Consider the following 57,671-nt stretch of genomic DNA (forward strand, 5'->3'; position numbering starts at 1 on the left):
GAGGTAGATAGGTTCGAGGTGGAAGTGTGGTGACACATGGAGCTGACGAATACTAATCGATCGAGGACTTAACCAATTTTAGCTTGAAGTTTGTATGTCAATGTCTTTATCCAGTTTTGAGAGAACAAGCTCTCAACTAAATAAGTGAAGTGATGATGGCAAAGAGGTCACACCCGTTCCCATACCGAACACGGAAGTTAAGCTCTTTAGCGCCGATGGTAGTTGGGGGCTTCCCCCTGTGAGAGTAGGACGTCGCTTCGCTTGTTTCAAAAATGGAGGATTAGCTCAGCTGGGAGAGCACCTGCCTTACAAGCAGGGGGTCGGCGGTTCGAGCCCGTCATCCTCCACCATATATGCCGGTGTAGCTCAGTTGGTAGAGCAACTGACTTGTAATCAGTAGGTCGTGGGTTCGACTCCTATCGCCGGCATCCCTTAAATGGAGGGGTAGCGAAGTGGCTAAACGCGGCGGACTGTAAATCCGCTCCTTCGGGTTCGGCGGTTCGAATCCGTCCCCCTCCACCATAGTAAGAGCCATTAGCTCAGTGGTAGAGCATCTGACTTTTAATCAGAGGGTCGAAGGTTCAAGTCCTTCATGGCTCACCAGTTTTATTAATAACTTGCCAGATAACCAATGCACATGCGGAAGTAGTTCAGTGGTAGAACACCACCTTGCCAAGGTGGGGGTCGCGGGTTCGAACCCCGTCTTCCGCTCCAAATGTGCCGGGGTGGCGGAACTGGCAGACGCACAGGACTTAAAATCCTGCGGTAGGTGACTACCGTACCGGTTCGATTCCGGTCCTCGGCACCATTTATATTGCGCCCGTAGCTCAATTGGATAGAGCGTCTGACTACGGATCAGAAGGTTGTGGGTTCGACTCCTGCCGGGCGCGCCATAAATTTACGAGAAGTAGCTCAGCTTGGTAGAGCACTTGGTTTGGGACCAAGGGGTCGCAGGTTCGAATCCTGTCTTCTCGACCATTTTGATTGGGGCCTTAGCTCAGCTGGGAGAGCGCCTGCCTTGCACGCAGGAGGTCAGCGGTTCGATCCCGCTAGGCTCCACCAAATAATTTATTATAATAATATGGCGGCGTAGCTCAGCTGGCTAGAGCGTACGGTTCATACCCGTAAGGTCGGGGGTTCGATCCCCTCTGCCGCCATTTAGTAAAGTGGAGGAATACCCAAGTCCGGCTGAAGGGATCGGTCTTGAAAACCGACAGGCGGGTTAAACCGCGCGGGGGTTCGAATCCCTCTTCCTCCGCCATTTACTTAAGGTCCCGTGGTGTAGCGGTTAACATGCCTGCCTGTCACGCAGGAGATCGCCGGTTCGATCCCGGTCGGGACCGCCATAATAAGGGTCGGTAGCTCAGTTGGTAGAGCATTTGACTGAAGCTCAAAGTGTCGGCGGTTCGATTCCGTCCCGACCCACCATTTTACGCGGGTGTAGTTTAATGGTAAAACCTCAGCCTTCCAAGCTGATGTCGTGAGTTCGATTCTCATCACCCGCTCCATTATGGGCCTATAGCTCAGCTGGTTAGAGCGCACGCCTGATAAGCGTGAGGTCGATGGTTCAAGTCCATTTAGGCCCACCATAAAAGTATTCCGAAGTAGCTCAGTGGTAGAGCAACCGGCTGTTAACCGGTTAGTCGTAGGTTCGAGTCCTACCTTCGGAGCCACGGCCCGTTGGTCAAGTGGTTAAGACACCGCCCTTTCACGGCGGTAACACGGGTTCGAATCCCGTACGGGTCATAATCAGACGTATAGCATATGCTATACGTTTTTTTGTTTACCTAGAAAACAAATTTTACGAAAGTTCATACGTGTTATGAAGATATTCTCCATAAAAAACATTTTATTCATTCCATTAGAAAGTACTATCCATTTCTTTCTAGTGGTTTTTTATTTTAGGGTTAATTCTGAAGGTAGTTTTTCTATTAAACATACATATTTCAAATTTCTAGTGTCACACTAAGAAAAAAGCTTGGAGTTGCTCAATTTGATGAAACGAAAACTACTAAAACAGTTGTTTTCTCAAGAAAAGGAACAAACCCAACATAATATAGAACAGTCCTCAAAAGCAGAGGACTATACAAAAAAGAAATTGGTTGAACCTAATTTAGATAAGACAATGGAAACAATAAAAAAGATTTATTCAGTTCCTAGAAATAGTGATTTTAGTATTCGAAATATTCATATCGGTGGTTTAGGAAAGATGGCAGCCGTATTGTATATAAGCACTATAACTGATACTACAATCATCGAGGATCATATTTTAAGACCTTTACTACAAAACAAGGATGCTAATAAAACAATTGAAAATATTATATCTGCCCCAACTATAACGAATGTACAAGTAATAGAAGATATTATTACAAACTTAAATCTCGGGAATACCGTACTATTAATAGAAGGATTTGAAGAGGCATATGTGTTTAGTACGGCAAAGTTTGATGGGAGAAGCATTGAAAAAGCAGAAAATGAAGTAGTACTTAAAGGTCCAAAAGAAGCTTTTAATGAAAGTGCCAATTCAAATATCTCACTAATCCGAAAGAAAATAAAAAATGAAAACTTAATTGTTGAAGCTTCAACTATTTCAAAAAGATCTAAAAATGAACTTTATATTTTGTATGTCAAAGATATTTCCAATGAAAAACTACTTAATAAAGTAAAAAATAAAATTAACTCTTTAGACATGGATTCAATACAAAATGTATCGATATTAGAAGAATTAATTGTTGATTATCCGAAATCTATTTTTCCAACCGTTTTATATACAGAAAGACCAGACCGTGCTTCAACATTTTTAGAGAGTGGGTTTATTGTATTAATCATGGAAAATTCACCGGCAGCGTTAATATTACCTGCAACATTTTGGTCATTTATTCATAACCCTGAAGATCACTATTTACGCTTTATTTATGGAAACTTTATAAGAGCATTACGTATGGTTGCCTTATTTATTACGTTATTTATTTCATCAATATACATTTCTGTTACCAATTATCATGCTGAAATGATACCACCCGATTTACTACTAGCTATTGCTGCCACAAGGGAGATTGTTCCTTTTCCTGCGATTGTAGAAATATTAATAATGGAAATATGTTTTGAATTAATTCGGGAGGCTGGGTTACGGGTGCCAAATCCAATTGGTCCAACCATTGGGATTGTAGGTGCGCTAATCTTAGGACAAGCTGCAGTTCAAGCTAACCTAGTAAGTCCTCTAGTTGTTATTATTGTTGCACTTGGAGGATTAAGTTCCTTTGCTATTGGGGATATCAATATGAACTCTTCTATCCGTTTAATAAGATTCCTATTTATTTTTTCAGCAGCATTATTCGGTTTTTACGGAATGACAGCTCTTTTTGTATTAGGGATATTTAATATTGTTTTGATTCGATCATTTGGTGTTCCTTATTTTGCCCCAATGACACCCTATTACAAATCTTCAAGGGATACTATTTTTAGGAAAACGTTAAAAAGAGAAATATTTCGACCTGGATATATAAAACCTAAAGATATACAGAATAAAGCAGGAGATTAAGAATGGAAAAAACGCATGGAAAAATTGGGACAAAAGAATTTATTGCACTTATTATGCTTACTGTGGGTACGAAATTAGCGGATAGCACTCCCTCTATACTATATGAGAGTTTAGGCAATGCTGCTTGGTTAGGAATGGCCATAATTTGTATATTATCAATCTTACCTCTCTATTTTTTAACTAAACTGATTACACATTTTGAAGAAAAAAATCTTATTGATATTACAAAGTTGTTGTTTGGAAGATATATTGGCTTCATCGTGTTATTTATTTTATGGATTTTACAATTTCATTCGCTTATATCAAGTTCTGCTGTTTATGTGGATATTATTGGATCAATGTACTTTACTAAAACTCCAATTTTCATTATTTATATAGTATTAATGGGAGTTGCGGCATATGGAGCAAAAAAGGGAATTGAAAGCATTGGTTCAACTGCATGGATAACTTTACCTTGGATAAAGATTTCTTTACTCATAGTATTAGTCATTACATTTTTTCAAGGCGAATCCAATTTTATGTTTCCGATACTTGGCCCTGGAGAAATGGAAATTTTGAAAGAGGGCACTATGAATGCATCAATATTTGCAGAGTTTTTTTTTATCGCACTATTGGCAACCAATGTAAAAAATAAGAGGGTCTATAAAAAGGGGGTATGGGTTGCATTTATCTTTGTCTCAATTGAATTTATACTAGCGTTCATCTCTTATGTCATGTTGTTTGATTATGAAGGGGTTAAGCTAATTAACTATCCATATCATGAAACGATTCGATATATTCAAATAGGTTTTATTAAAAATGTAGAATCGTTATTTTTCCCGTTTTGGCTAGTTGCATCATATATACGATTTGCAGTTGGTTTATATATCAGTGCGTTACTATTTGGTTCGTTATTTAAAGTAAAGCAATTTGAATACATTGTTCCTGCAATATCAACAATCGTAATATTTTTAGGATTAATCCCAGAAGCTCCCGTTTTTAGTCTTTCATACTTTAGGGTCATTTTTTTATATATTGTAACGCCAATTATTTTAATTTTACCATTTTTGCTATGGGCAACTGCAATTATTAAAGGAGAATTCAAGAAATGAAAATAAAAAATCTTATTCAATTTTCTTGTTTACTCATAGTTATTCCGCTACTAAGTGGATGTTGGGACCAATTATACCTAGATCAAAGGGCATTTGTTATTGCAATAGGTTTAGATAAAAGTGAAGAAGAAAATACAGTGAAAATCACATATTTAATCTCCAACCCTGAATTGTCAAAACAAGAGGGAGGAGCATCAAATGAACCTAATAGTGAGATAATCACCTTTAATACACCGGACCTAATTACATCAAAAAATATAGCAAACACTGTTGTTGCAAAGGCGGTATCATACAATATTTTGAGTGTAATTCTTATTTCGGAAGAATTGGCGGAGGATGAGAATTTTATAAGATTGATGTATGATATTGCAAAGGATCGAGAGGTTACAAAAGCCATACCTTTTATTGTGACTAAAGAAAGTACAAGTAAATTTCTAAATGAAAATCAACCAAAACTTGAAACAAGGATTCATAAATATTTTGAATTGATATTACAGCATGGAAGCGAAAATGGGTATATTCCTAAGACAAATCTTCAAACATACTTTAGAATTTCAGAGCAAGACGGAGATCTTTTTTTAGCACCTTATGCAACAACAGAAGAAAGCGATGAAGAGAAAAATCCTGAAGGGGAAGAAAATCTAATAGCAGGTGAAATGCAAGTCGAAGGAAAAACTAATAAGACACAATTTTTAGGTTCTGCAATCTTTAAAGAAGGCAAAATGATAGGAAAATTAACCGCGGAAGAGAATAGGGCTGCTGTTTTGTTAAACGATACGATTGATATGGAAGAAATATTAACAACTTATACAGATCCTTTTAATGAGAAATACAGAATTGGCGTTAGGGTGATGAAGAAAGAAAATAATAAGGTGAAAATGAATTTAAAAAAGGGGATACCTACGATTGATGTAACAATTCCACTTTATATAGACATACTATCAAATCATAATATGACCGACTACTCTAATAGTAACAATAGAGAAACTCTAAAAAATCATATTAAGAACGAGGCTACGAGGAAAATTGAGAAGGTTGTGAAAAAATCCCAAGAGGAATTTAAAGGAGATCCATTTGGGTGGTCCCTAATTGCACGAAAACAATTTATGACAATTCCGGAATATGAGGCATTTAATTGGATGGAATCATACCCGAAGATGAGGGTAAAGATTAATGTTGAGATTGTCCTTGGAAAGTTTGGAAGACAAGATGAATTACCTCATTTAGAGGAGATGAGAGATTAATTGAACACAATGGTATGGGTTTTAATACTTCTAGTTGTCGCCTATACGATGGGATTTTCCATTCAACTTTGGAAACACCAAAATAAAATAGGATCAATTGCAACATTTTTACTAGCTTTGGCAGTAATAATTACTCCATTTTTATCTGTTTTTAGATGGTAAACAGACGAGTATGTTTTGAATGAAATTTTCGAAACATACTTTTTTATATTAAAAAACACCTCATTAAGATGAAGCCACTGAAAAACTAAATACCGATAAAAATTTATAGTAATTATTTGCTTCTAAATAGAAGGTGGGATTCACTTCGCTTTCCACGGGCTTGGCTTCAGCCTCCTCGTCGCAAGCTCCTGCGGGGTCTTCAGCTCAAGCTGTTCCCGTAGGAGTCTTCGTGAATCCCACTTCCTAAAAGATCTGAGCGTATTTTTATTATAAAAATTTATTAAAATCGACTTTTTCAGTGCCCTAATTAAGATAGAGGTGTTTAGACGCCTTGCTATACGTTATGTATGGCAAAGCCGCCTTGCCGTAGTTATTAATAGAAAGTTTTAAACCACCACTCCTCAAAGTGGGTGTTCGCAGAATAATTCCTGTATATCGTCATTCACCGCGGTGTGACGCTCGCCATTCCTTATTCGATTAAAACTCCCTTTTACAGTTCAAAGGTTAAAACTTAATATTTGTACGAACAACGCAGCTTTAATGATATATTAATCGATTGTATTTATTTGTGCAAGTAAGTGTGTATTAAGAAAAAAGTCAAATATTTAATAGTAGGCGGGGAGATAAAAAATTGAAATTTACATAAAAAGCAAAAAATAAAAGCCTTCCTTAATTGGAAAACTTATATTTACTAATTTATTTTGTTTAAAATTTCGTTTGTTAAAGCAGCAACATTGATTTGCGTATCTTCTTTCATAACGTCATTTAATATTTCGTTTCGAAAATAACGGACACTCACTGGTAAGGGCATTTTCAAAAGATTTTTTAAAGCGTGTTGATACATAATAACAAACTCTTTATCCGTATTTCCTCTCTTTAATTCGGCAAAAGATTCATAAAACTGATCAAGCTTATCAGAAAATTCAAGAAGTCGACCTTCGAGGGTATTATCTTTTCCTTCTTTCATTCTGTTAGAGAAGATTTCTTGGAACTCAGGAGGGATTTCTTCCTGAATAAAATTCTCCATCATTTTTTCCTCTACATGGGCGAGCATTTGTTTTAGTTCAACACTAGCATGTTTAACGGGTGTTTTAATGTCCCCAATAAAGACTTCAGCAAAATCATGATTGATTGTTTTTTCATAAAGCGATTTCCAATTCACTGTTGCACCATTCATTTCTTCTAACGTTCCAAAAAACATAGCATATTGAGAAACTTTCCATGAGTGTGCAGCAACATTATGTTCTTCAAATTTAAAGCGACCTGGTGCACGGAAAATACGTTCTAAATCATTTAAACTTGTGAAAAACTTATGGATTCCTATAAGAATCACCTCCAAATTTTGTGTTAGCACAACTATGTATGCTACTCCTTAAATGATACAAGTAATTGATGCTAGTTTGAATGATTTATCAAATACTTAACAAAAAATTATCAGTATTTACATGGACAACAAGTGTTTAATTTATATCATATGTCTAAAATGCTAGTTTCATTACTATCCATTCGACAATTGTCATATTTTTATCAAAAAAATGTTTTTTCACCAATGCTATACTGTAATTATTAGAATTGAATGGACGTGAATTGCATTGTTACATATCTTCTTCTTATATATCCATATATTAAGCGCGATAGGCTCGATTGGACCATTGTTTGCATTAATCCCTATGCTAAAAAAAATGGAAGAGACTGATGAAGCTTCTTTAGGTGGCTTTGTGCAATCATTCCAATATGCAATTAGTGTAGTCAAACATTTTGGACATATTCTCGTGACATCAGGCGTTTTTCTTATTATTTTAAGTGGTTGGACATGGACGACATCTTGGGTAGTACTGACAATAGTTGGTATGGGGAGTTCTGTTTTCTATTTAGCAAGAGCATTTAAACCAACTTTGAAAACTTATGGTACATCTGATTTTAATAAAGAAAGTTTTATCGCTAAGCTAAGGAAATCAACGTGGATATACATATTACTATTGTTATTTGTACTCTGGTTGATGGTAGCCAAACCTGTTTTATGGTGAAGTGCTGTTTTAATAGTTTATTGAAACTGCAAAAAAATGAGAGGGCCTTTATGTCGAATAATAACTAATTGAAGCGCTAAAGTTTGGCGCTTTTTTTAATGCCTATCCACACAAGATAGAGATATTAAATCCCTTCCTTGTGCGGGTAAACAGGTATTTTAGTATTTATACTGAAACGTCGATTGCTGTTCCTTTGTATGGGTGGTTTGCTGCAGGAGCTTGTTGCTGTGGTAATTGGCTGAGCATTTCAACAGCACTAGCAGCACCCATATTCAGAGCTTTATCCATAATGCTTAATTGTACTGTTTGTTGAAGCTGTGCTACTTGAGCAGACATTATTGAATTTATATCCATAGATCCCCCTCCTTTACTCTTTTTATCGGTAGACTTTAATTTAGGTAAATGGGAAATAAAAACATTAAAGAATATTTTTAAATCCCCTTGGAAATACTCACTAACGAGGAGGGCTATCTAAAATGTGGAAAAATCTTATTTTATTAACTGCATTAACTTTGATTTTGAGTGGATGTAATCTATTTGGATTTAGTAAAGACGAAGAGAAAATTTCAGTTGCTGCACCAAAAGCATTGCAAGCAACAGCAACCATCATTGACACAGAAGGAAAGGGAATTGGCCACATGGAAATGACCGAGGGAGCTGATGGTGTACACATTTCTCTAGGTGTAAAAGGGCTTTCTGAAGGAGGACATGGTTTCCATATACACGAGGTAGGGAAGTGTGAAAAACCTACATTTGAGTCAGCAGGTTCTCATTTTAATCCAACGAATAAAAGACATGGCACAGATAATCCGGCTGGTCCCCATTTAGGTGACTTACCGAATATCACACCTGAAGAAGACGGAAATGTTCAAGTAGAATTTGTTGCAAAAAATATAACACTTAAGACAGGTAAAGAAAATTCAATCATTGATGAAGACGGCAGTGCAATTGTAATCCATCAATACCCAGATGATTATGCGACAGACCCATCAGGAAACTCAGGTGACCGAATTGCATGTGGTGTAATTACTCTAAAAAATTAATTATTAATTCAAACTGCGAGATAAGTTTAGTCTTATTTCGCAGTTTTTTATTTTGATGTTAAACAAAATGCTCTTCATCAATCTAGAAAACTATCTATACTTTTCTCCTTGTAATCATCATATAAATTAGAATAAAGTTTAAGCTTCAAACGATTCGAACACGGACTATCATTATTCCGATAATTCGAAAAAACGCTTGTTTATTTTGTTTAATAACCTATTACTAGCCATTATATAGTTATTTGAATATTAAAATATTTGACATAATGTAAGTTTAATAGTTAAATTTATACTGTAATGTTACAAAAATGTCAGAGGAGGGGTTTTATTGAAGAAGAATAATTTATTATTTTTCGCCATCTTGAGTCTATTGCTACTTGTTCTTGCAGCTTGTAGTGGTGGGGAAGAGACGACAGAGACAGCAAGCACTACTGATAACTCTACAACAGAGGGGACAACGGAAGAGACTGCTGAGGAAACTACATCTGATATAAAATTTTTAAGCTTAGTAACTGGTGGTACGCAAGGTACTTATTATGCTTTGGGTGGTACATTTGCTGACTTAATTACTGATGAAACAGGGATTAAAACAACTGCTGAAGTATCACAAGCTTCTGCTGCCAACGTAAACGCTTTAAAAGATGGCAATGCTGAAATTGCATTTGTACAAACTGACATTGCTTACTATGCAAAAAATGGCCAACTAATGTTCGAAGGAGCGGCTGTGGAAGACTTAGTGGCAATTGGTGGTTTATATCCAGAAACAGTTCATCTTGTAACAACTGCAAATTCTGGTATTACTTCATTTGATGATTTAAAAGGTAAAAAAGTATCTGTTGGTGCTCCTGGATCAGGAACATACGCAAACGCTGAACAGTTATTAGAAGTTCATGGATTAACGATGGAGGACATTGAAGCTCAAAACTTAGACTTTGGTGAATCAACAGATGGATTACAAACTGGCCAAATTGATGCAGCGTTTATTACAGCTGGGTATCCAACAGCGGCTGTTGAAGCTTTAGGTGCTACTACAGACGTTGTTATCGTACCAGTTGCAGCTGACAAAGCAGAAAGTTTAATTTCAAAATATCCTTACTATGCAGTGGACACTATTCCTGCTGGTACTTATGGTTTAGAATCAGAAGTTCCGACTGTTTCTGTATTAGCTATGATTGCAGTGAAAGCAGATTTACCAGAAGATGTTGCTTATGGTATTACAAAAGCAATTTATGATAATGCAGGTTCAATTAGCCATGCAAAAGGTGCTTTCATTAAAGCAGAAACGGCTTTAGATGGAATTGGAATCGAGGTTCATCCTGGTGCACAAAAATACTTTGATGAACAATAATAAATTTAAACGTTTAACTTCGGGGCTTGTTTTGGCAAGCCCCATTTTTCAACTGAAAATTGAGGTGGTTACATGAAACGAGTAGCCATTGTCATTGTCATTTTGTTAGGCATTGTAACTACAATCTTTGTATTTTTGCCGATGGATTCTGTCTTTTCATTTACAGAAACGAGATCAAGTCAACCTCAGAAAATTTATATAAACATATTAGATGAGAATGAATTCCAAATTCGATATACACATTCTATTCATTTGACAGATGTTTTGGAAAACTATGAAATTACAAAAGCAAAAAATCTGAAGCTTGTGTCAATGGAATATGAAGATGTATCGATAGGAATGCCAGCATATGCTGAAGAAGGGGAAACGTTAGCGTATGAGGATGGAAGATACATATTGTCTTATGAAAATAAAGTTTTATCAGACTTTACTATATATATAGGCAATATAGATGTAGATTTATTTTTTATTTACGATCAACAATCATATAATTTAAAAACTTATCTAAAAAGAGGGAAATCATACCTATTTCAAGTGGAAAGAGTATCGTTATTTGAAAAATGGAAAGGAGCTGTAATAGGTTATGGTAAAACATAATGAGCAGACTAAAGAAGAGCAATTTGAAACATTGTCTGCAGAACAACAACAAGCACTGTTAGAAAAATATGATACCGAATCGAATACCCGACAATTAAAGGGTGTATTACATTGGGCTATCTTTATAATTCTACTTTGTTTTTCATTGTTTCAATTGTATACAGCAATTTTCGGCCAATATACGGCCCCAATCCAGCGAACAATTCACTTAGGATTTGCTCTAACTGCAATCTTTCTATTGTTCCCTGCGCGTAGAAAGGGACCGAAAACAAAAGTAGCATTTTATGATTATATCTTAGCATTATTATCAGTAATAGTAGGATCATATTGGACGATAAACTATGATCGTCTAGTAAAAAGTTTGGGAACCATTTCTGATATCGATTTTTATGTTGGATTAATTGCAACGCTACTAGTTTTAGAAGCTGCTAGACGTGCAGTGGGGTTACCAATTATGATTATAGCCTCATTTTTCTTAATTTATGCCTTTTACGGACCATATTTCCCAGACTTTTTAGCCCATCGTGGTCAATCATTAGAAAATATTATTAACTTAATGTTTTATACAACAGATGGTATTTTAGGAACGCCAATTAGTGTTTCTGCCACTTATATATTTGTCTTTTTATTATTTGGTGCTTTCTTAGTAAAAACAGGCGTAGGACAATATTTTAACGATTTAGCCGTCGCAGTTGCTGGAAAGCTTATAGGTGGTCCGGCGAAAGTTGCCATTTTCTCTTCAGCTTTACAAGGAACAATATCAGGAAGTTCTGTTGCAAACGTTGTGACATCGGGTTCATATACAATACCAATGATGAAAAAGTTAGGATATAAGAAAGAGTTTGCCGGTGCCGTTGAAGCAGCTGCCTCAACTGGAGGACAATTAATGCCACCGATTATGGGGGCAGCTGCATTCCTGATGGTGGAGTTTATTGGGCGCGGCATTACCTACTGGGATATTGCTAAAGCAGCAGCAATTCCTGCACTTCTGTATTTTACAGGGATTTGGATTATGACCCATTTTGAAGCAAAACGGTTAGGTTTACGAGGATTAACAGATGAAGAATTGCCGAATCGAAAAGAAGTACTAAGTAAGATTTATTTATTATTTCCTATTGTATTAATTATCGTGTTAATGCTAGTTGGGGTGCCGGTAATGCATGCGGCTCTATACGGAATTATTTCTTGTATAATCGTAGGGGCAATTAATAAAGAAACACGTCTAGGCTTTAAAGATATTATCGATGCACTAGTTGACGGGGCGCGTACGGCATTAGCGGTAGCTGCAGCAACAGCCTGTGCAGGGATTATTGTTGGTGTAGTAGTTAAAACAGGGTTGGGCTTAAGTTTGGCAAATAGTTTAGTAGACTTAGCAGGTGGCAATATCCTATTAACATTAGTTTTCGTAATGATCGCCTCTTTAATTCTAGGTATGGGTGCTCCAACGACAGCTAACTATGTCATTACATCAACAATAGCAGCTCCAGCAATTATTACTTTACTAGCTCCGGATGTCGTAGCACAAGATTTAATTCCTATTACAGTGTTATTATCAGCTCATTTCTTTGTGTTCTATTTTGGTATTATTGCGGATATCACACCACCAGTAGCACTGGCTGCTTTTGCCGCTTCAGGAATCTCAGGTGGCGATCCGATTAAGACTGGAGTAAGCTCAGCTAAATTAGCAATTGCAGCATTTATTATCCCGTATATGATTGTGTTCTCCCCAGCCTTATTGATGATTGATGTAACAATCTTACAAATACTTTGGGTAGTTTTCACAGCTATTATGGGAATGATAGCAATTGGTTCAGCGATTATTGGGTTCTGGTATAGGAAGTTACTTTGGTTCGAACGATGTATTCTACTTGCAGCTGGTTTAGCCATGATCTATCCAGAGTCAATTTCGGATATTACGGGATTAATCGTCTTCGGAATTATGTTTATCGTTCAGTTTTTAACGAAGCATAAAGGGGGTACTGGAAATAAACCAAGGGACACGAAATTAGATGCAACATTAAACTGATTTTTGCAGCTTGTACCATGTGTGCAAGCTTATTTTTCTGCTCTGAAAACAAACTAAAAGAACTATTCGCAAATTGAGATGAGTTTGATACTTTTTTTGCATATATAGCAAAAATGCATTGTTTTAGTTTAATAAAATGTGTATGATATAAAATATCAGAAAATTCCAACTAAGGGGTGTTGTGATGATGAGTTTACTATTATCCAAGTTTGAGACGTATTTACTGGATGAAGAACAAGAACTGGATTGTCGTGTGGAGTTAGAATTTGAGTCACAGGAACGATTAGTTGAGGTTGAAGAATACCCACGAGGATTTTTCTCAAGTTTATAAAAAATTATTAACGACAAAACCCTTAATGGAGTTTGTCGTTTTTATTTATTACTTAGTTGGTCTATTGACATTGAAGATGAATATATGTTAAATTTATTTTGAATTCAAGATATTCAATTTCGAGCAATCTAAAAAATACTATGCTTGGGAAGGTATAATTTTTCATAATAAATCACAATATACGAGTGTTACGATTACAATTAATCTGCAAATACATCACAAGTTATATAGGCAAAAAATTTTTTTAACTACATATCTCGAATTCGAGATAAAAAACGGAGGAAAATAAATTGAACGAATTAAAAGGTCTTCATCATGTTACAGCCATTACTAGTAGTGCTGAAAAAATTTATGAATTCTTCACATATATACTAGGTTTGCGTCTTGTTAAAAAAACCGTAAACCAAGATGACATTAAAACATATCATTTATATTTCACGGATGATGTTGGAAGCCCTGGTACAGATATGACGTTTTTCGATTTCCCCGGCATTCCAAAGGGCATCCATGGAACAAATGAAATATCAAAAACATCTTTTCGTGTACCTAATGATCAAGCGTTAGAGTATTGGGTTAAGCGTTTTGATAAATATGAAGTAAACCACAAAGGCATTCAACAACAATTTGGAAAAAAGATTTTGCCATTTGTAGACTTTGATGATCAAGCATATCAACTTATTTCAGACGAAACAAATGAAGGAGTTGAGTCTGGTACGCCATGGCAAAAGGGCCCGATTCCATTAGAATTTGCCATTACAGGACTTGGACCAATTCATGTACGAACATCTTATTTCGATTACTTTAAAGAAGTACTAGAGAAAGTGTTCATGATGCGTGAAATTGAACAGGAAAACTCATTTCATCTGTTTGAAATGGGTGAAGGAGGGAATGGTGCTCAAGTAGTTGTCGAGTATAATACAGTTCTCCCTCAAGCAAGACAAGGTTATGGTACTGTTCATCATACTGCATTCCGAGTGGATACGCGTGAGGATTTAGATGTTTGGCAACAACGTTTACAGGGCTTTAAATTACCAAACTCAGGTTACGTTGAGCGTTACTATTTCGGCTCTTTATATACAAATGTAGCTCCTTCCATTCTTTTTGAGTTGGCAACAGACGGTCCAGGATTTATGGGAGATGAGCCTTACGAAACACTTGGTGAAAAGTTATCTTTACCGCCGTTTTTTGAGGAAAAACGTGAACAAATTGAAAAGCTGGTTCGCCCAATCGATACTGTTCGTAGCACGAAATATTTCGAAAAAGAGTACTTGTAAGGAGGTGAATAAATAGAAATGGGATTTTTAGATAAACTATTTGGTAATGAACATAAGGAGGAACAAAAAATGACAAATTTAAATATCGGTATTATTTTAGGATCAACTCGTGAAGGTCGTGTAAGCCCTCAAGTAGGTGCGTGGGTAAAAGAACTTGCAGAAAAACGTGGAGACGCAAACTATACAATTATTGATATTGCGGATTATAAATTACCATTCCTAGGTGAACCAGGTGGAGATACTTCTGGCGTTGCAGCATGGTCAGAAGCGGTAGCTAAACTAGATGGATTCGTATTTATCGTACAAGAATATAACCACTCTATTACAGGTGCACTTAAAAATGCATTAGACTTTTTACGTGAAGAATGGAACAACAAAGCAGCTGGTATTGTATCTTATGGATCAGTTGGTGGAGCTCGTGCAGCAGAACATTTACGTGGGATTTTAGGTGAATTACTAGTTGCGGACGTTCGTGTACATCCTGCATTATCACTATTTACTGACTTTGAAAACGGTACGGACTTTAAACCAAAAGAAGTGCAAGCAGATTCAGTAAATCAAATGTTAGACCAATTAATACCATGGGCAACTGCTTTAAAAACAATTCGCTAATAAGTATAAAACAACATGTGCATAGCCAAATGCACATGTTGTCTTCTAAATAAAGATTGAGCAAATCATTCAATGTTGTTGAAAGATGTGTTCAATTTTTATACAGGAAAATAAGAAATCAGGTGCTGAAGATGAAAAAAGTGGCAGGTCATCATCATATTTCAATGATTACGAAAAACATTAAAGAAAACAATAAATTTTACCAAAATATTCTTGGATTACGTAGAGTTAAAGTCTCTGTCAATCAAGATGATCCAACTATGTATCATCTGTTTTATGGCGATTTAATTGGAAGTCCCGGAACAGGCTTAACTTTTTTTGAAATGCCACTTGCTGGAAGTATGCACCGGGGAACAAATGCAATTACTCGAATTGGATTGTTAGTACCTTCCTATGAAAGCCTTGTTTACTGGAAAGAACGGTTTACTCAACTAGGTGTTAAACATGGAGAAATTACAACATATGCGGGTAGGGAAGCACTCAATTTTGAAGATCGGGATGGTTTAAGATTAGTGCTACTAAATCACGCTGGTAAAACAATACCGGCGTTCTGGTTGGAATGGACGAATTCAATTGTACCATCTGAGCATCGAATTCTTGGCATGGGTGCAGTTGAAATCACTGTTCAATCATTAGAGAGTCTATCTAAAATGTTACAAAACATGTTTGGATACACACTTGTTTCAAGTTCTAATCAGCAAGCAATCCTCCAATCGGTTAAAGGACAAGCTTTTGGGGAAATCGTAATTGTCCAACAAGATGGTCCAAGAGAAAGGCCAGGTCGAGGAAGTGTGCATCATTTGGCGATTCGTGTGAAAGATCATGACGAATTAAAGTTTTGGGAAAAGAGAATTAAAGATTTTGGCTATAAGATTATAAAATTAACCGATCGTTACTATTTTGAAAGTCTATATTTTAAAGAAGAAAACGGCATTATATTTGAATTAGCTACAGACGGTCCAGGATTTACCATTGATACATCAATTGAAGAACTAGGCAAGAAATTAGATTTACCACCTTTTTTAGAACCTAAACGCGCGGAAATCGAAGCAAAATTAGGACCGATAGGATAATCACAAATACTTTCTGGGGGAACAATAATGAAAAAACATACATCGGGGATACATCACATTACAGCTATTGTAGGTCATCCCCAAGAAAATATTGATTTTTATGCAGGCGTACTTGGATTGCGTCTTGTAAAACAAACAATTAACTTTGATGACCCAGGTACTTACCATCTTTATTTTGGCGAGGAAAACGGAAAACCAGGTACAATTATCACCTTCTTCCCTTGGGCGGATGCCTATAAAGGGAGAATTGGCGATGGACAAGTCGGGGTTACAACATATGTAGTTCCTGTTGGTGCAATGAATTATTGGAAAGAGCGTTTAACAAAGTTTAATATCAACTTTAATGAAGCAGTTCGCTATGGTGAAACCTATGTTCAATTTGATGATCCACATGGTTTACATCTCGAAATAGTTGAACATGCAAGTGGCGAAGAAAATAATTGGACATTCGGTAATATAACAAAGGAAGTTGCAATTAAAGGCTTTGGGGGAGCAATTCTATATTCGAGTCGTCCAGAAGAAACAGCAGCAACTTTAGTAGATGTAATGGGCTTGGAGATAGTTGGACAAGAAGGTGATTACACACGTTTTAAATCAACTGCTGATATTGGCAATATTATCGACTTGAAAATGACAACAGGCGTTCGAGGAAGAATGGGCGTTGGAACGGTTCACCATATTGCTTGGCGAGCTGATGATAATCAAGATCATCTTGAATGGCAACAATATGCGATGGATCATGGGCAACATGTGACGGAGATAAAGGATCGTAATTACTTTAATTCGATTTATTTCCGTGAGTCAGGAGAAATATTATTTGAAGTGGCTACAGATCCACCAGGTTTCGGACATGATGAAACACCTGAAACGTTGGGAAGTGAGCTAAAGTTACCTATACAATATGAACATTTGCGTGAACGTTTAAAACAATCATTAATCCCAATTGACGTTCGACCGTTAGACTAAATCAAAAAGTGAGGCTAAATGAAATGCACCATATTTTTAAACAGGGAACAAGTCAACAAAAACCGGTATTTTTACTTTTACACGGAACTGGTGGTAATGAACATAGTCTATTGCAACTAGCAGAAATAATTGACCCTGACGCTTCAATCCTAAGCGTACGTGGAAATGTGCTAGAAAACGGAATGCCCCGATTCTTTAAAAGACTAGCTGAAGGAATATTTGATGAAGAAGACTTAATTCTTCAAACAAATGAATTAAATAACTTTTTAGACGAAGCAGCTAGTAAGTATGGGTTTAATCGACAAAATATCATTGCAATTGGCTACTCAAACGGGGCGAATATCGCAGCAAGTTTACTATTCCACTTTAAAGATTCGTTAAAAGGTGCCATTTTACATCATCCAATGGTTCCACTACGAGGGATTACTCTTCCAAATTTAACAGGGACCCATGTATTTATTTCAGCAGGCACAAACGATCCAATCTGCCCGAAGCAAGAATCCGATGAGTTACAAGCACTATTAAAAGAAGCGCATGCATCGGTTACTATGCATTGGGAAAATCATGGACATCAATTAACGATGAGTGAAGTTCAAGCAGCTAAAGTGTGGTACGAGCAATTATAGAAAGGTGACGAAAGACTAATCGAAGAGCAAATCGATTAGTTTTTTTAAGGTTTGCAAAAAGCAGGGCAAGACATAATAAATGCATAAATGTCAAACATTCGCTCTTATTATTTTAGCTTGATAGGCGGAAGCTGTTAATATTTCTATCATTGTTATGTATAATAGAGAAAGAAACAAAAATTTGAGGTGCACTATATGAGCCAATTAAGAACATACGAAGAGGTCATCTACGGCTGGTTTGATTATTTCCACGAAAATCCAGAAATCAGCTGGAAGGAAATCGAGACGACTAAAAAAATAGCTTCTATATTAGATGAATTAAAAGTTTCATATAAACTCTTTTCCGACGTAACAGGTCTTGTTGCGGAAATCGGTGAAGGAGAAGAAATAATAGCAGTAAGAGCTGATATCGATGCTCTATGGCAGGACGTCGATGGTGTTATGCGTGCAAACCATTCCTGTGGTCATGATGCCAATATATCAATGGTTTTAGGTGCATTACTTCAATTAAAGGATCTGCCATTAAAAAAACGCATTCGCTTTATTTTCCAACCTGCAGAGGAAACAGGTGGGGGAGCTATTGAGATGGTGAAACATGGTGTCGTTGATGGCGTTTCATATTTGTTCGGAATACATTTAAGACCTATTGAAGAGCTTCCTTTTGGAAAAGTCACGTCAGCAATTCATCATGGGGCTGCTTTATTTTTAAATGGTACGATTCACGGAGTAGATGCTCATGGTGCAAGACCACATCAAGGTAAAAATGCCATTGATGTGATTGTTGCAATACAGCAAATGCTTAAAAATATTTATATCAATCCATTCGAAGTATATAGTGCTAAATTAACAAAAGTGATTGCAGATGGTGGGAGTACAAATATTATTCCAGGAAATGCATCGTTCTCTTTAGACGTTCGTGCTCAGAAAAATGCGACTCTTGATGAATTACAAAAGCGTATTGAAGAAGGATTTAAGTCCATTATTAACATGTTTGGAACTGAAATTAAGTGGGAATGGATTGATAAAACTCCAGGTGCAGAAGTTTCTGATGAAGCATCTCATATTGTTAAAGCATCCATCATTGAAGCTTTAGGTATTGAACAATTAGAAAAGCCAATTTCTACTACTGGTAGTGACGATTTCCATTTCTACACAATACTAAAACCAGAACTAAAAGCGGCGATGATTGGGATTGGCGCTGATTTAGCACCTGGCCTTCATCACCCAAAGATGACATTTAACAAAGAAGCTTTAATAACAGGTGCGAAGGTGTTAACAACGACACTAAAAAACGCAGCAAAAGGATAATCAATAAAGCTTAAGTGCAACTAGAAAAGGATGTAATCAAATTATGAAAATTAAACAAGTAGAAATCTTTGCAGTAAACTTGCCATTAATTAAACCATTTATTATTAGTTACGCAACCTATCCACATATTCAATCAATTATCGTTAAACTAACTTCAGAATGTGGGGTTGTTGGTTGGGGTGAATCAGTGCCTGACGAACATATTACTGGAGAAACACCGGATTCTACTTATGCCATGTTAAAAAATACATTGGCACCTGCTATCATTGGACAAAACCCAATGGAATTTGAAAAAATTCATGAACTTATGGATAAAAAAGTACACAGAGCACCAGCAGCTAAAGCAGCGATTGATATTGCATGTTTTGATTTAGTAGGAAAAAAATTAGGTGTTCCTGTCTATCAACTACTAGGTGGACGTTATCACGAAAAGTTCCCGGTTACGCATGTACTAAGTATTGATGAGCCTGAGAAAATGGCAGAGGAAGCGGAAGAAAAACTTCAAGAAGGTTACCGTTCATTTAAAATGAAAGTGGGCCTAGATGTTGCAGGTGATGTGAAACGAATCCAAGCAGTTCGTAATCGAGTTGGAGATGACATTGCCATTCGTGTAGACGTTAACCAAGGTTGGATTAATAGTGCCAACACATTACAAGCATTACGCCAACTAGAATCTCTTGGGTTAGATTGGTTAGAACAGCCTGTCGTGCAAGATGATATTGATGCTATGGTTGAGATTAAATCCAAAACATCGGTACCTCAAATGATTGATGAAGGTATACGTGATATGGTTGACCTACGTCAAATTATTGCAAAACGCGCGGCAGATAAAATTAATATTAAGCTTATGAAATGTGGCGGTATTTATCCTGCGATGAAGTTAGCACATATGGCAGAAATGGCTGGAATCGAGTGCCAAATCGGTTCAATGGTGGAATCTTCAGTAGGATCAGCGGCAGGATTCCATGTAGCCTTTTCTAAAAAAATTATTAAAAGTGTTGAATTAACAGGTCCTGTGAAATTCTCTAAAGATATTGGGGATTTAAAAGAAAGCTATGTCATCCCGTATATTCAGTTAAATGATAAATCCGGTTTAGGCGTAAGCATTGACGAAACAATACTTGCAGAACTTACCCAAAGTTCAGAGATAGTACAGTAGGTGGGGACCATGAGTACAATTCATGAAGGTTTATTAGGAGACAAGCCGTTTTATGTATCTGTTTTAAATAAAAGCCATTTATCTGAAGTGTTAACTTTACAAGAGATAGTTTGTGAAGCTCTTATAGACAAAAACATTTTACAACCACTTTCAGAAGAAGAATTTGAATTTATTCTAGATGGCAATGGAATTATGATAGGGGCGTATGCCGATGATAAATTAATCGGATTTCGTGCGCTCCTTATTCCACCTATCGATGAAGAACATTTAGGATATGATATTGGGCTAGAAAAATCGGAATTAAAACGAGTTTTATACCAAGAAATCTCAAGTGTTGATCCAAATTATCGTGGTTTTGGATTACAAAAAACTCTAGCTACCGTCATTATGAAGCAAATTGATACAACTGCTTTCGATTATGTGGCAACTACTGTTATGCCGTATAATATTGCAAGTTTAAAGGACAAGTTCTCACAAGGATTTTACATTGTTGCGTTAAAATATATTTATGGTGGAAAATTACGTTACGTTTTTGCTCTTGATCTACGCGGAGAACCTCACTATGAAGAGGAAATAGTGACAATTTCAATGGGTGATGTTGAAGCGCAACAAAGATTATTGCTTGAAGGATTTGTTGGGGTTCAAATGAAACAGCTTGCAGATGATTGGGTAGTAGAATATAAAAAAATTAAATAAGATAATGAAGAGGAGCTATCTATGGGTAGCTTCTTTTTACTTGTAGTTTTCTTTGCAATTCTAATCTTAAGAGGATTATGGATAAAAATAGGAGAATTTTAAAATAGTTCTACCATATTTCATATTAAAGTGATAGAATTTATAAAAAATTAAAATAACTAGGAATGTGAATGAATTGGCGAGTAAAACAACGGTAAATGAACATTTTTTTAAAATGCTAATCGGCAAAATGAGTGGATATTCAAAAGGCAATAGTCGTACTTCGTTTTCAGATGCTATGATTGCTTCAATGGGGGCATTTTTTTGTGTATTGCCAGTTTTTATTTTAACAGAATATACAAATTCAATATGGTTTATTGCATCATTTGGGGCAAGTATTATGCTAGTAATTGCTGCTTGGAATGCACCTGTTGGACAACCTCGAAATGTTATAGGAAGTTACCTGATCGCTTCTATTATAAGTTTAACTTTATCTAGTCAGTTTGGTTCAACCCCATTTATTATCAGCCTAGCTCTATGCTTAACTATCTTTTTTATGCTAATTGCAAGAACATTTCACCCACCAGCATGTGGAAATACCATTATCATTATGATGGGGAACTATAGTTGGGAATTTATTTTCCATCCAGTTTTAATTGGAACGATCATAATTGTTCTCTTTGGCCTTATAATTAATAACCTTCATCCAAAAAGAAAATATCCAATGTATTGGTGGTAAGAAGAGGTAATCTCAATCTGGGTTGAGATTACCTCACTTATTTTTATTTCATCGGGCAAAACTCACACGCTGTTAAGCCAGGGATATCCTTTGAAAAACAACAACTTTTTCGAAGTGGTTTATTGACTAAACTTGAAGGGTTTTTTCCTCCCGTATATTGATAAAATAATGATTTGCTAGAAAATAACTCCCAAGTATCAGGGTCTTCTAAAATTTCGATGTCTTCAAATGCGCGGTCTGCTAACAATGGGTTTTCTAACATTTCGTGATAATTCCACAACATGTAACCAAAGACATTTTCCCATAAAGTGAGAGGAGATACAGAAGTCGCTTTTCGTAGCTGTTGAAAAACTAAATGACATTGAATCAATAGTTTTTTAATAACTGAGCTTCTTTCCTTGTCATCCACATATCGAAAATCCTTTGCTGTAATAAAAGTACCAAGAGTGTTGTTACCATATTCGTTTATTAGGCTAAAACGGATATCTTCTAACTTGCCATCCCACACTTCATCATAAACAGCCAACATGTAAAATTGCATCGCTACAAACATTCCATAACGACGCCCGAAATGGGAAATAGCGGCAGCCTCAGTTGTTGCTTGTGTAATCCCCATCATTAAATTCCGAAAATCTTTAATAAAAAAATCTTTATGTAAATTTTCTAATGTGAAAAGTGTACGTTCTGTATCTTCTGTAAAAACACTATATGAATTTAATACACGAATTTGATCATATGTTAACGCTGGCATTTCATTCACCTTCCTTACTGTTTACTATATCATTTTTCATTAAATCGATGAATTTTTTACTATACAAATAGTGTTTAACGTAATAAAATGAATAAAACGTATTGGAAAGGTTGGATTTAAAATGACACAATTACCTTCTATACCACGTCCGCTTGTAAGAACGAACCAATGGACGATTTTCCTTTCAGTTGTTCTTACTTTGGTTTCAGGAGAGGTTTGGATTCTCGCAATTCCGCTCATTGCAAATTTGATGGGTGTGTTGTTTAACTTTAATCCGATTATGAAGTTTGCACGCTTGTTCTTAATAAAGGATGGAAAGAAGTATATTCCTGAAGATGTAACTCAACAAAAATTTAATGCATGTATAGCGATTTTTTGTTTAGCAATTGGTTTAGTTAGCTTTTTAATCGGATGGGATGTATTGGGTTATGTATTTACCATAATGGTAGCCATAGCATCATTTATTGCAATTTTAGGATTTTGCATTGGATGTTTTTTGTTCTTCCAACTCAAGCAATATAAATATAGACGCTCATTAAAGCATTCATAAAAGTGGGAAAAAGCAGTTGACTTCCTAAATGAAAATGATTATCATTACCGTATAGAAAGAAATACTCTTAGAAGTTTGAAAAGGCACTACCTCTAAAACTAGTCAACGTTTTCCCCCCTAATAAAACGTTACTTTAAAGAAAAGGCCCAGCTTATCCTTGAAGCTCGGCCTGTTTTTCTTTTATATGGGATTTTTTCGATACGAGCATTGTGTGATAACTATGAAGAACCATCCCAACAATAATAATACCTATACCTGTTAATGATATTGGGCTAGGTAAAGGTGCACCAAGTAACAACATTTCGCCAATAATAACAAACAGCACCTGTGTTGATTGTGTTGCTTCTACTGCAGCGAGTTTACCTTGATCCTCTCTGGAACGGTCTGTTGCAATAAAGAATAATACTGTTGCAATAACACCGGAACTAACCCCGATTATAAGAGACTGCAATAATTGGCTAGGAGAAGGAAGACCTACAGTGAATAATGCAATAGCACCTAGTACAATCCAACTTGGCAAAGATGCGATGGTCATACCTAAAACTCGTTGGAATGTATCCAATCGACCACCACATAGTTCCATCATTTTTCTGTTTCCTAAAGGGTAGGCGAATGCAGCAATTAATACAGGTAAAATTCCTAAAAGTAGGATATTAGGTGATACTGATTTAGCTTGTGGAATTTGTATAAATAAAATCCCAATTAAAATAACGCTTGATATTAATAAAGACGTAACAGGAATCTTTTGACGCACTTTTTGACCATTAATAAAGGAGGTGAAAAGTGGAGCTAATAAAACTCCTGCTACAATGGTTAATTGCCAAGTACCTGAAACAAGCCATCCTGGACCAAAAGCTGCTGCATATGTGAGGGGAGCGTAAAATAGTACGAACCCTACAAAACTCCAAAGTAACCATTTTACCGGTTGACCTTTCATCTCATGTGTTAATGGTTTTAATCCTTTTCGTGAAAAAACAATCCCGAGTAGAAAGGGGAGCATGAAAAAATAACGAAGCGATGAACTCCAAAGCCAACTCCCTCCTTCTAATTCCATTGAACGGTTTAAAATAAAAGTAACGGCAAAAAACACAGATGCGAGAATACCTATGATAATTTCTTTCAATCTATTAACCTACTTCCTTTGAGAATATGTAATAGGAGACCTTTTTCAAAGTATAAAAGTTTACTTAAAAGTATTCAAAAGTTTTTATTGTTCTGAAAAATATAAAAAACAGCGAAGCAAGCATTGCACTTACTTCGCATACGAATTATTTTCCTTGTGCTTCAAATAATTGAACGATTTCTAATATGACTTTCGTTGCTTTTTCCATCGTTTCAGCGGAGATAAATTCAAATTTGCCATGCATGTTTTCTCCACCTGCAAAGATATTCGGTGTTGGCAAGCCCATATAAGATAATTGGGAACCGTCAGTACCACCACGAATTGGTTCGACAATCGGTGTTATCCCTAAGTTTTCCATTGCCTTGTGTGCTATATCAACAATTTCTTTTACTGGCTCTATCTTTTCACGCATGTTGTAATATTGATCTTCAATTTCTACTGTGATGGAGTCTTCGCCAAATCTTTCCTTCATTATTTTCTCTAATTCAAAGAAATGGGCTTTTTTAGCTTCAAACTTTTCACGATCATGGTCTCGAATAATGTATGAAAGTTGAGCTTCTTCTATTCGACCATTAAAATTCATCAAATGAATAAACCCTTCATAACCTTCAGTCTTCTCTGGAACAGCATCTGATGGCATTCCGTTTTGGAATTTAACTGCCAAAGTAATAGCATTCACCATTTTATCTTTTGCAGATCCTGGATGCACACTCGTTCCTCGAGTTGTAACCTTTGCTGATGCAGCATTAAAGCTTTCATATTGAAGCTCGCCAAGGGGACCGCCATCCATTGTATAAGCAAAATCTGCACCGAAAGCTTCCACATCAAATTTATGAGGACCACGACCAATTTCTTCGTCAGGTGTGAATGCAACCCTTAATTTTCCGTGCTTAATTTCAGGATGTTCAACTAAATACTCCATAGCTGTCATGATTTCTGCAATACCAGCTTTATCATCTGCACCTAGAAGTGTAGTTCCGTCTGTTGTAATTAGAGTTTGACCCGTATAGTTCTTTAAATTAGGGAAGTAACTTGGTGACATGATTAGGTTACTATTTAATTGAATATCACCACCTTCATAATTATCGATGCGACGAGGATTTACATTTGTACCTGAAAAGTCAGGTGATGTATCTACATGGGCAAGAAAACCAATTGTCGGTACATCTTTATCCGTATTTGCAGGTAAGGTTGCAAACAAATAACCGTTCTCATCAAGTGTTATTTCTGTTAAGCCGATTTCAGCTAGTTCTTCTTTTAGTACGTTAAGCAAATCAAATTGTTTTTGAGTTGATGGTGTTGTAGAGCTTTCAGGATCTGAAGTTGTATCAATTTTTGCATATCGAATTAACCGTTCAATTACTTTTTCTTTCATGAAAATCCTCCTTAAATGGTTACTTGCACCTATTGTATCATTTTTACTTCGGATAACGGAATAATTTGTGATTTGGATTGAGAAATACTGGATAGACTAAATGAATGCTATTTAACTATTTATGAAACTAATTGGCTTGCTATTCCGTAAATAAAGTATCTAAAAGAAAGGGTGGTTCGTGTGACACAATTGTTATTAACAGCATTACTAGCTGCATTTGTCACGACGCTCCTTCTTGTTCCGCTTACGAAAAAGGTGCAAAAAGGGGAAATAAGCAGTAAACAACTGTCAAATTCATTAATCTTCGTGCTAATAGCAAGCTTCATTATACTAGTCGCAATTATCTATATTACAAAGATTGATATGCATTGGACGATTTTTGTATATTCATTACCAATTATCGCTTTATTAGGGGCAATAATCTCTTCAGGTATAGAGCAAACGTTTAAAGGATTAGTCTTTTTATTGAGTTTGATTGTTCTTGGATATATGTTATCCGCTCCTGTTTGGAATGCAAATGAAAAATACCAATCTGCTAAAATGGAAGAAAAGGTTGAAATTGAACCATTTGACGAAACAAAAACCCCAGCAAGTGTACCTCCAAGATTTGCAGAGAATAAAATGAAAAAGGCATTTGGGCAAGTACCCAATACAAGTTACTATGAACTAGGAAATTTACAAATTCAAAAGGTAAACGGGGAGTTTGTCTATATTGCACCAGTTGAATTTTCAGGTTTCTTTAGATGGTTTACTGGAAAAACAACTCCTGGATACTTTACGATGAGTGCAACAGATTCTACTGACAATCCAAAGTTTGTACAATCTGAAATGACTTACGTACCATCAGCGTTTTTGAATAATAACTTAGAGCGTCATATCCGCCTTCAAAACCCAACATTAATTTTCTATGGAAAGCCGCAACTTGAAGTAGATGACGAAGGAAAACCGTACTATATTCGCTCATATGGTAATTTTATTTCTGCACGGAATGGCTTTGATGTGAAGGGAATTGTTATGGTGGATGCTGCATCAGGAGATTCAGAGATTTTAACCATAGATGAAGTGCCAGAATTTATTGATGGTGCCGTTTCACCAGAATCAGTTAGTCTACAAAATAGTTACTTTGGTAAATATATTCATGGTTTTTGGAATAGTATGTTTGGGAAAAAAGATGTGAAGTTACCATCAGATGAAGGAACAGAAGCTAATGTAAGTCCGATTTTTAATGAAAATGGGGAAATGTATTACTTTACTGATTTCACTAGTCCAAAAGAGGGCGTTGATTCAATGCTTGGCTATTCATTAACCCATGCAAGAACAGGTGAAGCCACGTATTATACAGGAAACCTAGAAGAATCATATATGGATTCACAAGGTGCTTTAGATATTATTGAGAAAAAGTTTATTGAAAAAGAATGGCAAGGAGAAATGCCAATTCTTTATAACTTCTACGGGGAAGCTAGCTGGCTTGCACCAGTACTAGATTCAAACGGATTTTTACAAAACTACTTTATTGTATCTGCTGCAAATCCTGAAATATCAGCATATGGTGTAACACCAAATGAAGCGTTAAAACAGTATAAGACAGCATTAAGTCGAGGTGGGGGATCTGTAGAAGGAACGTCAAGTGCAGAAGAAGCAACAATTTCAGGAGAGGTTGTCCGTGTTTATAAAGAGCGAGTAGGGGATTATACAATCGTTTCATTCTTATTAAACACAGGTCAAAACTTCATAGTAAGTTCCCAAAATGCACCTCTTACAATCTATTTACAAGAAGGCGACCGCGTTGTAATAACATACTACAACACAAAAGAATTATTCCTTCCTGTAAAAGAAATGGAAATCGGAGGAATTTTATCAAACTAAAAAAGAAAAACCTGACGTTATCTTTAGGGCACTGAAAAAGTCGATTTTAATAAATTTTTATAATAAAAATACGCTCAGATCTTTTAGGAAGTGGGATTCACGAAGACTCCTACGGGAACAGCTTGAGCTGAAGACCCCGCAGGAGCTTGCGACGAGGAGGCTGAAGCCAAGCCCGTGGAAAGCGAAGTGAATCCCACCTTCTATTTAGAAGCAAATAATTACTATAAATTTTTATCGGTATTTAGTTTTTCAGTGGCTTCCGTTATCTTGTCGGGTTTTTCTCTTTTTCGTTAAGATATTCAACCATTCTTTGTTTTCTTAACTGAACATGTTCTTTTGTGTATGGCTTCAAGCTATCGAATCGTTCTTTTTGTTCTTGCAAAATTCTGCGTTCTTTCATAAACCGAGCTTCTGGTTCGTGTCTGAAAATATATTCTAAGTGGAAAATTTGCATTAATGCAACTTCAGGACTTTCTAAATTGTAAATAAACTTGATATTCCATACGGTTGTGTAGGAAATATACTGATTTACAAATTCTGTAATGTGTTTATATGCTTCTTTATTAATTTTAACTTCAATATTTTTGTGAAGTTTTGCAAGTTCTAAATTAATGTCTGCTAAAACACGATAATAATGCCGAATCTTTTTATTATGTTGTCTCTCTAAAGACAATGCAACTTGTCTATTTTGATACATTAACAACACCCCTTTAAACTTACAAATACTACTATTATTTTATCAAAGTTTTCAGGGATTTATTAGATTACTATATTACCGTATTTATGTAAAAGAGAACTTACATATTGACTATATTAAACAAGTAAGTTCTACCTATAAAATTAAAGTTATTTCCAGCTAAAGCCTTTCGATGCTAAAAATTCTTTTATGTGCGGACGTCTTTGTTCTACTAAAAAATCAGCCATCTGTTTTGTCCAATTAGACACTTTTTGGTTAGAGCTACGACTTGCATAATAGTTTTCCATAATAGAATCGTATTCATCTAACAAATCATTGTATATTGCTGAATCGTAACTATTTTCATGAAGGATTGCTCCTACCGGTAGTCTAGGCTTTGTTTCATTACGTTTTGTTGGTGTACCAATTGTCATAGCAAAGAGTGGGAATACATAATCCGGTAAATTGAACAATTCACTAATTTCAGTAGGGTTGTTACGTGCACCACCAATATAACAAATACCGTAACCTTCTGCCTCTGCAGCAATAACAAAGTTTTGAGCAAAAATGCCTACATCTGCAACACCAACTAATAAATTTTCAGCACTGTCTGCTACAATATCAACGCCATGCTTCTGTCCTGCCATCTGAAGACGTTTAAAGTCTACACAAAATAAAAATGAGGCACCTGCTGTCTTAAACTGGAAATCGTTTTTAGATAGTTCACCTAGTTTTTGTTTTTTTTCTTCATCTGTAACCCAAATAACACTGTAGGCTTGAACGAAATGGGAACTTGCTGCCATTTGTGCTGTTTGGATAAGATCTATTACAGTTTCTTTTGAAATTTGTTCTCCCGTATACTTTCTTACAGATGAATGACTACGTAATACCTCTTTAACTGACACACTTATACTCCCCTTTGTATGTAATTTAAAAGTAGTTTAGAGAAAATTCTCTATACGGATATATTAGACTATTTTGAAATGTAATACAAAATAGGGGCTTTATGAATTATAAGGGGAGTAATAGGTAAAAGCCGTAAGCTAATTTAGAAGTAGCATTACGGCTTTGGTTTTAACGTTTTTTGTTGAAAGCAGTAGTGACTTTTGGTTCCGTTCCTAAACGCATCCGATTTATATTTTCAACATGTAAAATGATTGCTATAACGAATAAAGATATTGTTATGAAAAATGGCCAAATCGTTGGTTCCTGTAGTATAGCTGTAATTGCAAATATCATGTAAAGGGCAAAAACACCGATAATTAGATAATTGGTTAAAAGGGAAAAAACAATAAGAAACAAAACTGCAATTAAACCCATCTGCCAGTTTATTGTGATAAAGATGCCGATTAATGATGCAGTACCTTTTCCTCCGCGAAATTTCATGTGGATAGGAAAATTATGTCCTAAAATAACGGCAGCTCCAATTGAATAAAGCAGTATAGACATTTGATCTGGAGTAAAGTTTGTATAGTTCGATAATAAAAATTGTCCAAGTATAATTGCAACAATACCTTTACCAATATCAATTAGTCCGACGAGTACACCAAATTTCCAGCCTAGAGACAACATCGCATTAGACGCACCGGCATTTCCGTGACCAACTTCCTTTAAATTTACACCGGTAAACAGTTTAGCGAAGTTAGAACCATGAATGCATCCAATTAAATAACCAACTATAAGAACGGATAACAAAGTAACTAGCATTCTCAAAAACTCCTTCCCAATAGATGTTATTTCTATTATACTCTGAGAAAAAGAAAGAAGTTTCAAAAAAATTTAAAAATATAGTTGACAGAGTAGATTACTATGATTTATAGTGAATACAACGATGGAACATGAATCAAATACCTTTATCCAGAGTGGCGGAGGGAATAGGCCCTAAGATGCCCGGCAACCAGTGAATACATAAAGTGTTTACTAAGGTGCTAATTCCTACAGATTTTGATTGATCTGACAGATAAGGGGAGGAAAAATTGCAACTTGCAGCCCTCTTCTTAAATAAGAGGGCTTTTTGTTTTTCCATAAATAAAGTCCTCCTTATTAAATGCGATCATCCATCGAATAAAAACTAGGAGGAAGATTACATGTCACAACAACGTCCAGAAACAATTCTACTACATGGTGGACAAAAGCCAGACCCAACAACAGGTGCAATAGCTGTACCAATCTATCGTACGACTGCTTATGCTTTTCAAAATACAGAGCATGCTCGTCAACTGTTCGCTTTAGAAACTCCGGGTAATATTTATTCCCGAATTATGAACCCAACAGTAGATGTATTTGAGCAACGCGTTGCAAAATTAGAAGGTGGAACTGCTGCAGTAGCATTATCATCAGGTATGGCAGCAATTGCATTTTCAATTTTAAACATTGCAGGCGCAGGGGATGAGATTATTGCTGCTGGTTCACTATATGGTGGAACATATAATTTATTTGCAAATACATTGCCACGCTACGGCATTACAACTACATTTGTTGATGAAACAGACCCTAAAAACTTTGAAGCAGCAATTACCGAAAATACAAAGGCAATCTATGCTGAAACAATCGGTAACCCAAGTTTAAATGTTTTAGATATTGAAAGAGTTGCGGAAATTGCTCATGCGCATGGTCTTCCGCTAATTATCGATAATACATTCCCATCCCCATACGGATCGAACCCAATCGAATTTGGAGCAGATGTTGTCGTTCATTCTGCTACAAAATGGATTGGCGGACATGGAACAACAATTGGCGGTATTGTCGTTGATGCTGGTAAATTCGATTGGACACAAGGTCGTTTCCCAGGATTTACAGAACCAGACGAGTCCTATCATGGTTTGCGTTACGGAATTGATACTGCTGCAGCTGCATTCGCTACAAAATTGCGTGTTCAATTACTTCGTGACTTTGGTCCAACTTTAAGTGCTGACGCTGCATTTAACTTCTTACAAGGTTTAGAGACGCTTCATTTGCGTTATACAAGACACGGTGAAAATGCAGAAAAGGTTGTAGAGTTTTTAGAAAACCACTCATCTGTGGAATATGTAAACTATCCAGGTAAAGAAAACTTCCCGTCGCATTCATTAGCGAAGAAATACTTGAAAAATGGCTTCGGTTCAATGCTTACATTTGGCATTAAAGGTGGACGAGAAGCAGGAAGTAAAGTAATTGACAATGTTAAATTATTCTCACACGTCGCAAACGTAGGGGATGCAAAATCATTAATCATTCACCCAGCTTCAACAACTCACCAACAACTATCTGCTGAAGAATTAAAATTTGCAGGTGTATCGGAAGAGCTCATTCGCTTATCAATCGGTTTAGAAGCAGTTGAAGATATTATTGCAGATTTAGAACAAGCCCTTGCTATTGCTGTTGAAGGTGTTACACAAACAAACGCATAATTAATAGAAGTATTTTAGTTGCTTGGTGAAACTCACTTTATCCACATCATCTCGTGAAAAAGCTGGGTTTTACCAACCAAGCTAAAGGCCATTCATTCGACTAAATACTTTTTATTTTAAAACCTAGTAAATTCATTTGTTTTATTGACAATAAGGTAATTAGTACTTATAATTAAGGTAAATATTAGAAACTTGAGTTCTAAGCATTCCCCATGCTTATGAATATATCTAAAAACTAGTAGTATCGTAGCAGTTGTTCCCCCGACAGCTGCTACATCCCTAAAGAGATCAAGGAGTGTTGTAAAATGGGAAATATCTATAGTGCACAAAATTTCGCAGCTTATTTTATATATGAATTAAACGAACAACGTATTTTCATCAATTCTGATGCTATACAACATTTATTAGCTGATATTGAGAGTTTATGGCAAAAAGAATTTGGTCATAGTGCGTTTTCAGAAAACATCTATTCATTTAATCAAAATGGATATATTGTAAAAGAAGTCAAAGAAGCCTACGTGGAATATGGAGCAAATCATATCGATGTTCCGGCGAAAGATTGGGAGCTAGAATTCGGTCAGTTCCAATTGGTTTACAGAACTTATGGAATACCAAGCTTTACTAATGAAGAAGAGGCACTTGTAAAAGAGAGTATAAGTAAATATAAAACGAGTCTTATTAGAAAAGTTTCTTAAGCAAATGATTTCCCATTTTAACAGCACTTTAACTGTCTGAACGTATGTAGGACAGTTTTTTTATTTTCCTTATCTTTGGTAGTAATTGGGCATAATAAGAACTTCAGTTAGTGGAAATTTTAATGAATACATATATTATTCTACAATACGAAATTGAATCTTTTTTGACCTTCTTAGGAAAACAATTGTCCATCTTGAGAAGAATTTCCTTGAGTTCCTTCAAAATATAAGATAAAATTTTCTTAAGTGAAATTTTTCGAATTATTTGTTTTTATTTTCAAAATTTGGATAACAAGCGTATTGAATATTGAAGGACGTATAGTAAAGATGGAGGCGAGTATAGGAATGGCAACAATAAAGGCGGCCATCTTAGGTTTTGGCACAGTAGGACAAGGAATTTACCATATTTTAAATGAAAAACGCGATGAGCTTCGAGATAAATTAGGTATTGAATTAGAAGTAGCAAAAATCTTAGTTCGTGATACAACGCGAGAACGTGTTCCTGGTACAGCACATTTACTAACGGATAGTATTGATGATGTTTTATCCGTAAAAGGAATCCAAGTTGTATTTGAAGCAATAGTGAATGAAGAACCTGCATACTCTTATTTGAAAAAAGCTGTTGAACATAAGTGTCATGTAGTTACAGCAAATAAAGTGATGTTTGCAAAGCGTGGGTTAGAGTTACAAGAGTTAGCAAAGCAAAACGGTGTATTTGTTGGATATGAAGCAACAACTGCTGGCGGTGTCCCAGTAATAAAAACAATGAAAAACATTTTACTAGTTAACGATGTTACAAGAATTCAAGGTATCTTAAATGGTACGTCAAATTATATTTTAACAAAAATGCGTGCTGAGGGCTGGACTTTTGACGAAGCACTTCAGGAGGCACAAAACTTAGGTTATGCAGAAGCTGACCCATATAACGATATTTCAGGGCAAGACGCGTTTAAGAAATTAATGATTTTATCTGCTCTAGCGTTTGGTGAACAACCAGATTGGGCAGATGTTGAAGTCATTGGGATAGATGGCATTACTTCTGAGCAAGTAAAAGAAGCAACTGAACAAGGGTTACGTTATCGACACGTTGCAGAAGTTGAACGACTTTCGGACGGTAAAATCATTGCAAAGGTCGGTCCAATGGTAGTTGATAAAGAACATCCGTTATACCCAATTGATGATGTCTTCAATGCAGTGACAATGGAGACAAATTATATCGGGACATTAACATTAGTAGGACCAGGTGCAGGCATGTATCCAACAGCCAGCGTTATGGTGGAAGATTACGCAGAGATTATTGGCAAACGCGCCGGCTTTGTCGTTACAATTTAAAATAAACCATCTTGTTGCGCTATTTATTAACTAGACGCTTCAGGATGGTTTTTTTATGTGCGGTTTTGATTGGTTTATGTGCGGTATCTCCGTATTTATGTGCGCTTTTGTTAGATTTATGAGCGGTTTTTCCAAGTTTATGTGCGCTTTTAATCTTCATCTTTCACATCAATGTCTTCTGGTATCGGAGTATTTCGCCAAATTTCAATTTCTTCTTTAATACGCTCCAATTGTTCGTGATAAGTATCAAATTGTGTGCTATTCACCAAATACTGCTCACCATCAAATACGGCTTTAATACGGCCAGCATATATGTAGCGAAGCACTTGATCTTCTGGCATTGAAATTTCTTTTGCAGTTTCAGCAACAGTTTTATACATGTATGTTAACCTCCATTAATAAAACACTGAATATATTATACTTCATGAATCCTATTTTGATATACCTACAGAAAATGGTAGTATTGCAATATAGGGTTAAGTACGAAAATAAGGGGATGTTCTTAATTGAATTTATTACCATATATATTTGTTTTGCTTGCTGCCATTCTTTGGGGGACAGTGGGGACAACTCAAACCTTTTTAAAAGATGGAATATCACCAATTGCAGTTGCAGGAGTACGTTCACTGATTGGGGGAGGGGTATTACTTATTGCAGCGCTTGTTATGCGAAAAATTAACTTTCGCAACTGGTCGTGGAAATGGACAATTCTAGCCGCAATAACGATTGCCTTATTCCAATCGTTATTTTTCACCTCTGTCCGATATACAGGAGTAGCAGTCGGGACAGTGGTTACAATCGGAAGTTCGCCCGTGTTTTCGGGAATAATTGAGTGGGTTATTTGGAAGAGTAAACCAAATCGTGTTTGGGGAATTGCTACAATCCTTGCCATCGTTGGGTGTGTTTTACTCTTTGTTAATCGTGGAGAAGCAACAGTTCATCCATTAGGTGTTCTTCTCGCGCTTTGTGCAGGATTTATGTTTGCGCTCTATACGAATTGTAGTAAGCAGCTAACGGAGAATGAAGAAACATTACCAGCTGTAGCGATGACATTCTCTATTTGTGCTGTGATGTTGCTGCCTTTCTCTGGTGATGGGGTGTCTTGGGCATTTGATAAGCAAAATCTGTTCCCAATCGTTTTCATGGGATTAGCTGCAACAAGTCTAGCTTATATATTATTTTTAGCAGGTTTAGAGAAAATTAGCTCTTCATCTGCAGTTACGTTATCTTTAGCAGAACCATTAACCGCTGCACTTCTTGGAGTCTTTTTAGTGGGTGAATATCTAAGTCCCACATCATGGATTGGTGTGGTGATGTTACTTGGGGGAATAATTGTTTTAACAGTAGGAAGTAGAAAACCACAAACTACATTAAATGAGGAAAATGAATCCTCTAAATAAGGGCATGCAAAGGCATGTCCTTTATTAAACGATAAAATCTTTAAATGGTTCTATAGAATCTTAAGAATTTCTTCATAATTATCATGACAAGATGTTAAGATTCAAAAATTATGATGGAACCATAAGAAAAAGAGATGAGGTGAGGACAGTGGAGAAAAAATTAACGGTATTAGTAACAGATGATGATCAAGATATTCGAGATGGGATTGAAATCTACTTAAAAAATGAAGGATACAATGTTTTAAAAGCTTCTGATGGAGTTGAAGCATTAAAGCAGTTACAGGAGAATGAAGTTCATTTAATCATACTCGATATTATGATGCCGAACATGGACGGCATTACCGCAACTTTTAAGATTCGGTCCGAACGTAATATACCGATTATTATGTTAAGTGCAAAAGCTGAGGATTCTGACAAAATTCATGGCTTATCGGTAGGGGCAGATGACTATGTGACGAAGCCTTTCCATCCTTTAGAGTTACTCGCTCGCGTTAAATCGCAGCTACGACGATATGTACAATTAGGAACGTATGATGGACAATCCCAATCCAAAGTTGAAGTGAATGGGCTATCACTCGACATGGATGCAAAAGAAGTTCGATTAGATGGGGAACTTGTAAAGCTAACGCCAATCGAATACAAAATAACTGAACTCTTATTGAAAAATGCAGGGCGGGTCTATTCTATTAACGAAATTTACGAATTAGTCTGGAATGAAGAAGCCTACAACGCTGAAAATGTAGTGGCAGTGCATATTCGAAAAATCCGTGAAAAAATCGAAGCTGATCCTAAAAATCCAAGGTTTTTAAAGGTTGTGTGGGGCATTGGATACAAAATTGAAAAATAATATTGAGACAAGCATCACAATCATATGCCTAATCGCAAGCGTTATTGGAATGGGATATATCGGTTTTGCAACATGGCAGTTTTTAAGTACACATTATGAAAATGCAGTGCAATTATTAATAAAACTATTTTGAGGAGGAACACAAGAATGGGACTAAAAGGTAAATCACTCCTCTCTCTTTTTCTCATTACGTGGGTAGTTTTTTCTAGCGTACTCTTTATTCTCAATGCGCACAGGTATATAGGTAACAACTTTTTTGAATCAGATAATTTTCAAGTAACAAAAGAAGACTTTAAACAGCAGCTCGGACGATTCGTGTTGCAACCGTTTGACGAGGAAAAAGCAAAAGCATCCATTACAGTTACACAAGATGAGATCGACTATCATCGTAACTATTATGGAACATTGTCTGAACAGGTAGCAAATATCCGAGATCAATATAGCGATCGTATTTTTCAAGCAGAGGAATCTAAGGACGCGCAATTAAAGGAAATATTAATGGCAGAACGAGATGCGAAGATTGCCGATATAAAAGAAAATTTTGCAGATGATGAGCATGTTGAAGAAAAAATCCGAAAGCAAAAGGAACAAATAATTGAAGAGTTTGCAAAAGCCGAGAAGTTAGCGGCAAAAGATTTCTTAAACAATTTTGGCTATTTTACTTATAGTTTAGTGAATGTCAATACTGGAGAAAAATTTGAATCGGCTAATATCACTAAGTCAAATACGTTTTCGGAAAGCTATGGTAATCAAAAACCATATTTTAATGTTAATAATCAATTTTATATCGGTGCTGGTGATGGTTACTATGATAGTGTCGCACTCATCAATCAAATGGAGATAAATTACGAAACGGTCCAATTTGAAGGGGTAATTAGTATTCCTAAAAGCATGTTAAATGCAACTATTTTTGCTACAGAGTATCGTGCTTTTTCAGTGACTAAGATTATTCTTTATATTATTTGGGCTACTGGGATATTAGCAATAGCTGGCTTGTTCACTTTTGCAAAACCTTCCTTTGAACAATATAAAAACACGTCAAGACTAAAAGAACTGTTCTTGCGAGTACCGATTGATGTACGAATCGTAATTATATTTATCTCAGCTTTATTTGCCTATATATCTGTTGAACAGATAAATAATCTCATCAGTATTACTGGTTATTACCAAAACTTAGCACCTCATTTATTAGAGATACTGTTTGATTTTGTTGTATTGTTCATGTTAGTTACCGTTGTAGTATTAGGCGTATTCTGGATTAAGGACTCCTTTAATCAAGAACAGAAATTCAAACAAGAATTAAAAAGTGCTTTCTTATACAAATTAGCTGATGGGATACAAGACTTATTCATAAATCGCTCTATAGGTATACAATCCGTTGTAATACTGATCATTACTTTCTTATCTGGTGTGGGCTTCGTTGGTGGAATGATGGATGGAGATGACTTACTAGCAATATATGTTGTTCTTCTATTCTTTATTGGCTTACCAGCTTGCATTATTTTCCTTCGTCGTATGGGCTACCTAAACCGTATTATGAAACAAACGAAGGAAATGGCTGAGGGTCGACTAACAACTCCAATTAAAGTAAAAGGAAAATCACCTTTTGCAAAACATGCGGAAAACTTAAACCATTTACGTGAAGGCGTTAGAAAGTCACTAACAGAACAAGCAAAAAGTGAACGATTAAAAACAGAATTGATTACGAATGTAAGTCATGACTTGCGTACACCTTTAACTTCGATTATTACGTATACGGATTTACTAAAAAATTCTAATATAACAGAGGAAGAACGGAATAAATATATTGATGTCCTTGATAAAAAGTCGGCGCGATTAAAAACTTTAATTGAAGATTTGTTTGAAGTGTCGAAAATGGCAAGTGGCAATATGGAACTTAACAAACAGCGAATTGATTTAACACAACTTATGCAGCAAGCAGTCGGGGAACATGAAGAGGCGTTCTTAAATGCAAATTTAGATCTTCGGATAACGAAGCCAGATGTACCTCTATATGCAAATGTTGACGGTCAAAAATGGTGGAGAGTACTAGATAACTTAGTGGTGAATGCTTTGAAATATTCTTTAGAAGGAACTAGAGTGTATGTTACGTTAACACAGAAGGGCATGGATGCTGAGTTCACTGTGAAGAATATTACGAAATATGAATTAGGTGAAAATGTTGAGGAACTAACCGAGAGATTTAAACGAGCAGATGCTTCACGGCATACTGATGGTTCCGGTTTAGGCTTAGCTATAGCGCAATCTATAGTAGATATGCATAATGGAAGGTTACAAATTGATGTTGACGGTGATTTATTTAAAGTAACATTAACAGTTCCAATAGATTAGTAAGTAAGGGGCATCATCAGGAAATTTGGTGGTGTCTTTACTTATTCTCTAGAAATGAACATTCCCTATCTCCATGGTATACTTTGAAAAGATTGTAATTTCAGGAGGAAAACGATGGGGAAGGTCGCAAGTATAATAATTGCTGTTTTAATATATGGGTCCATCAGCGCGTATTTAGGTTGGAATTTTAAAAAATGGTTAGAGTCCATCCATATTTTTAGATGGCCAGTTCTTTATTGGATGATTGTATTCCTAGTAGCATTTAGTCCATTTTTAGGTCGAGTAAGCTGGCTTTCTCCATTCTCTGTTATCGGCAATTATTGGATGTTCTTTTTTGAATATGGCCTCATAATATGTATCGTAGTAAACATCATTATTTTCTTAACGCCATTAAAAAATGTAACGATAATTGGTTCCGTTGCAGTTGGCTTACTTGTTATTTTATTTGGATTGGGTACATACAATGCCTATTCTCCTGTTACACGACATTTAGATATTTCCATCAATAAAAGTGGGGAGCCACTCCGTTTAGTTGTTGCATCAGATTTTCATTTAGGGATTTTATCCAACAAAGGGCATTTGCAACGATTTGTTGATTTAGCAAATGAAGCAAAACCAGATGCTGTGTTACTTGTCGGGGATTTGGTAGATGATGATCCAATCTGGTTTGTGGAAGACGGAATGGACCAAGTGATGAAACAGTTACGTGCAACATATGGTGTTTATGGGGTGTTAGGAAACCATGAATACTATGGTGGGAAAATTCCGTTATTTGTTGAGGAAATGAAGGGTGCAAATGTACAAATATTAATGGATGAAACCATTTTAGTTGGGGACCGTTTTTATTTAACAGGACAAGAGGATGCGACGAACAAAAAACGAAAGGCCATAGCTGAACTAAAACCAAGTGACGAAGAATACCCATGGATTGTTATGAATCATACTCCATATGATTTAGAACTTCCCCAAAAAGCAGGAGCAGATCTTCATCTATCAGGACATACGCATCTTGGACAACTTTGGCCAAATAATTTTATTACAAACAAAATTTTTGAACTAGATTATGGTCATATGGAAAAAGGAAGTATGCACACTTTAGTTTCTTCAGGTTTTGGATTTTGGGGTCCTCCGATGAGAATTGGTAGTCGATCAGAGTTATGGATTGTAGATATTAATTTTACAGGGGAAGGTAATTAGAAAACAGCCGAATAGTAGATAGACAATTTTGCAACCATCATGTAATGTAATTGAGTGTTTATAGTAAATAGTAAGGAGATATTTATGGAACTATTTGATTTAATAAAAGCGATTATCCTCGGCTTTGTAGAAGGAATGACAGAATTTGCTCCTGTTTCCTCTACAGGGCATATGATTATTGTCGATGATTTATGGTTAAAAACACAGGAGTTTTTAGGTTCAGGTTCTGCTAATACATTTAAAATTGTTGTCCAACTAGGATCGATTTTAGCTGTGGTTGTTGTTATGTGGAAACGCATGCTTAGTCTTGTTGGATTATACAAAATCGAAGGACAAACTACTTCGCGAAAATTCAATTTAGGACATGTAATCGTTGGGATTATTCCAGCTGGTATATTTGGTGTTTTATTTGAAGATTTTATCGATGAAAATTTATTCTCTACAAAAACGGTTATCATTGGTTTAATCCTAGGGGCAATTTTAATGATTTTTGCTGACAAAGTTGCACCAAAAAGACCGACAGTAAAGTCTTTAGATGATTTAACTTATGGTAAAGCGTTTAGAGTTGGTTTAATTCAATGTTTATCGCTGTGGCCGGGGTTTTCTCGTTCAGGAGCAACGATTTCAGGTGGGGTTTTATTAGGACTAGACCATAAAACAGCATCAGACTTTACATTTATTATGGCAGTTCCAATTATGGCCGGTGCAAGTAGTATATCATTACTTAAAAACTGGGATCAAATTAATGCGGACCATTTTTCGTTTTATGCAATAGGATTCATTAGTGCCTTTGTTTTCGCATTAATCTCTATAAAATTCTTCTTAAAGTTAATTTCACGCGTAAAATTAGTACCTTTTGCGATATACCGTCTCATTTTGGCCGCTATTTTAATTGTTGTATTATATCTTTAAAATAATATTTTATAATAATGATGCACTTACTATTTATAGGTAAGTGCAGTTTTTATATAGACTAACGACGAAAAATTTATTATTTTTGAAATCCTATAGGTCCTCATGCCTATATGTATTCAAAATGTTCATACTTTTGTCAATATTTAATACTAAATTCACAAATTGCTTGAATACTATATAATAATTGCATATATTGTAAATAGATTAATAGTCCTTGTATATTAAAAATCTATAAAATTTAATGCTATTCTCTTAGTCTTTTACCCTAGAATTGGGAGTGAGGAATTTGTTTGCTTTTAAGAAAAAAGAAAATCAAAGCTTCATTTTAAATGAGAGGTTTCAAAATGTAGGTATATTTATTAAGGATCCAATGCTTCTTTTGCAAGTTCATTTAATTGGTTTAACAGAAGAAGACTTACAAACAATAAGAGCGGTTAAACCTTATATTGATCCAAGAGTAAAAGAAATCGTAGACGCGTTTTATGGTACGATCGGCAAAATACCAGAATTTCAACAAATGATTGAGAAATATAGTTCGTCAGAGAGGCTGAGTCATACCTTAAGACATCATGTTATCGAAATGTTTGATGGTCGAATTGATGAAAAATATATTGAGGTCAGAAGAAGGGTAGCAAATAAACACGTATTAATTGGGCTGACTACAAAGTGGTATTTGGCTTCATTTCAAAAGTTAGAAGGAAAAATACAGGAAATTGTTACGGATTTACACTTGCCTGAAGCTGAACAGAAAAAAGTATTTCAAGCTTTAAGAAAAGTTTGTAATTTAGAACAACAAATCGTTCTAGATGAATATGACCGTGTTGCTCAAAGTGTAGCTGTACAAGAACAAGAAAAAGTTAGAAATGAAGTAAAGGAAATAATCGGTAGTATTTCTGTAACTCTAGAAGAACAATCGCTTGATACCAATGAAGCAGTAGCGGACCTTTTTACTAATACAAAAAGTGTGAATGAGTTATTGCAAAATAGTATTCAAGATGCGCAAGAAACAAGACAAGCTTCAAGTGATGGGTATAGACAACTACAAAATTTAAGCAACCAAACGAAAGAAATAAATGATAGAACAATTAAAATGACAAAAATGGTACAAGACTTAGATCACTCCTCTTTAGAAATCCAAGCAGTTGTAGAAATTGTAAAAGATATTGCAGGCCAAACTAATTTGTTAGCGCTTAACTCAGCCATCGAAGCAGCACGAGCAGGGGAACATGGGAAAGGTTTTGCAGTAGTTGCTAATGAGGTTAGAAAGCTCGCAGACCAAACAAAACAATCGGTCGAAAAGATTGCAACATTAATAGGAATGTCTAGTGAAGTAACTGCAGAGGTCATCCAATCCATCCACCACATTCAAGATTTAGTCCAAAACGGGTTAGAGCAAAACGAAAAGTCCCTTGAATCTTTTGAAAAAATATCATCTACCGTCGTTACGACAATTTCAGATTTTGAAAGTGTTGGCCAACAGGTTGAAGAGTTATCACATATTGTTGAAAAAATTGGAAGCACAACCGAGAAACTTGAAGAAGCTGCATCTAAATTGAAAGAAACGATTGGATCGTTTTAAAAAAAAACTAGTGAAAATTCACTAGTTTTTTTGTATTAAAGACGTAATAGATAGTTGTTGTTTAAAATTGGATTGTTACAGGGTATCTTAGTCATTAAATAAGTTAAAGATTCCGCCAATTCCACCTTCACCAACGTTGTTACCGCCACCTCCTTGTTTTATAGGAGCAGCTGCAAATACTTTACTTGCTAAACGGCTAAATGGTAATGATTGAATCCAAACTGTACCAGGACCGCTTAAGGATGCAAGGAAAATACCTTCTCCACCAAATAATGCAGTTTTAATGCCACCAACTGTTTGGATATCATAATCCACAGTTTGAGTCATTGCAACTAAACATCCAGTGTCTACAAGTAGCTTTTGACCAGGTTGTAGATCTACACGGTGAATGGCACCACCTGCATGAACGAAGGCCATACCGTCACCTTCAAGTTTTTGCATAATAAATCCTTCACCACCAAAGAAACCAGCTCCGATTTTACGTTGGAATTCCACGCCAACAGATACTCCTTTAGCAGCGGCTAAAAATGCGTCCTTTTGACAGATAATTTTTCCACCAAATTGGCTTAAATCCATTGGTATAATGCTTCCTGGATATGGAGAAGCAAAATAAACATGGCGTTTTCCTGAACCTTCATTCGTAAACGTTGTCATGAATAAACTTTCGCCAGTAATTAAACGTTTTCCAGCGCCCATTAGTTTACCCATTAAACCGCTACCATGGCCTTTTGATCCATCCCCAAAAATTGTTTCCATTCGAATTGCATCGTCCATCATCATCAAACTTCCTGCTTCGGCAATAACTGTTTCACCTGGATCTAATTCTACTTCTACAAATTGCATATCATCTCCATACAATTTGTAATCGATTTCATGATTGTTCATATTGGTATAACCTCCTAAAGTTACTAATATATATATACCATTTTAAATTACGTTTTACCTCTAAAAAAAGATTCATCTTCATAATATTTAAAGAATATTAATTTTTTAGAAAAAGAGGGATTTAAATAGAAAATGTCGAATATTAGTACAATATTATTGCAATTTCGATTAGAACAAGGAGGGTGTTATGCAACTAAAAAATTATATCGACGGTAAATGGATATCGACTGAAGGCCTTCAATATATACCAGTTGTCAATCCGGCAAATGGTGAGAAACTAGCAACGGTACCACTTTCAACAAAAAGTGAAGTAGACCAAGCAGTAGTAGCTGCAAAAAAGGCACAAAAACAATGGGCCCTTGTTCCTGCGCCAAAGCGGGCAGAATTTCTATATGAAATTGGTTTTAAATTAAAAGAAAAGAAAGAACATCTCGCAAGAATTCTAACGAAAGAAATGGGTAAGGTGATTGAAGAAGCACGGGGTGAAGTTCAAGAAGGAATCGATATGGCATTTTATATGGCTGGTGAAGGAAGAAGGTTGTTTGGGGAAACGACCCCTTCTGAACTAGCAGATAAATTTGCAATGAGTGTGAGGGCACCTATTGGAGTGGTCGGTTTGATTACCCCTTGGAACTTCCCAATCGCTATTGCAACCTGGAAGTCATTCCCTGCAATTATTGCCGGTAATACAGTTGTATGGAAACCTTCAATTGAAACACCTTTAATGGCATACGAAATGGCGAAGATTTTTGAAGAAGTTGGATTGCCAAATGGTGTAGCTAATGTAGTTTTTGGAACTGGGCCTAATGTTGGGTCAGCAATGGTAGAGCATCCTGATGTTAAGGTCATTTCATTTACAGGGTCAAACGCTACAGGAAGCAAGGTTGCTGAACTTGGTGGTAAGCACTTAAAGAAAGTATCCCTTGAAATGGGCGGTAAAAATGCAGTTATTGTGATGGATGATGCAAATTTACAACTTGCCGTAGAAGGAATCATTTGGAGTGCTTTTGGTACAGCAGGACAACGATGTACAGCGTGTAGTCGTGTTATCGTTCATAAAGATGTGAAAAACGACTTAGAGGAGATGCTCGTATCTGCATTAAGTAGTTTAACAATTGGTGATGGTCTAGATCCAACCGTTAAAGTTGGACCGGTCATTAATAAAGCAGCATTAGAAAAAATTAATCATTATGTACAGATTGGAAAACGAGAAGGTGCAACATTATTGGCAGGTGGAAAAACCTTAACAACAACGCCACCTTTTGATAAAGGGTTTTACTTTGAACCTACTATCTTTACCAATGTCAAAAATGAAATGATTATTGCACAGGAAGAAATTTTTGGACCAGTTGTAAGTATCATTGAGGTTGCGAGTTTAGAAGAGGCAATCGAAGTGAATAACAGTGTGAAATTTGGTTTATCGAGTTCTATCTTCTCACAAGATGTTAATAAAATATTTAAAGCCCAAAGAGATTTAGATACGGGCATTGTGTATGTGAATGCTGGAACAACAGGGGCTGAAATCCATTTACCTTTTGGGGGGACAAAAGGAACTGGAAACGGACATCGAGACTCTGGCCAAGCTGCATTAGATGTCTATACAGAGTGGAAAAGCATTTACGTCGATTATAGTGGGAAGCTACAAAGAGCACAAATCGATACAGAAAACTAAACATAAAAGGGGATGTGTGTGATGAAAGTTGTAGTGTTAGGTGCTGGCTTAATGGGGAAAGAAGTTGCACGAGACTTATCAGCTAGCGACAAAGTAGAAAAAATCTATCTAGCAGATTTAGATACTGATACGGCGCAAGCATTTGTGGATTCTTTAAATACATCGAGAGTAGAAGTGTTGAAACTTGATGCTAAAAACGATGAAGAATTACGAAGTGTAATGGCTAAAGGGGACGTAACAGTAAATGCGCTTTTCTATGAATTTAATAAAAAAGTTGCGAAAGCTGCTATTGATGTAGGTGTTCATTCTGTTGACTTAGGAGGACATATCGGTAATGTAACAGAAGATGTCCTAACATTACACGAAGAAGCGAAGCTAAAAGGAATAACGATCATCCCAGATCTAGGTGTTGCTCCTGGAATGGTTAATATTTTAGCAGGGTTTGGTGCTTCAAAATTAGATTCAGTTGAGTCGATTAAGCTATATGTTGGAGGTATTCCTACAAAACCAGAACCACCGCTAAACTATACTCGAGTATTCTCGTTAGAAGGAGTGTTCGACCATTATACAGAACCTTCCAAAGTAATTCAGGATGGAAAATTAACAGAAGTTAAATCTCTTTCCGGAGTTGAACCAATTTACTTTAACGAATTTGGCGTATTGGAGGCGTTCTACACGTCAGGTGGAATTTCCACACTGTACAAAACATTCCCTAATGTAAAAACGTTAGAATATAAAACAATTCGTTATAAAGGGCATGCAGAAAAGTTTGAACTACTAGCAGAATTAGGCTTCTTTGACAAAGAGAATAAAGTTGAAATTGATGGCAACGAAGTAAAGGTTCGTGATGTTGTACGAGAAGCGTTAAAGAAAAAATTATACCTAGGTGACAAACAAGATGCTGTCTTACTTCGTGTCATCGTTTCAGGAGAGAAATCTGGAGATCAAGTAACATATGAATATGAAATGAATATTAAACGAGAAGACACATCCTCTATGACAGCGATGGCACGTGCTACAGCATGTACAATTGCCGCTGTAGCAGTAATGCTTGGAAGTGGAATCATTACTGAAAGAGGAGTATTCCCACCAGAATCAATTGTGCCAGGTAACGAATATATCGATAAAATGGCAAAACGTAATGTCGTAATTAAAGAAACATCTCACCGTTCATCAATTGTGAAATGGTAAGGTGATTCATATGAACTTTGATTTCTCAGAAGAACAACAGCTTTTGCGAAAAACAGTTCGCCAATTTGTTGATGCTGAAATAATGCCTCATATTGCAAAATGGGATGCTCAAGGTGGGTTTGATCCAGCTATTTGGAAACGGTTAGCATCTTTAGGCTTAATGGGCGTTTGTATTCCCGAAAAGTATGGTGGAGCAGGTATGGATTATAATAGTTTAGCTATTGTCTGTGAAGAGCTTGAACGGGGGGATACTGCCTTTCGAACTGCTGTTTCTGTTCATACTGGATTAAACTCCATGACGTTATTGCAATGGGGAACAGAGGAGCAAAAACAAAAATATTTAATTCCACAAGCGCGTGGTGAGAAAATCGGAGCCTTTGGTTTAACTGAGCCAGGAGCAGGTTCTGATGTAGCTGCAATTGACTCTTTTGCAAAGCTCGAGGGTGATGTGTATATATTAAATGGACAGAAAACGTGGATTTCGCTTTGTGATGTAGCGGATCATTTTATCGTCTTTGCCTATACAGATAAATCGAAAAAGCACCACGGAATATCTGCTTTTATCGTCGAACGAACAATGCCTGGCTTTTCATCAAAAGCTATCAAAGGAAAATACGGCATTCGTGCAGGGAATACAGGAGAACTCTTCTTTGATGATGTAAAAATACCAATAGAAAACCGTCTTGGAGAAGAGGGAGAAGGCTTTAAAATTGCCATGTCTGCATTAGATAATGGTCGCTTTACAGTTGCTGCTGGTGCGGTCGGACTTATTCAAGCTTGTCTTGAAGCGAGCGTAAAATATTGTAAAGAACGAAAAACATTTGGAAAGCCGATTGGGGATCATCAGCTTGTCGGACAAATGATTGCCAATATGGAAGCCGGTTATCAAATGAGTAGGCTACTCGTTTATCGCGTGGGAGAATTAAAAAACAAAGGGGTTCGAAATACACGCGAAACGTCATTAGCGAAATGGCAAGCATGTGATTTTGCAAACAAAGCCGCAGATGATGCAGTGCAAATCCATGGTGCTTATGGTTACTCAGATGAATATCCTGTTGCTCGCTATTTAAGGAACTCAAAAGCACCTGTCATATACGAAGGTACTCGAGAAATTCATACAATTATGCAGGCCGATTATGTATTAGGTAAACGTCACGATAAGCCGTTATCCAAGATGTTACCAAAATGGCCATTTGAATAGAGAGAAGTGTTAAACGTGGAGAATAAGGGGTTCTCCACGTTTTTTTGCTGTTTGGGGAGCTTCTAAAGAAATTTTTTAAATAATGAAACGAAATAGTTCTTAACAAGTCTAATGCATTAAAGAACAGAAAAAGGAGCGAAGAACCATGAAGGGAAGGCATTATGCAGGGGGAATTTTTTTACTAGTCGTCATTTTAGTTGCAAGTTCTCTATTGTTTTTTGGGAAGAAAGTTGAAGTAAATGCGGCATCCACAGTTCTTGTCAATCAACCATACATTGTCCATTTATCGCAATCGCTTGAAAAGGACAGTGTAAAAAAGGGGGATATTTACGTAAAAAATGGAAAAGGTCAAAAAGTTGAAGCTTCTATATCACTACATGAAAATCGACAATCTTTATCGATAGTTAACACAAAAACAGGAAACTATGTGCTGCATGTAGAAAAGAATGCCTTTGAAAAATCAACAACGAAGACAAAAACGCAGAAAATTGAATACACAGTAATTGAAAAAATTGAACAATTGCAATCAATTAAAGATCTTGAAAATTTCTTTAAGGTAGCATTATCTCGAGAAAAACGGAATATCGAAAAAGCTGAAACAACAATGGCTGAAGAAAGCTCTAATGTAGCTGCAGACAAAGCCAGTGGAGAACCAAATCACTCCACAACAAATAACCAAGTTGAAGATATTGAAGAAGGGGACATTGTTGTTACAGATGGCCGCTATATTTATTCAATAATTGAAAATGAAATCGTTATTACGGATGCTAAAAATCCAAAATCAATGAAAGTTGCTCATAAAATTTCATTAGAGAAAAATAGTTATCCAACACAATTAATGATGAAGGGAAATACACTCATCGTTATTTTAGACCAATATATTGAGATGAAGAAAAAAGACTATATCTCAAGCATTAATATGACAAAAGCTGCTTTTTATGATGTAAAAGATGCTCATAATCCAAAATTAATAAGGGAAGTTGCTCAAGACGGATATATGAATGGTGTTCGTTTAACAAATGGTATTCTCTATATCGTTACAAATAAAACACCGGACTACTGGATCATGGCAGAGAGAGAAGATGTTGAGTTACGTCCGTACGTATACGATAGTGCGGAAAGTAAATCAATTAAACCAATGGATATAAAACAATTATCCATCTTACCAGGCTCGATGGAACCAAGCTATACGATTATCTCTGCAATAGATGTAAATAATTTTGAAAAGAGTGAGGTAAAAACAAAAGGATTTTTAGGTGGAAGTTCAACTCTGTATATGTCTAAAGATGCTTTATATTTAACAGCCTTTAATTATTTACCAGCAACTTTTGAATCTTCCAAAATGATTTCAACTGATATGGCTATTCTTCCTATGGCTAGTGACACAGATATTTATAAATTTGATATTGATGGGACGAATGTTAAATTAGCAGGTACAACAACGATAAAGGGGAATTTACTCAACCAATTTTCAATGGATGAGCACAATGGCTATTTCCGAGTTGCGGTTACGGAAGGGAATAATTGGGGTATGGTTGAGCAAGTTTCTAAAAATCATTTATTAATATTTAACAAGAAAATGGAGAAGGTTGGGGAAGTGAGAGATTTAGCAAAAGGAGAAAAAATATACTCTGTTCGTTTTATGGGCGATAAGGCATATATCGTAACCTTTAAACAAGTGGATCCACTTTTTGTAATTGACTTAGAACAACCGGAGAACCCTAAAGTGTTAGGAGAGTTAAAAATTCCTGGTTTCAGTAATTACCTACATCCATTAGACGAAAACCATTTAATTGGATTTGGTTATGAAACGGAATCAAGAGTGGATAGTTTCTCAAAAGAGCCAATCGTAACAACAACTGGAATGAAGATATCTCTATTCGATGTTAGTGATTTCTCAAATCCAAAAGAGCAAGATACGGTTACAATAGGCGGCCGTGGAACGTATTCGGACATTCAATATAACCATAAAGCATTATTTAGAAATGCAGCCTTAAATTATTACGGATTCCCTGTAACGATTTATGAAGCAAAGGGTGATTATGAGATTGCTTATAAAGGAACAGGAGCTTTAGTTTATGAAATTACTGCTGAAAAGGGTATACAATTAAAAGGGAATCTTATAAAAAATGCTCAAAAAGGAGAGCAATACGAAGACTATAATTCAATGATTACACGTCTACTTTATATAGATAATACTTTATATACAATTTCACCAAAAGAAGTAAACAGTTATGATTTACAAAACTTTAAAGCGCTTGGAAATGTGAAGCTAAAATAAATTGAAGCCGAATTGCTATAGATGGCAATTCGGCTTTATTAGTGTTAAACATTTACTTTTGACTAGCTAATATTTCGCTAACAGTTACACATTCATAACCTTCTTTTTGTAAATAAGCTAAAACGCTATCTAAGCCATCAGCTGTTGATTGATGAATGTCATGCATTAAAATGATGGCATTGTTGTGTAGGTTTTTCTTTACCATTGGTAGTAATTTGTTTGCATTTCGTTGTTTCCAATCCAACGTATCAATCGTCCACATTACAACGGGTACATCGATTACATCGGTTACGCGTTTATTTTTAGCGCCATATGGAGGGCGGAATACTGTTGGATATTGACCAATAGCTTTGTAAATTGAGTTGTCAGTTGAAGTAATCTGTGATTCTACTTGTTTCGAAGTTAGGCTAGTAAGTTTTGGATGGTTCCAAGTATGGTTACCAATTTCGTGACCACTATTATAAATATCTTTTACTAGTTTCGTATTGTTAGGCACACGACGACCTACCATAAAGAAAGTGGCTTTTGCATCGTATTTTTTTAGTGTATTTAATATTTGTCTTGTAATTTTTTCGTGTGGACCATCATCAAATGTTAATGCAACACGTTTTCCTGTTCCGGACGGTTTAACGGGAATAATCGTTTCTTTACTCAGTGTTACCGTTTTAAAGGAATCTTCTAATATTGGATTTAAGTAAGATAAAGGGACGATAACAGTTGGTGCACCTGCTAAAGGATCTGCAATTTCACCACTATTAAAATAAACAACTAATCGATCGTTAATAATAGCTAAACGTTTATAGTTTTTCCAATAGGGATCTGTACTCTTGTTAAGTTTTTCAGTATAGGTACTCTTGTTTAAATTTTTAGTAAGCTGATTTTTCACGTACTTTGCAAAAACTTCTAAATTCTCAGTCTTTTGATCGAATAATTGATATGCGGTAACCAATTCTCCTGTATGTTTATTGAATAGATATGTTTGATATGTAATGTCATAGTTAGCTTGATCTACTGTTAATTTGTTCTTCAAAACAACCGAGTAGTAGTTTTTATTATGTTCATTAATGTCCAAAAATAACTGGTATTTACCGGCCGCATCGCTATCAGGATGAGCATTTTTATAAAGTCGAACCGCATTAAAATAGTTTTCTTTTGATTTTGTTATGTATTGTGAGATTTCTTTGTTAACATGTTCGAATTTAGTTTTAGGGTAGTAAAGTGAGTAAGGCATTGTTGGATCTTCGGAAGTCTCAGTTACAATTTGTATGTCATTATATTCCGATTTCGTTTCAGACAAAAGTTTTTGTGTATCATTGACGATTTCACCTTTTGTTTTAGCAGAAATGGTACTCTGAAACTTAGAATCTCCGTTTGTAAAAATAAATATTCCAATTAAAACTGTGAGTGTAAAGATTGAGCTAACCAGCACATAATCTACCCACGAACGACGCTTTTCTTGACGATCGTTATTCAACGAAACTACACTCCTTTGTAATATTGTTGCCAGAATTCCTACACTTAATTAAAATTGAGAAAAGTATGTAATGAGATTTACATTTCTGTTCGATAATATGAGCATGGAGAAAAAAGGAGATTAGCGCACGCATGGAAATCAAAGAACAGAATTATGAAATGGCACTCGACACTTTTTTGCTTGCAGGCAAAATTATGATGGAAAGCGGTGCGGAAACGTATCGAGTAGAAGATACAATGCTCCGAATGGCTCGCTCCCAATCAATCGAGGATGCGCAAAGTTATGTAACACCAACAGGGATTATCCTATCACTGGGTAGAAGGCAAATTACAAAAATCACTTCTATTTCAACTAGGATTACGGATTTACACAAAATTGCCAAAGTGAACAGCATTTCTCGTAAGCTTTCAACTAAAATAATAACATTAGAAGAGGCTTATGACGAGTTGCGAAAGATACAAAAAACAAATTATTTTTTGCCGATACATCTTCAAATTTTAGCTGCTGCTATTGCCAGTAGCTGTTTTATGGTTTTATTTGATGGATTGTGGTCTGACATACCTGCTGCCTTTATTGCGGGGGGAGTAGGATACTTTGTAGTACTAATCATACAGGATATGACAAAGGTTAAGTTTTTTTCAGAATTTTTTGCTTCCCTCGTAATAGGATTCCTTGCTTCTCTTGCTGTACATTTCGGATTAGGAACTGAAATGGATAAAATTATTGTTGGAAGTGTAATGCCTCTTGTTCCGGGGGTACTAATTACAAATGCAGTACGTGATTTAATGGCGGGACATTTTACTGCAGGAATAGCAAAAGGCACCGAAGCATTTCTTACTGCATTTGCAATCGGTTCAGGAATTGCAATTGTGGTGGCATTTTAAGGAGATGTTCCAATGGAGATTATTCTACAACTAATATTTAGTTTTATCTTTACAGCATGTTTTGGTGTTATTTTCAACGCTCCGACTAAAGCGATTCCTTACTGTGGGTTGGTAGGGTCAATAGGGTGGTTAGTATACTATGTACTGATGGATTATGGAGTAACAGAAGTGCAATCATCTTTCTTAGGAGCATTTGTTATAGCGATTGTTGCTCAAATTTTTGCTCGCCGATTTAAAATGCCTATGATTATTTTTAACGTATCAGGTATTATACCTCTCGTTCCGGGTGGTATTGCTTATAATACTATGCGAAACATAGTTGAATTAGACTATAACCTAGGGATTCAAAACGGAATGAGGGCATTTATGATCTCAGGTGCAATTGCTATGGGGCTCGTATTTGCAGAAGTAATTATTCAATTAGTAATGCGTATGTTTAATAAAGGCAAAACGTCCATGCAAACATATGCAAGGGCAAAAAGAAGACAAAAAGGGGACTTCTCATAAATGGGAAGTCCCTTAATTTGTTTGGTTTAGAAAACGAGCTCTAACTTAAACAGTTGCTACGATATTACTTACTTCAATTTCGGATACAGGTTTACTAATTAAGAAGCCTTGTATAGCATCGCAACCGTAATGCTCTAGAAGTTCTCGTTGTTCAATTGTTTCTACACCTTCTGCTAAAACAGTTAAGTTCATGGACTTACCAAATTGAACCATCCCATGAATTAATCGTTGTGTTTTTTCGGATTGTAATAAAGATCCAATGAAGGCTTGGTCGATTTTTAGGATGCTTATTGGTAGGAGCTGCATATAACGGAATGAAGCGTATCCAGTTCCGAAGTCATCTAGTACAAAGACGATACCCGCATTTTCAAGTTTACGCATTTGCTTAATAATCGAAGTTTCGGCCTCAGCTTCTAACGCAAATTTTTCTGTAATTTCAATTTGAATTAAATTTGCAGGACAGCCTGTTTTCTCCAATGTATTTAAAATCGACTTTGCCATATTTTTGTCTCGGAACTCACGGACAGAAAGGTTAATACTTACCTTTAAGTTTAAGCCTTCTTTTTGCCAGATAGCTGCTTGCTTACAAGCCTCTTCAATCATAAAGGAGCCAATATTATTAATTAGTCCAGATTCCTCAGCTATTGGAATTAATTCGTCCGGAGACACAACACCTATTTCCTCATCTTCCCAACGGACAAGCGCTTCTACCGCAATAATATTTCCTGTTGCAAGATCCACTTGTGGTTGGTAAAGAACTTTAAGATTTTTCTGGTCAAGTGCAAGCAATAATCGTTTTTCAATAACAGAACGGCGATTTAATGCTTTATGGGTTTCGCTTGATAAAGAAAGAATACTATCTCCACCAGCTTCACGAACATTTGCGATAGTAGCAAGGGATGCTTTCATTAGTTGTGCAAAGTTCGATTGATCTTGTGGAGAATGAGTAATACCTCCACTAATAGAAACAGGTACGGCCATATTCCCAACGTAAATTGGGTTTTGCTTTAAGTAAGTTAAAAATCCTTGGATAAACCATTCGCCTAATGGAGTAATAACGACAAAATCATTCTCGTTAATACGAGCCATTAAACTGTCTTGGAAATAAATTTTCATTCGTTTTGTAAATTCGACAATTAAATTATTTTCTAATTGGTTGCTATGTAATTCTCTAAGTGTGTAAAATTTATCGATACTTAAATACACGAATAAAAAATGACGACCTTCATTAGTCATTTCTGTCACGATATTTTCAAGACGATGAACATTCATTAGACCTGTTTCAGTATCAATATAAGCAATCTTTTCAAGCTGTAACTTTAATTTTTTTTCATTGGTAATATCTTTTTCGATTAAAATGTATCGATAATTTTCTTCTACATTTGAGTAAGTAGGAATTGCAGTTAAATGAACCCAATATGGAAGGCCATCTTTTGTAATTTTTTCAACTTCTCCATCCCATATTTCTCCTGAGTTAATTGTCTGCCAAATGTTTTCAATAATTTCAGTGCTTTCAACAGTTTCAGGGAACAGCTGCCAAAATGTTTTACCGATTATGCGCTTAGGTGTCCAATGGCTTGTTTTTAAAAATGCCTGGTTTCCATGAGTTATAAATCCTTCTGCATCAAGATTCACTACCATAAAAGTTGAAAGAAGGCCGTTTTTTAAATCATTTAGTTCTTGAACAGAATCATCTACTCGAGTAATGATTTGATCTAGAATACATGTGACTAGAATGGAAGGAGCATCATCTAATACACATGGGGTTGTTATTAAAGTAGTATTAATAAATCTATCATCTTTTGTTAAAAGTTGAACTTCTTCAAAGCGAAGTTGATCTTTTCTTAGTAGTATGCGGTTCCATTGTTCTTCCGGTAATGATGAAAGTAAACCATTATGAACGGAATCCTTTTTAAAATCATTGTCGGAATAACCAAAATTAGTAGTACATAAATCATTCCAAATTGTTACTTTTCCTTGTTGATTTAGTGCAAAAGTTGGGAAAGGAGCAAATGTTACTATTTCTTTATCGATTTTATAACTTGTTTTTTCACGGCTCATAACTTTCCTTCTCCTTAAATATCGTATATTCATACTATTATTATAAAGTTATTGTAGCAAATAGTCATTATTAATCTAATATTAAGATTTTGATATTCGTAGAACAGGGGTACTAAAGTTCTAATAATAGACTAATGTCGTTAAAAAAATATCATTTTAAAATATTAATATAGAATGAATTCAAGGTATGTGCAGTGTAATAGGTGATTTATTACTTGTAAGTAAATTGTTGGGTTAAGGTCTTTAGAACTATTCGTGCGTTGTCTATGGGGATGGCGTATAACGAAATGAGAATCATATAGCAGAAATTATCTACATATTCGCATTTTATTTCTTAAAATAAGCTTCTCAAAAACTTACAATATTTTACTGAACTAGTCTTACTAAATCGGGGTTAATTTACTTACTAATATTATATTTAAAACATAATATTCAATGATATGTAATTTAGAAGTTAGTAGGAAGTTGATTCTTCCTTCGTTTTTTATTGTAACAAAGCTATATGTTGCACCTTAAAAGGCAAAAAATTACAATGGATAAAGTAAATGTGGACAAATTGTAAACGATAATGTTATTCAGGGTAATTTTTTTCGGAAAATTTAAGGGATGTCTAGAGAGTTTTGCTAGAAAAACTAATAAGTTGGTTTGTGCAGTGCAAACGCTTTTCTAATTAGGAGTGAGTTTGTGAGAACAGTATTTTCATTTATTAAACCATATAGATGGCCAGCAACTATTGCAATTTGCTTAATGCTCATTGAGTTAGCGGTAGAGCTTGTTCAGCCATTAATCATCGGAAAAATTATTGATGAGGGCATCGTGGCAAATGATATTAAAAGCATTTCATATTGGGGTTTACTTTTACTAGGATTGGCTTTACTCGCTTTTACCAGTGGAGTTATAAATTCTTATTTTAGCGCGCATGCTGCACAAAGTTTTGCCTTCGATTTACGTAATGCACTATTTAGTAAAATACAATCTTTTACAATGGCTACCTATCTAAAGTTCCCTACATCAGGTTTAATTACAAGGTTAACGAGTGATGTACAACAAGTTCAAACAGTCTTTTTTATGAGCCTACGTATTATGATGCGTGCTCCACTTTCCGTGATTGGAAGCTTAATCATGGTGTTTTTTGTAAATTATAAAATGGCGCTTTTCTTAGTTATTGGAACACCCTTATCAGCACTATTCTTATTTTTTATCGTGAAGAAAGGCGTTCATTCATTTGCACAAGTTCAAAGACGATTGGATAAAGTAAATCGTGTTTTACAGGAAAACCTTCAAGGCATTCGTTTAGTAAAAGCATATATGTGCCTAGACTATGAAGGGAAGCGATTTGAACAAGTTGCAGGAGATTTAAAAACAGATACAGTGAAAGCTCTACGTATTATGGAAATCATTATGCCGGTACTATTATTTGTAATGAATGTAAGTCTTCTTCTTGCCATCTGGTTCGGGGCGATGGATGTAAAAAATGGTAGTGCTCAAGTTGGCGAATTAGTAGCCGTAGTTAACTATGCTTTGCGCATGACGGGTACGTTTTCAATGTTTGCCTTTATCATTAATGCTTTTTCCCGTGCAAAAGCCTCTTCAGAGCGTATGGAAGAAATTTTAACTGTGGAACATGGGACGGAATCATCAACAGAAGTAAGTAACGTGAAGGAAAATAAAGTTAGTTCAATCCAATTTGATCGAGTTTCTTTTAAATACCCAAATATCAATCGACAAATATTAAACGATGTATCCTTTACGGTCATGAAAGGGGAAAAGCTTGCCATAATGGGAGCAACAGGTGCAGGGAAAACGACGCTGCTTAACTTACTTCCCCGTTTTTATGAGGCAACATCTGGAGTGATTTATATTAATGGAATAGACATAAAAGATTGGCCTTTAGAAAACTTGAGAACCATGTTTGGATATGTTCCGCAACAATCAATGTTATTTACAGGTTCAATTTCTGAAAATGTACGTTGGGGTAAGCAGGAGGCCGTGTTAGATGAAATATTGGACGCAACTTCAAGGGCACAAATACATGACACGATTGAGCAACTTCCAAGAAAGTACGAAACACGTGTTGGTCAAAAAGGGGTCAATCTCTCAGGAGGGCAAAAACAAAGATTATCCATTGCGCGGGCACTTATTGGTAAACCGCAAATATTAATATTGGATGATAGTACAAGTGCACTGGATGTAAAAACAGAATCTGAATTTTGGGAAGCAATTAAGGGAGAACAGGCAACAATGTTTGTGGTCACACAAAAGGTCCGCACCGCAAAAGAAGCAGATAAAATCTTATTACTCAGTGAAGGACAAGTCATCGGTTTTGGAACACATGAGCAATTAATGGAAACTAGCCATGAATATAAGCAAATTGCAAAATCTCAAGCTGAACAGGTAGGTGAAGCGTAATGAATTTCTTCCAAAAGCCCTTTGGATATGAACCTATTTTATCTAAAGAAGATTTGAAAAAAGCCGTAAAAAAGAAAAAGGGCCCACGTGCAAATGATTGGAAAAAAACTTTATTACGTATTTGGAGTATAGTTGATGAACAACGCGCTTTACTGATTACTGTTTTATGTCTGGTTATTGTTAGTTCTGCTATGTCATTACTAGGTCCACTTTTAATTGGTCATATCATTGATGAGTATATTTTGAAATTTAATTTTAACGGCTTACCAACAATGATTGTAGCGTTAATATGTATCTTTTTTATTTTGGCATTATCAATATTCTTTCAAAATTATTGGATGATTGGCATTGCACAACAGACAATTTATCGAATGCGTTCAGGGGTATTTCACCAACTACTTAGATTACCTGTAACTTTTTTTGATAAACGTCAGCACGGTGAATTAATGAGCCGAGCAACCAATGATATCGAAACGGTTAGTTCAACATTGAACAGTTCTTTCATACAAGTATTTTCAAGTGTTTTGACTTTAACTGGTACGGTTATTGTCATGCTATATTTAAGTCCAATCTTAACTTTATTAACAATGCTCATTATACCGTTTATGTTTATAGCAACTCGTTGGATCACAAAAAGAACAGGGAAATTATTCAAAGAGCAACAAGCAGCTCTTGGTGCACTAAATGGGATGATTGAAGAAACCATCTCGGGGCAACGCGTTGTAAAGGCTTTTTCCCAGGAAGAGCGAGTAAAACAAGAATTTCGCGAAAAAAGTGAGCATCTACGTAGAACAGGTTTTTGGGCGCTCATTTATTCTGGGTATATCCCGAAAGTAATGAACCTCTTAAATAATATGAGTTTTGCGATTGTTGCAGGTGTTGGAGGGGCTTTAGCATTTTATGGATATGTTTCAATTGGTACGATTGTTATTTTTACAGAGTATGCACGCCAATTTACTCGTCCTTTAAATGATTTAGCAAACCAAGTAAATACGGTATTATCGGCAATCGCTGGAGCAGAACGAGTATTTTCGATTATGGATGAGGAGAAGGAAGAAGATACTGGAAAAGTAGATGTCAATCATCAACTTTTAGGTGAAGTGGAGTTTTGTAATGTCAGCTTTAAATATGAGCTTGCTGAAGAAACGCATACTTTAAAGAATATTAATTTTCATGTTCAATCTGGACAAACTGTAGCCCTAGTAGGAGCAACAGGT

Annotated in this window: 50 protein-coding genes, 17 tRNA genes, 1 rRNA gene, 1 other RNA gene and 1 riboswitch (1 of these 70 running past the window's edge); of the genes, 56 read left to right on the plus strand and 13 right to left on the minus strand. The window is 35.8% G+C overall.

Annotation, left to right across the window (positions count from 1 at the left end):
- Positions 1-145: 145 nt before the first annotated feature.
- From rrf to CRO00_RS20130, 22 genes are all read left to right on the plus strand, one after another.
- A 5S ribosomal RNA gene (gene rrf / locus CRO00_RS09905) occupies positions 146-261 on the plus strand.
- Positions 262-274: 13 nt separating this feature from the next.
- Positions 275-350, plus strand: a tRNA-Val gene (locus CRO00_RS09910).
- A gap of 5 nt (positions 351-355) precedes the next feature.
- A tRNA-Thr gene (locus tag CRO00_RS09915) sits at positions 356-428 on the plus strand.
- Between the two features lie 10 nt (positions 429-438).
- Positions 439-522 (plus strand) — tRNA-Tyr (locus tag CRO00_RS09920).
- 6 nt (positions 523-528) lie between these two features.
- A tRNA-Lys gene (locus CRO00_RS09925) sits at positions 529-603 on the plus strand.
- A gap of 36 nt (positions 604-639) precedes the next feature.
- A tRNA-Gly gene (locus CRO00_RS09930) sits at positions 640-714 on the plus strand.
- Positions 715-719: 5 nt separating this feature from the next.
- Positions 720-808: transfer RNA gene (locus tag CRO00_RS09935), tRNA-Leu, on the plus strand.
- 8 nt (positions 809-816) lie between these two features.
- Positions 817-893 (plus strand) — tRNA-Arg (locus tag CRO00_RS09940).
- Between the two features lie 8 nt (positions 894-901).
- Positions 902-978, plus strand: a tRNA-Pro gene (locus CRO00_RS09945).
- Positions 979-986: 8 nt separating this feature from the next.
- Positions 987-1,062: transfer RNA gene (locus CRO00_RS09950), tRNA-Ala, on the plus strand.
- Between the two features lie 21 nt (positions 1,063-1,083).
- A tRNA-Met gene (locus CRO00_RS09955) sits at positions 1,084-1,157 on the plus strand.
- Positions 1,158-1,168: 11 nt separating this feature from the next.
- Positions 1,169-1,261: transfer RNA gene (locus CRO00_RS09960), tRNA-Ser, on the plus strand.
- A gap of 9 nt (positions 1,262-1,270) precedes the next feature.
- Positions 1,271-1,346, plus strand: a tRNA-Asp gene (locus CRO00_RS09965).
- Positions 1,347-1,352: 6 nt separating this feature from the next.
- Positions 1,353-1,428 (plus strand) — tRNA-Phe (locus CRO00_RS09970).
- 6 nt (positions 1,429-1,434) lie between these two features.
- Positions 1,435-1,508, plus strand: a tRNA-Gly gene (locus tag CRO00_RS09975).
- 4 nt (positions 1,509-1,512) lie between these two features.
- Positions 1,513-1,589 (plus strand) — tRNA-Ile (locus CRO00_RS09980).
- 9 nt (positions 1,590-1,598) lie between these two features.
- Positions 1,599-1,673: transfer RNA gene (locus CRO00_RS09985), tRNA-Asn, on the plus strand.
- A gap of 1 nt (position 1,674) precedes the next feature.
- Positions 1,675-1,746: transfer RNA gene (locus CRO00_RS09990), tRNA-Glu, on the plus strand.
- Positions 1,747-1,996: 250 nt separating this feature from the next.
- Positions 1,997-3,541 (plus strand): spore germination protein, encoded by a 1,545-nt coding sequence (locus tag CRO00_RS09995; RefSeq protein WP_097073731.1) that lies wholly within the window; start codon positions 1,997-1,999, stop codon positions 3,539-3,541.
- Positions 3,542-3,543: 2 nt separating this feature from the next.
- The gene (locus CRO00_RS10000) at positions 3,544-4,632 is read left to right on the plus strand and encodes a GerAB/ArcD/ProY family transporter (protein ID WP_097073534.1); all 1,089 of its coding nucleotides are present in this window, start codon (positions 3,544-3,546) and stop codon (positions 4,630-4,632) included.
- A complete protein-coding gene (locus CRO00_RS10005) occupies positions 4,629-5,876 on the plus strand; it encodes a Ger(x)C family spore germination protein (RefSeq protein WP_097073535.1) in 1,248 nt (415 codons plus the stop codon). Before CRO00_RS10000 ends, CRO00_RS10005 begins: the two co-directional genes overlap by 4 nt.
- Complete coding sequence (locus tag CRO00_RS20130) at positions 5,877-6,038, plus strand: hypothetical protein (RefSeq protein ID WP_161946658.1); 162 nt, start codon at positions 5,877-5,879, stop codon at positions 6,036-6,038.
- A 349-nt stretch (positions 6,039-6,387) separates the two neighbouring features.
- Here the strand turns inward: CRO00_RS20130 and ssrS are convergent.
- Together ssrS and CRO00_RS10015 are read right to left on the minus strand one after the other, a co-directional pair.
- A non-coding RNA gene (ssrS, locus tag CRO00_RS10010) (6S RNA) lies at positions 6,388-6,579 on the minus strand.
- A gap of 150 nt (positions 6,580-6,729) precedes the next feature.
- Complete coding sequence (locus CRO00_RS10015; protein WP_202615659.1) at positions 6,730-7,371, minus strand: YfbR-like 5'-deoxynucleotidase; 642 nt, start codon at positions 7,369-7,371, stop codon at positions 6,730-6,732.
- Between the two features lie 349 nt (positions 7,372-7,720).
- Here CRO00_RS10015 and CRO00_RS10020 point away from each other — a divergent pair, with 349 nt between their 5' ends.
- A complete protein-coding gene (locus CRO00_RS10020; protein WP_237658376.1) occupies positions 7,721-8,065 on the plus strand; it encodes a hypothetical protein in 345 nt (114 codons plus the stop codon).
- Positions 8,066-8,230: 165 nt separating this feature from the next.
- On the opposite strand, the gene CRO00_RS10025 is transcribed toward CRO00_RS10020, so the two are convergent.
- Complete coding sequence (locus CRO00_RS10025) at positions 8,231-8,419, minus strand: putative motility protein (protein WP_097073537.1); 189 nt, start codon at positions 8,417-8,419, stop codon at positions 8,231-8,233.
- 122 nt (positions 8,420-8,541) lie between these two features.
- Here CRO00_RS10025 and CRO00_RS10030 point away from each other — a divergent pair, with 122 nt between their 5' ends.
- From CRO00_RS10030 to CRO00_RS10090, 14 genes are all read left to right on the plus strand, one after another.
- A complete protein-coding gene (locus CRO00_RS10030; protein ID WP_097073538.1) occupies positions 8,542-9,108 on the plus strand; it encodes a superoxide dismutase family protein in 567 nt (188 codons plus the stop codon).
- Between the two features lie 328 nt (positions 9,109-9,436).
- Positions 9,437-10,456, plus strand: coding sequence for a TAXI family TRAP transporter solute-binding subunit (locus CRO00_RS10035; protein WP_097073539.1), 1,020 nt, complete (start codon positions 9,437-9,439; stop codon positions 10,454-10,456).
- A 72-nt stretch (positions 10,457-10,528) separates the two neighbouring features.
- Complete coding sequence (locus CRO00_RS10040) at positions 10,529-11,053, plus strand: DUF1850 domain-containing protein (RefSeq protein WP_097073540.1); 525 nt, start codon at positions 10,529-10,531, stop codon at positions 11,051-11,053.
- Positions 11,040-13,079 carry a TRAP transporter permease gene (locus CRO00_RS10045; protein ID WP_097073541.1) on the plus strand — a complete coding sequence of 680 codons (2,040 nt, stop codon included), beginning with the start codon at positions 11,040-11,042 and terminating at the stop codon, positions 13,077-13,079. The genes CRO00_RS10040 and CRO00_RS10045 overlap by 14 nt, the downstream gene beginning before the upstream one ends.
- Positions 13,080-13,266: 187 nt before the next feature.
- A complete protein-coding gene (locus CRO00_RS20300; RefSeq protein ID WP_202615661.1) occupies positions 13,267-13,410 on the plus strand; it encodes a hypothetical protein in 144 nt (47 codons plus the stop codon).
- 290 nt (positions 13,411-13,700) lie between these two features.
- Entirely contained in the window at positions 13,701-14,684 is a 984-nt protein-coding gene (locus CRO00_RS10050; protein ID WP_097073542.1) for a ring-cleaving dioxygenase, read from the plus strand.
- A gap of 18 nt (positions 14,685-14,702) precedes the next feature.
- Positions 14,703-15,296, plus strand: coding sequence for an NADPH-dependent FMN reductase (locus CRO00_RS10055; RefSeq protein ID WP_097073543.1), 594 nt, complete (start codon positions 14,703-14,705; stop codon positions 15,294-15,296).
- A gap of 131 nt (positions 15,297-15,427) precedes the next feature.
- The gene (locus tag CRO00_RS10060) at positions 15,428-16,369 is read left to right on the plus strand and encodes a ring-cleaving dioxygenase (protein ID WP_097073544.1); all 942 of its coding nucleotides are present in this window, start codon (positions 15,428-15,430) and stop codon (positions 16,367-16,369) included.
- A gap of 27 nt (positions 16,370-16,396) precedes the next feature.
- Complete coding sequence (locus CRO00_RS10065; protein ID WP_097073545.1) at positions 16,397-17,335, plus strand: ring-cleaving dioxygenase; 939 nt, start codon at positions 16,397-16,399, stop codon at positions 17,333-17,335.
- A 23-nt stretch (positions 17,336-17,358) separates the two neighbouring features.
- Positions 17,359-17,961, plus strand: a complete 603-nt coding sequence (locus CRO00_RS10070) for an alpha/beta hydrolase (protein ID WP_097073546.1) — start codon at positions 17,359-17,361, stop codon at positions 17,959-17,961.
- 195 nt (positions 17,962-18,156) lie between these two features.
- Positions 18,157-19,269: an amidohydrolase gene (locus CRO00_RS10075; RefSeq protein ID WP_097073547.1), complete on the plus strand. Its 1,113-nt coding sequence runs from the start codon at positions 18,157-18,159 to the stop codon at positions 19,267-19,269.
- A gap of 43 nt (positions 19,270-19,312) precedes the next feature.
- Positions 19,313-20,428, plus strand: coding sequence for a mandelate racemase/muconate lactonizing enzyme family protein (locus CRO00_RS10080; protein WP_097073548.1), 1,116 nt, complete (start codon positions 19,313-19,315; stop codon positions 20,426-20,428).
- 9 nt (positions 20,429-20,437) lie between these two features.
- Positions 20,438-21,124, plus strand: coding sequence for a GNAT family protein (locus CRO00_RS10085; protein WP_097073549.1), 687 nt, complete (start codon positions 20,438-20,440; stop codon positions 21,122-21,124).
- A 175-nt stretch (positions 21,125-21,299) separates the two neighbouring features.
- A complete protein-coding gene (locus CRO00_RS10090; protein WP_097073550.1) occupies positions 21,300-21,842 on the plus strand; it encodes an HPP family protein in 543 nt (180 codons plus the stop codon).
- Between the two features lie 43 nt (positions 21,843-21,885).
- On the opposite strand, the gene CRO00_RS10095 is transcribed toward CRO00_RS10090, so the two are convergent.
- Entirely contained in the window at positions 21,886-22,593 is a 708-nt protein-coding gene (locus CRO00_RS10095; protein WP_097073551.1) for a Fe-S oxidoreductase, read from the minus strand.
- Positions 22,594-22,714: 121 nt separating this feature from the next.
- On the opposite strand from CRO00_RS10095, the gene CRO00_RS10100 reads away from it, so the two are divergent.
- Positions 22,715-23,143, plus strand: coding sequence for a DUF4395 domain-containing protein (locus tag CRO00_RS10100; RefSeq protein ID WP_097073552.1), 429 nt, complete (start codon positions 22,715-22,717; stop codon positions 23,141-23,143).
- A gap of 151 nt (positions 23,144-23,294) precedes the next feature.
- On the opposite strand, the gene CRO00_RS10105 is transcribed toward CRO00_RS10100, so the two are convergent.
- Together CRO00_RS10105 and pepT are read right to left on the minus strand one after the other, a co-directional pair.
- The gene (locus CRO00_RS10105; protein ID WP_097073553.1) at positions 23,295-24,266 is read right to left on the minus strand and encodes a DMT family transporter; all 972 of its coding nucleotides are present in this window, start codon (positions 24,264-24,266) and stop codon (positions 23,295-23,297) included.
- 145 nt (positions 24,267-24,411) lie between these two features.
- On the minus strand, positions 24,412-25,641 hold the full coding sequence (gene pepT, locus CRO00_RS10110) for a peptidase T (RefSeq protein ID WP_097073554.1): 1,230 nt from the start codon (positions 25,639-25,641) through the stop codon (positions 24,412-24,414).
- 180 nt (positions 25,642-25,821) lie between these two features.
- Here pepT and CRO00_RS10115 point away from each other — a divergent pair, with 180 nt between their 5' ends.
- Positions 25,822-27,507, plus strand: a complete 1,686-nt coding sequence (locus CRO00_RS10115; RefSeq protein WP_097073555.1) for a hypothetical protein — start codon at positions 25,822-25,824, stop codon at positions 27,505-27,507.
- A 262-nt stretch (positions 27,508-27,769) separates the two neighbouring features.
- Here the strand turns inward: CRO00_RS10115 and CRO00_RS10120 are convergent, their stop codons facing one another.
- From CRO00_RS10120 to CRO00_RS10130, 3 genes are all read right to left on the minus strand, one after another.
- On the minus strand, positions 27,770-28,204 hold the full coding sequence (locus tag CRO00_RS10120) for a hypothetical protein (protein ID WP_097073556.1): 435 nt from the start codon (positions 28,202-28,204) through the stop codon (positions 27,770-27,772).
- 149 nt (positions 28,205-28,353) lie between these two features.
- Complete coding sequence (gene nfsA, locus CRO00_RS10125) at positions 28,354-29,088, minus strand: oxygen-insensitive NADPH nitroreductase (RefSeq protein WP_097073557.1); 735 nt, start codon at positions 29,086-29,088, stop codon at positions 28,354-28,356.
- Between the two features lie 169 nt (positions 29,089-29,257).
- Positions 29,258-29,890, minus strand: coding sequence for a glycerol-3-phosphate acyltransferase (locus CRO00_RS10130; RefSeq protein WP_097073558.1), 633 nt, complete (start codon positions 29,888-29,890; stop codon positions 29,258-29,260).
- Between the two features lie 143 nt (positions 29,891-30,033).
- Positions 30,034-30,150, plus strand: a riboswitch (SAM riboswitch).
- A 120-nt stretch (positions 30,151-30,270) separates the two neighbouring features.
- On the opposite strand from CRO00_RS10130, the gene CRO00_RS10135 reads away from it, so the two are divergent.
- From CRO00_RS10135 to CRO00_RS10145, 3 genes are all read left to right on the plus strand, one after another.
- On the plus strand, positions 30,271-31,572 hold the full coding sequence (locus tag CRO00_RS10135) for an O-acetylhomoserine aminocarboxypropyltransferase/cysteine synthase family protein (protein ID WP_097073559.1): 1,302 nt from the start codon (positions 30,271-30,273) through the stop codon (positions 31,570-31,572).
- Between the two features lie 305 nt (positions 31,573-31,877).
- Positions 31,878-32,267, plus strand: a complete 390-nt coding sequence (locus CRO00_RS10140) for a hypothetical protein (protein WP_097073560.1) — start codon at positions 31,878-31,880, stop codon at positions 32,265-32,267.
- 345 nt (positions 32,268-32,612) lie between these two features.
- On the plus strand, positions 32,613-33,599 hold the full coding sequence (locus CRO00_RS10145; protein WP_097073561.1) for a homoserine dehydrogenase: 987 nt from the start codon (positions 32,613-32,615) through the stop codon (positions 33,597-33,599).
- A 149-nt stretch (positions 33,600-33,748) separates the two neighbouring features.
- Here the strand turns inward: CRO00_RS10145 and CRO00_RS10150 are convergent, their stop codons facing one another.
- A complete protein-coding gene (locus tag CRO00_RS10150) occupies positions 33,749-33,979 on the minus strand; it encodes a DNA-binding protein (protein ID WP_097073562.1) in 231 nt (76 codons plus the stop codon).
- A 126-nt stretch (positions 33,980-34,105) separates the two neighbouring features.
- Here CRO00_RS10150 and CRO00_RS10155 point away from each other — a divergent pair, with 126 nt between their 5' ends.
- The 6 genes from CRO00_RS10155 (at position 34,106) to CRO00_RS10180 (ending at position 41,889) form a co-directional block, all read left to right on the plus strand.
- Positions 34,106-34,999: a DMT family transporter gene (locus CRO00_RS10155; RefSeq protein ID WP_097073563.1), complete on the plus strand. Its 894-nt coding sequence runs from the start codon at positions 34,106-34,108 to the stop codon at positions 34,997-34,999.
- A gap of 148 nt (positions 35,000-35,147) precedes the next feature.
- Positions 35,148-35,846, plus strand: coding sequence for a response regulator transcription factor (locus CRO00_RS10160; protein ID WP_419865874.1), 699 nt, complete (start codon positions 35,148-35,150; stop codon positions 35,844-35,846).
- A 147-nt stretch (positions 35,847-35,993) separates the two neighbouring features.
- Positions 35,994-38,198 (plus strand): HAMP domain-containing sensor histidine kinase, encoded by a 2,205-nt coding sequence (locus CRO00_RS10165; protein ID WP_097073565.1) that lies wholly within the window; start codon positions 35,994-35,996, stop codon positions 38,196-38,198.
- A 114-nt stretch (positions 38,199-38,312) separates the two neighbouring features.
- Positions 38,313-39,395 carry a metallophosphoesterase gene (locus CRO00_RS10170; RefSeq protein WP_097073566.1) on the plus strand — a complete coding sequence of 361 codons (1,083 nt, stop codon included), beginning with the start codon at positions 38,313-38,315 and terminating at the stop codon, positions 39,393-39,395.
- An 84-nt stretch (positions 39,396-39,479) separates the two neighbouring features.
- Positions 39,480-40,307: an undecaprenyl-diphosphate phosphatase gene (locus tag CRO00_RS10175; protein ID WP_097073567.1), complete on the plus strand. Its 828-nt coding sequence runs from the start codon at positions 39,480-39,482 to the stop codon at positions 40,305-40,307.
- Positions 40,308-40,587: 280 nt separating this feature from the next.
- On the plus strand, positions 40,588-41,889 hold the full coding sequence (locus tag CRO00_RS10180; RefSeq protein WP_419865875.1) for a protoglobin domain-containing protein: 1,302 nt from the start codon (positions 40,588-40,590) through the stop codon (positions 41,887-41,889).
- An 87-nt stretch (positions 41,890-41,976) separates the two neighbouring features.
- Here the strand turns inward: CRO00_RS10180 and CRO00_RS10185 are convergent, their stop codons facing one another.
- On the minus strand, positions 41,977-42,774 hold the full coding sequence (locus tag CRO00_RS10185; protein ID WP_097073568.1) for a TIGR00266 family protein: 798 nt from the start codon (positions 42,772-42,774) through the stop codon (positions 41,977-41,979).
- A gap of 187 nt (positions 42,775-42,961) precedes the next feature.
- Between CRO00_RS10185 and CRO00_RS10190 the strand changes: the two genes are divergently transcribed.
- The 4 genes from CRO00_RS10190 (at position 42,962) to CRO00_RS10205 (ending at position 49,119) form a co-directional block, all read left to right on the plus strand.
- On the plus strand, positions 42,962-44,446 hold the full coding sequence (locus CRO00_RS10190) for an aldehyde dehydrogenase family protein (RefSeq protein ID WP_097073569.1): 1,485 nt from the start codon (positions 42,962-42,964) through the stop codon (positions 44,444-44,446).
- Positions 44,447-44,467: 21 nt separating this feature from the next.
- Positions 44,468-45,637, plus strand: coding sequence for a saccharopine dehydrogenase family protein (locus CRO00_RS10195; RefSeq protein ID WP_097073570.1), 1,170 nt, complete (start codon positions 44,468-44,470; stop codon positions 45,635-45,637).
- 10 nt (positions 45,638-45,647) lie between these two features.
- Complete coding sequence (locus CRO00_RS10200; RefSeq protein WP_097073571.1) at positions 45,648-46,838, plus strand: acyl-CoA dehydrogenase family protein; 1,191 nt, start codon at positions 45,648-45,650, stop codon at positions 46,836-46,838.
- A 145-nt stretch (positions 46,839-46,983) separates the two neighbouring features.
- Positions 46,984-49,119, plus strand: a complete 2,136-nt coding sequence (locus CRO00_RS10205; protein WP_097073572.1) for a beta-propeller domain-containing protein — start codon at positions 46,984-46,986, stop codon at positions 49,117-49,119.
- A gap of 52 nt (positions 49,120-49,171) precedes the next feature.
- Here CRO00_RS10205 and CRO00_RS20445 read toward each other — a convergent pair whose 3' ends face one another.
- A complete protein-coding gene (locus CRO00_RS20445) occupies positions 49,172-50,593 on the minus strand; it encodes a polysaccharide deacetylase family protein (RefSeq protein ID WP_237658379.1) in 1,422 nt (473 codons plus the stop codon).
- A gap of 131 nt (positions 50,594-50,724) precedes the next feature.
- Here CRO00_RS20445 and CRO00_RS10215 point away from each other — a divergent pair, with 131 nt between their 5' ends.
- Entirely contained in the window at positions 50,725-51,477 is a 753-nt protein-coding gene (locus CRO00_RS10215) for a threonine/serine exporter family protein (RefSeq protein ID WP_097073573.1), read from the plus strand.
- Positions 51,478-51,489: 12 nt separating this feature from the next.
- Entirely contained in the window at positions 51,490-51,984 is a 495-nt protein-coding gene (locus tag CRO00_RS10220) for a threonine/serine exporter family protein (RefSeq protein WP_097073574.1), read from the plus strand.
- A gap of 45 nt (positions 51,985-52,029) precedes the next feature.
- Here CRO00_RS10220 and CRO00_RS10225 read toward each other — a convergent pair whose 3' ends face one another.
- The gene (locus tag CRO00_RS10225) at positions 52,030-54,045 is read right to left on the minus strand and encodes a bifunctional diguanylate cyclase/phosphodiesterase (protein ID WP_097073575.1); all 2,016 of its coding nucleotides are present in this window, start codon (positions 54,043-54,045) and stop codon (positions 52,030-52,032) included.
- Positions 54,046-54,729: 684 nt separating this feature from the next.
- Between CRO00_RS10225 and CRO00_RS10230 the strand changes: the two genes are divergently transcribed.
- Both CRO00_RS10230 and CRO00_RS10235 read left to right on the plus strand, forming a co-directional pair.
- Positions 54,730-56,454: an ABC transporter ATP-binding protein gene (locus tag CRO00_RS10230; protein WP_097073576.1), complete on the plus strand. Its 1,725-nt coding sequence runs from the start codon at positions 54,730-54,732 to the stop codon at positions 56,452-56,454.
- On the plus strand, positions 56,454-57,671 hold the 5' portion of the coding sequence (locus tag CRO00_RS10235; RefSeq protein ID WP_097073577.1) for an ABC transporter ATP-binding protein. The gene runs 609 nt beyond the window's last position; the window shows 1,218 of its 1,827 coding nt (coding positions 1-1,218); the start codon lies at positions 56,454-56,456; its stop codon lies off the right edge, out of view. Before CRO00_RS10230 ends, CRO00_RS10235 begins: the two co-directional genes overlap by 1 nt.

This window comes from Ureibacillus xyleni (genome assembly GCF_900217795.1).
GTDB classification, from domain to species: Bacteria; Bacillota; Bacilli; order Bacillales_A; family Planococcaceae; genus Ureibacillus; species Ureibacillus xyleni.

Bases quoted from the DNA above. Each gene is read 5' to 3' on its own strand.
- CRO00_RS09995 (WP_097073731.1), top strand. From the start codon at position 1,997: ATGAAACGAAAACTACTAAAACAGTTGTTTTCTCAAGAAAAGGAACAA.
- CRO00_RS10000 (WP_097073534.1), top strand. From the start codon at position 3,544: ATGGAAAAAACGCATGGAAAAATTGGGACAAAAGAATTTATTGCACTT.
- CRO00_RS10005 (WP_097073535.1), top strand. From the start codon at position 4,629: ATGAAAATAAAAAATCTTATTCAATTTTCTTGTTTACTCATAGTTATT.
- CRO00_RS10020 (WP_237658376.1), top strand. From the start codon at position 7,721: ATGGAAGAGACTGATGAAGCTTCTTTAGGTGGCTTTGTGCAATCATTC.
- CRO00_RS10025 (WP_097073537.1), bottom strand. From the start codon at position 8,419: ATGGATATAAATTCAATAATGTCTGCTCAAGTAGCACAGCTTCAACAA.
- CRO00_RS10030 (WP_097073538.1), top strand. From the start codon at position 8,542: ATGTGGAAAAATCTTATTTTATTAACTGCATTAACTTTGATTTTGAGT.
- CRO00_RS10040 (WP_097073540.1), top strand. From the start codon at position 10,529: ATGAAACGAGTAGCCATTGTCATTGTCATTTTGTTAGGCATTGTAACT.
- CRO00_RS10045 (WP_097073541.1), top strand. From the start codon at position 11,040: ATGGTAAAACATAATGAGCAGACTAAAGAAGAGCAATTTGAAACATTG.
- CRO00_RS20300 (WP_202615661.1), top strand. From the start codon at position 13,267: ATGAGTTTACTATTATCCAAGTTTGAGACGTATTTACTGGATGAAGAA.
- CRO00_RS10055 (WP_097073543.1), top strand. From the start codon at position 14,703: ATGGGATTTTTAGATAAACTATTTGGTAATGAACATAAGGAGGAACAA.
- CRO00_RS10060 (WP_097073544.1), top strand. From the start codon at position 15,428: ATGAAAAAAGTGGCAGGTCATCATCATATTTCAATGATTACGAAAAAC.
- CRO00_RS10065 (WP_097073545.1), top strand. From the start codon at position 16,397: ATGAAAAAACATACATCGGGGATACATCACATTACAGCTATTGTAGGT.
- CRO00_RS10070 (WP_097073546.1), top strand. From the start codon at position 17,359: ATGCACCATATTTTTAAACAGGGAACAAGTCAACAAAAACCGGTATTT.
- CRO00_RS10075 (WP_097073547.1), top strand. From the start codon at position 18,157: ATGAGCCAATTAAGAACATACGAAGAGGTCATCTACGGCTGGTTTGAT.
- CRO00_RS10080 (WP_097073548.1), top strand. From the start codon at position 19,313: ATGAAAATTAAACAAGTAGAAATCTTTGCAGTAAACTTGCCATTAATT.
- CRO00_RS10085 (WP_097073549.1), top strand. From the start codon at position 20,438: ATGAGTACAATTCATGAAGGTTTATTAGGAGACAAGCCGTTTTATGTA.
- CRO00_RS10095 (WP_097073551.1), bottom strand. From the start codon at position 22,593: ATGCCAGCGTTAACATATGATCAAATTCGTGTATTAAATTCATATAGT.
- CRO00_RS10100 (WP_097073552.1), top strand. From the start codon at position 22,715: ATGACACAATTACCTTCTATACCACGTCCGCTTGTAAGAACGAACCAA.
- pepT (WP_097073554.1), bottom strand. From the start codon at position 25,641: ATGAAAGAAAAAGTAATTGAACGGTTAATTCGATATGCAAAAATTGAT.
- CRO00_RS10120 (WP_097073556.1), bottom strand. From the start codon at position 28,204: ATGTATCAAAATAGACAAGTTGCATTGTCTTTAGAGAGACAACATAAT.
- CRO00_RS10130 (WP_097073558.1), bottom strand. From the start codon at position 29,890: ATGCTAGTTACTTTGTTATCCGTTCTTATAGTTGGTTATTTAATTGGA.
- CRO00_RS10135 (WP_097073559.1), top strand. From the start codon at position 30,271: ATGTCACAACAACGTCCAGAAACAATTCTACTACATGGTGGACAAAAG.
- CRO00_RS10140 (WP_097073560.1), top strand. From the start codon at position 31,878: ATGGGAAATATCTATAGTGCACAAAATTTCGCAGCTTATTTTATATAT.
- CRO00_RS10145 (WP_097073561.1), top strand. From the start codon at position 32,613: ATGGCAACAATAAAGGCGGCCATCTTAGGTTTTGGCACAGTAGGACAA.
- CRO00_RS10150 (WP_097073562.1), bottom strand. From the start codon at position 33,979: ATGTATAAAACTGTTGCTGAAACTGCAAAAGAAATTTCAATGCCAGAA.
- CRO00_RS10165 (WP_097073565.1), top strand. From the start codon at position 35,994: ATGGGACTAAAAGGTAAATCACTCCTCTCTCTTTTTCTCATTACGTGG.
- CRO00_RS10170 (WP_097073566.1), top strand. From the start codon at position 38,313: ATGGGGAAGGTCGCAAGTATAATAATTGCTGTTTTAATATATGGGTCC.
- CRO00_RS10175 (WP_097073567.1), top strand. From the start codon at position 39,480: ATGGAACTATTTGATTTAATAAAAGCGATTATCCTCGGCTTTGTAGAA.
- CRO00_RS10185 (WP_097073568.1), bottom strand. From the start codon at position 42,774: ATGAACAATCATGAAATCGATTACAAATTGTATGGAGATGATATGCAA.
- CRO00_RS10190 (WP_097073569.1), top strand. From the start codon at position 42,962: ATGCAACTAAAAAATTATATCGACGGTAAATGGATATCGACTGAAGGC.
- CRO00_RS10195 (WP_097073570.1), top strand. From the start codon at position 44,468: ATGAAAGTTGTAGTGTTAGGTGCTGGCTTAATGGGGAAAGAAGTTGCA.
- CRO00_RS10200 (WP_097073571.1), top strand. From the start codon at position 45,648: ATGAACTTTGATTTCTCAGAAGAACAACAGCTTTTGCGAAAAACAGTT.
- CRO00_RS10205 (WP_097073572.1), top strand. From the start codon at position 46,984: ATGAAGGGAAGGCATTATGCAGGGGGAATTTTTTTACTAGTCGTCATT.
- CRO00_RS10215 (WP_097073573.1), top strand. From the start codon at position 50,725: ATGGAAATCAAAGAACAGAATTATGAAATGGCACTCGACACTTTTTTG.
- CRO00_RS10220 (WP_097073574.1), top strand. From the start codon at position 51,490: ATGGAGATTATTCTACAACTAATATTTAGTTTTATCTTTACAGCATGT.
- CRO00_RS10225 (WP_097073575.1), bottom strand. From the start codon at position 54,045: ATGAGCCGTGAAAAAACAAGTTATAAAATCGATAAAGAAATAGTAACA.